The sequence below is a fragment of the Pseudomonas sp. NKUCC02_KPG genome (assembly GCF_019345465.1).
Classification (GTDB): domain Bacteria; phylum Pseudomonadota; class Gammaproteobacteria; order Pseudomonadales; family Pseudomonadaceae; genus Aquipseudomonas.
In genome coordinates this window covers 57672-115342 of sequence record NZ_JAHKRC010000009.1, presented here as the reverse complement: position 1 = coordinate 115342, position 57671 = coordinate 57672, and the positions used below count along the sequence as shown (strand labels likewise).

Sequence of the window (57671 nt, the reverse complement as noted above, 5' to 3'; positions counted from 1 at the left end):
TCCGGGCATCACGTTTGACTGGGTCGTGGAAGAAGGCTTTGCCGAAATTCCGACCTGGCACCCGGCAGTGGGCAAGGTTATTCCGGTAGCGATTCGCCGTTGGCGCAAAAATATCTGGGAAACCATCAAGAGCGGTGAGTGGCGTCGCTTCAAGCAAAGCCTGCGCGCCGAGCAATACGACCTGGTGATCGATGCCCAGGGCCTGGTCAAAAGTGCCTGGCTGACCCGCTATGTAAACGCCCCGGTGGCCGGTCTGGATAAAGACTCAGCCCGTGAACCGCTGGCCAGCCGCTTTTATCAGCGTCGTCTGGCGGTGGCTCGCGGGCAGCATGCGGTCGAGCGTTTACGCCAATTGTTTGCCGTGGCGCTGGGCTACGACCTGCCCAAAGGGTTGGGTGATTATGGCCTCGACGTTGAGCGCCTGATTGAATTACCGCGCAAGAAGCCTTACGTATTGTTCTTGCACGGCACCACGTGGGACACCAAGCACTGGCCCGAAGTGTACTGGCGTGACCTGGCCCTGCGCATGGGGCACATGGGTGTCGAAGTGCGCTTGCCCTGGGGCAACCCGGCAGAGAAGGCCCGTGCCGAGCGCATTGCCAGCGGTTTGAGCAACGCAGTGGTGCTGCCCAAGCTGAATCTGGCGGGGGTTGCCAAGGTACTGGCCAGCGCCAGCGCCTGTGTCGCGGTCGATACCGGGCTGGGGCATCTGGCGGCGGCGCTGGATGTACCGACCATCTCCCTGTTTGGCCCCACCAATCCGGGCCTGACCGGTGCCTATGGCAAGGTGCAAATCCACCTGGCCAGCGATTTTCCGTGCGCACCGTGCCTGCAGAAAAAATGCACCTACACTCCGACTGCACAGGACCAGCAGCGGTTTGATCTGAAAAACGAGTGGCCGTTGTGCTTCACCCGTTTGAACCCTGAGCGTGTCGCGAGTCGATTAAGCACGTTGTTACTGGCTGAGGAACTGCGCTGATGCAACTGGCTTTTGTGCTGTACAAATATTTCCCGTTTGGCGGGCTGCAACGCGATTTCATGCGCATTGCGCTGGAGTGCCAGAAACGCGGCCATCAAATTCGCGTCTACACCATGATCTGGGAGGGTGACATTCCCCCTGGATTTGAAGTGCTGGTGGCGCCGGTCAAGGCGTTCCACAACCATACTCGCAACGAAAAAATGCTCGCCTGGATGCAGGCCGACCTGGCCAAACGCCCGGTGGACCGCCTCGTCGGCTTCAATAAAATGCCGGGGCTGGACGTGTACTACGCGGCCGACGGCTGTTTTGAAGACAAGGCGCAAAACCTGCGCCATTCGTTCTATCGCTTCTTCAAGCGTTACAAGCACTTTGCCGAATACGAGCGGGCAGTGTTCGACAAGAACGCCAAGACTGAAATCCTGATGATTTCCGAAGTCCAGCAGCCGCTGTTTATCAAGCATTACGACACGCCGCTCGAGCGCTTCCACCTGTTGCCGCCGGGCATTGCTCTGGACCGTCGTGCGCCCGCCAATGCAGCCGAGATTCGCGCCGGGTTCCGGCGTGAATTCAACCTGGCAGACGACGACCTGCTGATGGTGCAGATCGGTTCCGGGTTCAAGACCAAAGGCGTCGATCGCAGCCTTAAAGCCCTGGCGGCGTTGCCGGGCGAGCTTAAAAAGCGCACCAGGCTGTTTGTCATTGGCCAGGACGATCCCAAAGTCTTTCAATTACAGAGCGCCACGCTGGGGCTGGGCGATCACGTGCAGTTCCTCAAGGGGCGCAGCGATATCCCGCGCTTCCTGCTGGGCGCAGACCTGCTGATTCACCCGGCCTATAACGAAAACACCGGCACCGTGCTGCTTGAAGCGCTGGTGGCAGGGTTGCCGGTGCTGGTCAGCGCCGTCTGTGGCTACGCCCATTACATCAGCGACGCCGATTGCGGCCGTGTACTGGACGAGCCGTTCGAGCAGGCGCAACTCAATGAATACCTGACACGCATGTTGTCCGACGATGCTGCGCGCGCGGCCTGGAGCCAAAACGGCCTGGCCTACGCGCAGACGGCCGACCTCTACAGCATGCCGCAGCACGCTGCGGATGTGATTCTGGCGGAGCAACACTGATGAAACTGATTCTTGCCGAACCGTTCAAGAGCTTGTGGGCAGGACGCGATGCGTTCACCGAAGTCGAGCGCCTGGAGGGCGAGGTTTACCGCGAGCTGGATGGCCGACGTACCTTGCGTACTGAAGTCGGGGGCCGCGGTTATTTTGTGAAAATCCACCGTGGCATTGGCTGGGGTGAGGTGTTCAAAAACCTGCTCACGGCCAAGCTGCCAGTGCTGGGCGCGGGCCAGGAATGGCGGGCAATCAAGCGTCTTCACGAAGTCGGCGTACCCACCATGACCGCCGTCGCGTATGGCGAAAAGGGCAGTAACCCGGCGGGGCAGCACTCGTTCATCATCACCGAAGAGCTGGCACCTACGGTCAGCCTCGAAGACTTCAGCCTCAACTGGATCAAGCAGCCGCCACAGCCAGCCCTCAAGCATGGGCTGATCGCCGAAGTGGCGCGCATGACCGGCATGATGCACCGCGCCGGGGTTAACCATCGCGACTGCTACATCTGCCACTTTTTGTTGCACACCGACAAACCGGTCACGGCCAAGGATTTCCGCCTGTCGGTCATTGACCTGCACCGTGCCCAGGTTCGACCGGTCATCAGCAAGCGCTGGCGCAACAAGGACCTGGCCGCGCTGTACTTTTCGGCGCTGGACATTGGCCTGACCCAACGGGACAAGCTGCGCTTCCTGCGGGGTTACTTCCAGATGCCGCTGCGTCAGATCCTGCGCGAAGAAGCCCGCCTGCTGGCGTGGCTGGAAGGCAAGGCGAGCAAGCTTTATGAACGCAAACTACGTTATGGGGATGCACTGTAATGGCGGGTTGGAATCTTGAACCCGCTTACAGTGCACTCGCTTCTGATTTTGGCAGTCTGGAAGCGGTATTTGCCCTCCAGGGCGAGCACCTGACCCGCGATCCTCTTTCGGAAGTGATCCGTGTGCAGCGCGATGGCGTCAATTATTACGTCAAGCGCTATACCGGTGCGGGCAAGGGCTTGCGCCGCTATTTGGGCCGCCCTCGGGTCAAATCCGAATGGCAGAACCTCAAGCGTTTCGACAAGTGGGGCATTCCCACCGCCGAAGTCGTGGCATGGGGCCTTGAGCGCAGTGGCTTTGCCTACTCCCGTGGCGCCATGATCACCCGTGAGCTGCCCAATACCCGCGATTTGTCCGAACTGGCGGACCACCATGATCCGTTGCTCAAGGACCGTGCCTGGGTCGACTGCGTCAGTCGCCAGTTGGCGAAATGCACCCGGATCATGCACAACCATCGCTTTACCCATAACGATCTGAAGTGGCGAAACCTGCTGGTCGACGATCAGCCCAAGCTGTTTTTGATCGACTGCCCGAACGGTGACTTCTGGCGCGGTTTCTGGCTCAAGTACCGCATCACCAAAGACCTGGCGTGCCTCGACAAAGTGGCCAAGTACCATTTGTCCTACACCCAGCGTTTGCGTTTCTATTTCCAATACACCGGGCGCACTACGCTTAATGCGGCGGACAAGGAGCGTGTTCGTCATATCGTGCGTTTTTTTGAGGGCCGGGAATGACTGATTTTTTAGCGGATGCGGATCGGGCTTTGCTTGAGCGCAACGGACTGGCCGACTTCGATGCGCTGTGGGCTGTGCAACTGGAAGCCGTGGACGAGCCCAACACCAGCGGTGGTGGCTGGAGCAGCGTGTTTCGCATGGACCTCGAAGGCCAGGGCTTTTACCTCAAGCGTCAAAGCAACTACCTGACCCGTACCCTGCACCGGCCATTGGGCGAGCCGAGCTTCGCCCGCGAATTTCGTAATATTCAGCGTTATCAGCAAATGGGTATTCCGGCGCTGGAAGCGGTGTTTTTTGGCGAGCGGAAAGTGCCTGGCGAACATCGCGCGGTGCTTATGACCCGTGCGCTGGATGGCTGGAATGACCTCGATTCGTTGCTTGAACAATGGCCGCAACTGACCCCTGAGCAGCAGCAGGCAATTTTGCGTGAATGCGGCCTGTTGGCGCGTCGCCTGCACGCTGCGCGTCAGGTTCATGGCTGCTTTTATCCCAAGCACATTTTCTTGCAGGCTGACGGCTTGGGTTATCGCGCCCAATTGATCGATCTGGAGAAAACCCGGCCCTTGTTGCTGGGCCAGCGTGACCGGGTCAAGGACATCGAGCCGTTGCTGCGTCGGGCCCATGCCTGGAGCGATGCCGAGGTGCGGGTGTTGCTCGCTGCCTATCTGGATCAGCCTGTCGACAGTGGTCTGGTGGATGCCTGGCTGGCGCGACTGAACGTGCGTCGCAGCCACAAGGGAGCGCGCTGATGCGTTTGTCCGAACTGCAAAAGGCGGGTCGTGCGCCGGGCTTGCCGCTGAGTATCGAACTGGCCGACGCGGCCGGGCCTGCGCAATTGCAACTGCTGAGCTTGTTGCGGGTATTGCCCGGGCAGCGTTACGTAGGCGCCGGGGTGTGGCGCGGGCGTACGGTGCTGGCCAAATTGATGGTTGGGAGCAAGGCTGCGCGCAACTTCCAGCGAGAGTTGACGGGTGTGCGCCTGCTGGCTGATCAAGGTTTGACCACGCCGAAGTTGCTGGCTGATGGTTTGCAGGAAGGCGAGGGCGGCTGGTTGCTGTTCGAGTTTCTGGAAAATGCCCAGAGCCTGGGTGACGCCTGGGGCGCGGTGCAGTCGTTGCCGGTTTTGGCAGATGAGCAAGTGGCCGTACTGGCCCAGGCGCTCGCTGCCATTGGCCAGATGCACCTCAAGGGCCTGTGGCAGGAAGACCTGCACCTGGACAACCTGTTGCGTCAGGGCGCCAAACTGTACTTGATCGATGGCGCGGGTATTTGCGTCGAAGAAGCCGGCAAGCCGCTGTCGCGACAAAAAGTCCTGGAAAACCTAGGCGTGTTCTTCGCTCAGTTGCCTAAAAGCCTTGAGCCATTTATCGAAGAGTTGCTGGTGCATTACCTGCTCAGCAATGGTGAGCACGCCTTGCCGCTCGAAGCGCTGCTCAAGCAGATCGAGAAGGTTCGTGCCTGGCGCCTGAATGATTTCTTGAACAAGGTGGGTCGCGACTGCTCGTTGTTCAGCGTTGAGCGCACCGCCTTTGTCCTGCGTGCGATTCGCCGTGAAGAAGAGCCTGCGATGCTGCCGGTTCTGGCTCACGCCGATGCCTTGCTGGATCAGGGCCACTTGTATAAAACCGGTGGCGCGGCCAGTGTCGGCAAGGTTGAAGTGGCGGGCCGCACCCTGGTGGTCAAACGCTACAACATCAAGGGTTTTGCCCACTGGCTTAAACGCTTCTGGCGCCCGAGCCGTGCCTGGCACTCATGGCGCGAGGGCAATCGACTGGCGTTACTGGGCATTGCCACGCCCAAGCCGCTGGCACTGCTGGAAACCCGTTTTCTGTGGTTGCGGGGCAAGGCGTATCTGGTGACAGAGTTTTTGCCGGGGCCGGACATCATCGAGCGTTTTGCACCCTATGTTGAGCGGGGGGATGCGCTGGAGTCCGAACTTCAGGCGCTGGATCATCTGTTTGCCGACTTGATCCGCGAACGCATCAGCCACGGTGACCTCAAGGGGCATAACGTGTTCTGGGATGATGGCCGTTGGGCATTGATCGATCTGGACTCGATGTGCCAGCACGCCAGCCTGAGGAGTTTCGCCACCGCGTACGCCCGTGACCGGGCGCGCTTTATGCGCAACTGGCCGGTGGACAGTGCGTTGTATCAGCTGATTGACGGGCGCTTGCCCAAAGACCTTGGCTAAGACTCTGTGGGAGCAGGCTTGCTCGCGATGCAAGCGCTGCGGCCTGTCAGGCTGACCGCGTTGATGCCATCGCGAGCAAGCCCGCTCCCACAGGAGCGTGCCCGTGCTGTCAGAAGCTGTACTGGGCTCCGGCTCCGGCATACCACGACCGTCCCGGCGCGGCTTCGTAGAAGCGGCTGTTACCGTCCGCCACGATCACCGAACCCACGTACTGACGGTCCAGCAGGTTGTCCAGGCGCAACGTCTGGTGGAAGGTCCAGTGCTCCACCTTCTGCTCAAACTTCGCCCGCCAGTTGAATACGGTGTAGGCCGGAGCTGCCTTGGCGGTGTTGGTGTCTTCGACATACACCTTGCTGCGGTACATGCCTTCAACGGCGGTGCTGAGCCAATCCACCGGTTTCCAGTTCACTTCGGCAAACAGCGTGGTCTGTGGAACACCGGGCAAGTAGTTGCCTTTGTCGACCGTGCCTTTGGTGCTGGCAAAGTCACTGTCGTAGGTCGCTTGCAGACGGGTATAGGCCAGGGTTGAGGTCCAATGCTCGGCCAGCTGGCTTTCTATGCCCAGTTCAAAGCCTCGGCGCAAGGTACGGCCGGCGTTTTGGTAGGTGGTCCGTCCGCCAGTATTGCTTGCAACCACCAGTTCATCTTCGGTGGTGATCTGGAACACCGCCGCGTTGATCCGCGTGTTGTTTAGCTGGGCTTTCAGGCCCATCTCGTATTGAGTGCTTTCGGAGGGCTTGAGGCCGAAGTTAAAGCCTCGACCACTGGGCGAGTACGCCAATTCGGCCTGTGTCGGCGTTTCAAAGCCCTTGCCCGCGCTGACATAGCCATGCAGCTCAGGAGTGAAGGCGTACATCACGCTCATCGACGGCGTGGCTTTTTCATAGCGTTTGGTGCCGCTGTCGTCGCCGTTGCTCAAAAATTGATCATCGACGTCCATTTCCATGGTGCTGTAGCGCAAGCCGGCCTGCACGGTCCAGTTGTCCAGCGCCCAGTTGGCCTGCACATACGGGTCGAGGCTGCGGGCGGTGTCCACTTCATCGCGCACCAGTGCGCCTTTGACCCCCAATTGGTTGCCCAGATAATTGTTATAGCCGTGACGGCTGTCCTGGCTCTGGTCGAAATCCAGGCCGCCGATCAGGGTCAGGTCCCCAGGCACGCCATACACCGGTTGCAACCAGCGCAGGCTGCCGCCGTAGAACTTGCGATCGAATTGAACGACGCCGCCGCCCTGTTCGTTACCCGGCGTTCCTTTGGGAATCGCCAGATACTGAATCACACTCCGGGTGCCGGTATAGGCATTGACCTGCAGGGTCGCGTCGCCGATATAGCGCTCGTAGTTCATCCCCAATTGTTGATGGTCGATGCTTTTACGGGTGTTGTAGGTCAGGGCGTTTGGCGTTACCGAGCGCGGGTCGGCCTTGTAGGCGGCCCAGCTTTGGCCCAGCGGGTCTTGCGTGCCGTTCTGCTCAAGGCTGCTGTAGATCAGCGCCAGCTTGCTGTCTTCATCGGGCTTGAGGTTGAGCTTGGCAAACGTCTGGTCGCGGCGAGCGGCACTGTGGTCGCGGTAGCCGTCGGTGTCCATGCGCGAGGCGTCAAGCACAAAGCCCACGTCATCCGTGGCGCCCTCGGCGGTGAGGTGGTTCTTGTTCATGCCGTCGCTGCCGATCAGGGTTTCAGCGCCAATGCGCGGCGGACCTTCGCCGTCGCGGGAGAACATCTGGATCACGCCACCGGCGTTGCTGCCGTACAGGGTGGCTGCCGGGCCGCGCAGTACTTCAATGCGCTCGGCGGTGTCGAGGTTGAAGGTCGCCGCCTGCCCCTGGCCGTCCGGGGTGCTGGCTGGAATGCCATCGGCAATCAACTTGATGCCACGTACACCAAACGCCGAGCGGGCGCCAAAGCCACGGGACGAGATCTGCAGATCCTGGGCGTAGTTCTGACGGTTTTGCACCACCAGCCCTGGCACGCGGGACAGCACCTCGGAGGCATTGATGCCTAGCTGGCCATCCTTGATTTGCTCCTGGTTAATGCTGTCGACCGAGTACGGCAGGTCGAAACTCGGGCTGGTGCTGCGCGAGCCGGTGATGACGCTGGGGTCCAGTTCAAGGGGAGCTGCGCTGAGGATGGGTGTCAGGCAGAGGCCAGGCAGTAACAGGGCAACGTGAGCAGGTACGAAATATTTCATGGGCAAATCGGGGTTCCGTGTGACGCGACCCGTCCAGGGCAACGGGATGATGCTAGCAGAGGGCGCGCAGTTTAGCGGCTGAGGGCGGGATATCCAGTAAAACCGGGCAACGAGGGCGATATAGGGCGCCCTCGTGCGCAGGTGACGGGTTACTGCATCTGCGTCATGTTCATGTCCTGCAAGTCATGTATCAGATCTTGCAGGCGGTCGTAGCGTTTCTGGTGGACGGGTATCCAGTTGGGCCGCTCGATATAAAACTGGCCGCCAGGATCTGTCTGCACCGGGGTGTGCACCATTTCGTGGTTGCTCGCTCGATGGATCAGGTGTGCGCCGTCCGGCGTGGCGCTTTCAAACCTGAACATGCCGGGTGCGATGAGCCGTTCATTGTTCTGGGCCGGGGACAGCGCGGGTATTTGCGGTTTGGTGCCGGCAATATCCATTTGCAGCCAGTAATCGTTCTTCAAGAAGGTGAAGTCGCGGTGTGTGTGATCTGTAGGCACGACTTCGCCTATGTTCAGGCGAACCCCACGGCTGGAGCCGGGGAACGTGTCTGAAATCCGTACGCCAATCGCGCCCTCAAGCTCCGCCAGGCCGGGCACACCCTGATAGGTGTTGGCGTGGGTATTGCCGGTGAGGGCAATCCATTTTCTGGTACCGGTTTTGACCTGATGTGCGCGGATTACCTGTGACGCAAAGTAGCTGAACATTTCATAGCGAATAAGCTCGGCAGGACTGCCGGCCATGCCACTGGCTTCAGGGTGCAGGCCCCTGTGGTTGTAACTGGCCGCGCAATCAGTGGCGATGACTTCGATGCCATGTCGCCTGGCCTCGCGCACCAGCTTGCTGTACGTGTGGGGGCTTGCGGGATTGATCCCGTGACCCGCGTCCTGGGCTTTGAGGAACTCATCCAGGACAATCGGCATTTTTCCGGTTTTAAAGAAATCGTCGAGAAAGGTCTGATGAAAATCAGTTTGCAGGTGTTCCAGGTAAAGCACTTTCACATCAAGCTCAGCGAGCTTGCTCATTTGGGTGGTGAGCAGTTTTTTGCCTGACTGATTGGAATGGACTTCGCCGATTACGACGCCGTCGGTGTATTCATAAAGGTGTTTGAACAAGTCCTGCGGGCTTGTGGCCGCTGGAACGATGGGGCGAGTGACGCGGGGTTTTGCGGGCTTTGTGGCCAGGAAAGCCCGTGCGTCAGCCAGTAATCGCAGCCTGAAATTCGAAAAAAACTGGCTGGTGCGGGTGATCTCTGCATTGGGTGAAATCCAGTTGGCATCCAGTAAACCTTTGTGGTTCCTGACCAGATCCTGAACCCTGCCTTTGTACTCCGATGGCAAATCATAGGGGCTGTGGATAACGTCAGGCACGGCTTCAGGTAGACGGGCGCCATCACCCAGCAAGGGACTCCAGCGTTTGGTGTTGTCGGCCAGGCGGTGTTTGATTTCCCAATAACCGGCCGTACGGCGCAGCTTGTAACTGCCGCTGACGCCACTGCTTGAGCCTGCGGGCAGTTGCAAATACCAGTGACGGCCGAGCCAGCCGCTGTACACCTCAAACACCACGCCGTCTTGCTGGATATACCGGTTGTGGCTGACGCGGTAGACGCCCTGGGCGTCAGGGGTGAGGCTGTCGAGATTGACGCTGCTGATACGGGCGCTTTCGATGACGCGCTCAATCCCGGTTTTGAGCAACGGCGTGGTCGGGTCCACATCCCATATGCCAGCCGATACCTCGCGAACCGGGAGGCGGCTGCGCGCATCCGGTTTGCGCTCATCCATTACGCGCCAGCGCTCATCCAGGGTGTCGTACCGGCAGGGGTAAAGTCTGCCCTGCCGGTCTTTGAGGTAATGGTGAGTTGAGCCTGCGCCCGTTGTGCTGAACTCATAGATTCCAGAACCGTATTCGTCACCTCTGCGCAGCGTGAGCCCCGCTGCTGCGTGACGGCTCGCCGCGCCGGGACTCAGCGTTGGTGCGGGCTGTCTGGCACGTTGGCGGATGGATCTGCCAAACACCGCAGAGCCGGCAAAGTCCGAGGCGCCGTCAGTCAGGTGGGTGATGGACTCCATGAAGTGCAACAGGGCTTCGTGCCCTTCATCGCGTTGCAAGGCATCGACGCCCTGATAAATCTGGTAGATGAACCGTGCCAATGCAATGGGCAGCAGCACCTTGGTCGGCAGCACGAAGGACACCACATCAATCACGGTCAAGGCCGTTTCCCTGGCGGTATTGAGGTTGCTTTCCCAAGTGGAAGTCGATTGATCGTCGGCCTCGTGAATGGCATGCAAGGCTTCGGTGTCGTAGGACGCCTCCAGCAGGTGATGGCTGATCGGTTGCAGTTGAACGTTGCTCTGGCTGAGTCCCGCTTCGATCAGTGGCTTGATGTACGGTTTTTGCGCGGTGGTCACGCGGCGCATGACGTAGGTGCGTAAATGTGCACGGGACAGGACTCGACCCAGCTCATTGCGCGAAGGCACAGTGGCAAACCAGCGCTGGTCAGGGGCGTCTGGCAAGTAGCACACGAGGTTGGTCGAACCGGTGGAGGTGAACACCAGCGCGCCCGGCAGTGGCTTGTAGCGCAGCATCAACAGGTGGGCTTTGATCTGCGCGCCGTTGACCAGCGGGCGGCTGCTTTCAACGGGGTAATCCAGTGCCACCTGAACCCATGCCGCCTGCTCGGCACCCAGGGTGCCCGCCATGCTGGCTTCCAACAGGTCCAGGTTCAGCTGTGCGGCGCGCAGGGCAACGTAATGTTCCTTGCGCCAGCGTGCCTGGGCGGAGTTGACCAGCAGATGGTTGAGTCTGGCTTTGTAGCTCTGGCCAATATCGAGCTGGCGTACCAGGGTCTTGAGGTAGCTGCTGGTGAGAATGGGGTGGGGGGTGCCGTGGGCATCCTTGACCTGAGCCGTCAGGGCAAATGTCACATCCCATATGCCCACATTGGACAGCGCCAACTCACTCAGGCTGCGTCGGGTGGTCTTATAGGTGATCGTAGGTCCGGTTCGGTCCACGCTGGCGCCAGCGGCAAATCCGGAGCCGGTGATCGGGTTAATCACCGCGCCGGTTTGCAGCGCTTCGGTAGTCGAGATGAAGACGGTGTCGGGGTCTATATCAATGCCGTGATCGGCTTTGATCTGTTGCTTGAGCCGGGCTCTGGCGTAACCAAGCAGGGTGTTGATTTGCCCGATTTCTGCCAGGGGCTCGGTGTCGGGAGCCTCTGAAGCCGCGCGTTCATGGTTGAGGCGCTCAACCGCCAGGCGCCATTTTGTCTTGTTGGCCTCGGACGCTGTTTTGAGCCACTCGGGCAGCTGAATCTCCAGCAGCCGGGTATAGCGGGCACGCAACAGGCTGGCGGGCTTGATGGGCAGGCTTGAATTCAGGGACTGATCGACCATCTCGACCAGTTGCTCAAGCGTGGCGCCTGGCTGATCAGTGCGCATGGATGCCCAGGCATGGCGCATGTCGCGCTTCTGTTTTTCGATCAGTTGCTCGCTGTAAAACGTCTTTACTTGCTGCTCCGGCACCGGGCTGTAGTTCACCTGCTCAAAGGCCTGTGCGCCGATACGTTCTTCTGCCAGCACGCAATCGAGTAACGCCTCCCGCTGGCGCCGGTCCTTGAGTCGCGCGCTCAACTCTTGGGTCAGCGCTGCCAGTGAGGTGAAGGCTTCGAGCCCGGTGTTGGGGGTGTAGAGCACCACTGTGCGCGGGGTTTGGTCTTGCACGATGCGCGTGTCCAGAGGGTCGGCAGAAGCCCGCGGCAAATCTTTGGTGGTGATCACCAACACGCCGTGCAGCAGCGAGGCGGGCTGAGGGGGCCGGCCATGCAAGGTCAGCGTGTAAAACCCGTAGGCGCTTGGCGTTGATGGCTGTGCAGACAGGGGGAACACCTGATCGATAGCGTTCATGGCTTGCGGGCTGAGGGTTCTGTCCCCATGGCGCAGGGTTGCTTCAGACAGGATCAGGTTCTGGGTAAAGCGTGACAGCCAGCTTTTCGGGGTGAGGGAGTCGAGGTCCTCATGGGGTGTTTGCCAGTAGTCACGGTGAGCATCCCTCACACACAGCTCAAGGCTGTGGGTGGTGAAGTCGAGGTATTTTTCGAGTTGTGGCACGGTAATCTCTGCGACCAGATCTTGCTCGGCCAGGGTGTAGGCATGGTTGTAAACACGGGCTGTATTTTGCACAAAGGTCGGCACCTGCCCGGTGAGGTGGCACTGCTCGATCAGCATGCTCAGGGTTTGGCTGTCGATAACGGGTGACTGGCACGGCTCGGCTGCCCGCTCGTAATTGAGGTAGAGGTAGTCGGTGCAGGCCTCTACGGGCAGTTGTGGGAAAAACACCCGTAGTCGGTGGTCCAGCGACAGAGCGAGATCCGGGAAAGTGTCAGAAAATTTTGTCCATTCGGCTTCGCAGCCTTTGAAGTGTTCCAGATGGGTGGGCATGCTGATTTCCTGTTGAGTGAAGCGTGCGGGTCGCACGCGACGGTGTGATCACAGGAAATCCCAACGGCGGGTGGGGGTGGGCTTACATATGTCTGGAGTGCCGTGTCTTTTACGAGCAGACCTGGCGCGGCTGGGCGTGGCAAATCGCGCTGGGTCATTTGCGGTGTCTTTACGCTATAATCCCGCTCTTTAGCTGTTTCTCGCCTGGCGAGGGGCACATTATTTGTTCAGGCGCCCGCCGCCTGCCTGCATTCCAAAGAGGCTAATCCAGTGGCATTGACGATTCTTGGCCTGTCCGGCGCCCTCAGCCATGATCCCTCCGCAGCCCTCTATATCGACGGCAAGCTGGTAGCGGCGGCTGAAGAAGAACGCTTCGTGCGTGATAAGCATGCAAAGAACCGCATGCCCTACGAATCCGCAAAATTTTGCCTTGAGCAGGCGGGTATCAAACCTTCCGACGTTGATGTGGTAGCGATCCCGTTCGCCCCGATCAGCTTGTTCGGCAAGGCGCGCTGGCACTACGCCAAGCGCTATTGGTACGCCCCGGACCGCGCCCTTGACGCGATCCTGATGGGCAACCGTCGCTACAAGCGCTATCGCAACAAGATCGTGTTCTGCCTTGAGCAACTGGGTTTTGACCCGAAGAAAATCAAGATTGAACCGGTTGAGCATCACCTGGCCCACGCTTCCAGCGCTTACCACTGCTCGGGTTTCAAAGAAAAAACCGCGATCCTGGGTATCGACGGTAAGGGTGAGTACGCCACGACGTTCTTCGGCTACGGCGAAAACGGCAAGATCACCAAGATCAAGGAATTCTTCGATCCTGACTCCCTGGGCGGCCTGTACGGCGCGATCACCGAGTTCCTCGGTTTCGAGATGCTGGACGGTGAATTCAAGGTCATGGGCATGGCGCCGTACGGCGACGCCAGCAAATACGATTTCTCGCGTCTGGCCTCGTTTGAAAACGGCGAGCTGGTGATCAACACCGAATACGCCAACGTGATCGGCCTGCGTCGCTACAAAGAAAAAGGCAAGGGGTTCTACTTCTCGCCAAAACTGATCGAGTGGCTGGGGCCAAAGCGCGAAGGCGATATCGCCGACGAGCCGTACATCCACTACGCGGCCAGCATGCAGGCGCTGTTTGAAAAACTGTCGCTGCAAATGATCGACCACTACCTGGGTGACATCCTCAAGGAGACCGGCAAGATGGCCTTTGCGGGCGGCTGCGCGTTGAACGTGAAGCTGAACCAGAAGATCATTGCCCGTCCTGAAGTCAAGGAGCTGTTCGTGCAGCCTGCGTCCGGCGATGCCGGTACGGCGGTGGGTGCGGCAGCCTACGTGTCCCATGCTCGCGGCGTGCCGGTCGAGAAGATGGAACACGTCTACCTCGGCCCTGCGTACAGCAACGAAGATGTGATCGCGGCCTGTGCCCGTCACCCTGGCAAGCCTGCGTATCGCAAGATCGAAGGCACCCCGGAGAAGATCGCCAAGATCATGGTCGACGGCAACCCGGTGGCCTGGTTCCAGGGCCGCATGGAGTTCGGTCCGCGTGCATTGGGCGGCCGTTCGATCATCGGTTGCCCGAGCAGCGAAGGCGTGGCTGACCGTATCAACGAACAGATCAAGTTCCGCGAGCGCTGGAGGCCTTTCTGCCCGTCGATGCTCGACACCGTTGGTCCGCAGATGATCAAGGTCGATCATCCGGCACCGTTCATGACCTTCACCTTTGAAGTGTCGGACGAGTGGAAAACCCGCGTGCCAGAGGTTGTCCATGAAGATGGCACCTCCCGTGCCCAGGTGCTCAAGCGCGAATACAACCCGCGTTACTACGACATGATGAAGGCGCTCGAAGTGCTGACCGGTAACGGTGTGTCGCTGAACACGTCGCTCAACCGTCGTGGCGAGCCGATGGTCTGCTCGCCGACGGACGCGCTGAACATGTTCTTCGGTTCCGATCTGCAGTACCTGATCATGGAAGATATTTTGGTAGTTAAAGACGGCGCCGAGACTTATGAATCGCTCGACTGAGCGTCATGTGCTGCAGTTCTGCCACGGCTATGACGGGCCGTTTCTGGACTGCGCACGCCAGTACGCCAGCCTGTTTTCCGGCACCGGGTACAAGGTCACCACGGTCTTTCTGACCGGGGCGGCCGACCCTGAAGTGGCTGCAGGCTGTGGCTCTGATGAAGTGCTGTTCATGGAGTTCAGCTCCAGGGCCATCCGTGGCCTGAAGCTGGGCGCCATCGCCAGGCTGCGCAAGATCGCAGCTTCGCGCCCTTTCAGTTTTTGCATTGCCCACCGCTTCAAGCCGATTTACATCGCCTTGTTGGCCACCGGTTTGCCGGTGATCGGTGTGCATCATGCCTTTGGCGACTATAAGCGGCGCAGCCGAAAACTGTTCGCCCACCTGTTTCGCAAGCGCCTTAGCCTGCTCGGTGTTTCGGACGCGGTGCGCGACGACATGCGCCAGTGTCTGCCCAATTGGCCGACCGGTCGAATCAACACGCTTTATAACCGCATCGATATCGATACCGTTCAAGCCGATCAATTGTCAGGCACTCCGGCGCGTGAAGCTCTGGGGTTGTCGGTCGATGGTTTTATTGTCGGCAACGTCGGTCGCCTGCATCCGGACAAGGACCAGGCCACGCTGATTCGCGGTTTTGCCACGGCGTTGCCCAATCTGCCTGCTGACAGTCAGTTGGTGATCATGGGCAAGGGCCGTCTGGAGCAGGATCTCAAAGAGCTGGCCAATGAACTCGGGGTCGGCGAGCAGGTGCTGTTTTTGGGTCAGGTGCCCGATGCACGGCGCTATTTCCGGGCGTTTGATGTGTTTGCGCTGAGCTCCGATCACGAACCGTTCGGCATGGTGCTGCTTGAGGCCATGGCCGCAGGCGTGCCGTTGCTGGCCACCGCGTGTGGCGGTGCTAAAGAAGTGGTCGAGGGTGTGGGCATTCTGTTTCCACTGGGCGATGCCGAACATCTGGCCCAGGGCCTGCAGCACTTGGCGCGACTCGATGACGAGCAACGCCTGGCCTGTGCCGAGCTGATGCTGGAACGCTTGCATGAGCGCTTCAGCGATGAAGCCGTGCGCGATACCTTCTGGCGCCTGGCGCAAGTCACCGACCTGACTGCGGAGTCCTGATGCTCAATCGATTTCAAGGCTGGCGCGAGCGCGGCTGGAGCGTTGTGGATGCTGACACCTATGCCGGTGCCTGGCAGCGTTTTGGCGGCAGCGTGGCGACCCATCCGCTGGTGGTTGAGCGCCTGGCGCAGTTGGCGGGTATCCCGGTGCGGTATCTGGCCTGGGAGCAAGGCGGCGAACTGCAGGCGGCGATTCCGACCTGGGGGCGCGACCTGGCCTTGTCCAAGGATGTGCTCAAGCGTCACGGTAAAAAAGGCCTGTTCGATCTGGGCAATGCCGAACTGATCCTGCCCGCCGCTGCGGATGCTCAAGCGCCGTTGCGTCACCGTGGGCGTTATTTGTCACAGCTCAATGAAGGCCGCTTCAGCACCTTGAAGCCTCAGGCCGAGCAGTTGGCGATGGCCCGCACGCCCGAAGAATTGTCGAAAAAGTTTCGCTACAACCAGCGCCGCGAATTGCGTTTGCTGGAGGAGGCCGGCGGCGTTGTGCGCCCGGTTTCGGAGTTTTCCAGCGTTGAGCTGGCGAGCATCTATTGCGATTTGTTCCTGCGGCGCTGGGGTTTTGTCGCCACCGGTGCCGAACGCATGGCCGAAGTGATCGAGCTGTTGCGTGAACTGTTGATCGGTTCGGTGATTTTCCTCAATGATGCGCCGATTGCGATTCAGCTGGTGTACCGAGCCGAATCCCCGGAGTGGATCAGCGTGGAGTACGTCAATGGTGGCGTCGATCCTCAGACCCGCGAATTCAGCCCTGGCAGCGTGTTGAGCTTTATCAATACCCAGTCAGCCTGGGAGCAGGCCCGCAGCGTCGACAAACCTTTGCGCTTTTCGTTTGGCCGGGCTGACCGTGAGTACAAAGAGCGTTGGTGTAACCCGGTGCCCGTGTTCAAGGTCTGAAACATACGCATACAAACCTTGTGGTAGCGGGCTTGCCCGCGATGGTATCACTGCGTTTTTTTGACATGCCGTAGTGCCTGCATCGCGAGCAGGCTCGCTCCCGCGGGAGTTCAATCACAAGAGCCAAGTCATGAGCCAGCCCATGAGTCGCAAACAACAGCTCCTCAAGCGCCACCGGCGCAACAAGCGCATTAGCCTGCTGATAGGCCTGCTGGTGCTGATTGCCAGCGGTGTGCTGTTGGCCTGGTGGCTGGTCCCGGTGTTGGCGGTGCTGGGCTGGGTAGCCCACGAAGCCTGGTTTGCCGATCACTTGTTCTATTCGGCCCAGGACGATTACCGGTACAACTTTGCTGCCGACGCTGAGCAACCGGCGGTACGCCTTGAGGGCGACAAGCTGAGGGTTGATCAGCCGCTGATACTGGATGGCGATGAAACCCTGATTCTGGCGATCACGATCAAAAGTGGCTGGCTGGGGCGGTTTTTTGATCCGTATGTACAACTGTCGGGCAGCGACTCTGCGGACAGGCAAACTTTCGAGCGTGGGGTCAATGGCCTGCGCTATCTGAATATCAGCGGTTGCGGCTCGGCCCTGGTCGATGGCGCACTGCATGTGCGCGGTCGTTTTTGCCGCGTCATGGGTCAGCCGCAGCTGTGGGTTTTTCGCCAGCCCGATTACCGCGATCAGCGTGTGATGGTGATCGCTCCCCATGCCGATGACGCCGAGCTTGCGGCTTTCGGGCTATACAGTCAGGCCAGGGAAGCCTGGATTGTGACCCTGACCGCCGGTGAAATCGAAGCCGGGCATTATCAGCAGATGGGGCTGGAACGCGCCGACGCAGCCCGACTCAAAGGCCGCTTGCGCGCCTGGGACAGCATGGTCGTGCCGCGTTGGGCCGGTGTGCCTGAAGACCGTTGCGCGCAGTTGGGGTATTTTTGCCTGCAATTGCCCGCCATGCAGGCGGCCCCTGATCAACCCGTGGCTTCGCGAGAGGCTGACTTGAGCGACATTCGCGTGTTCCGCCAATTCAACCCGTTCCCGCTGCCCGGTGATCTGGACGGCGCCCCGACCTGGCATAACCTGCTGGCTGACTTGCGGGCGTTGATCCTTCGCGCTCGCCCTGAAGTGATCGTGCTGCCGCACCCGGCAATCGACCCTCATCCTGATCATATCTGTGCCCACGCTGCCGTGATTGAAGCCCTTGAGGGTCTTGAATGGCAGCCGTCCACCGTGCTCGGCTACGCCAACCACCTGCATGACAACGATCGTTGGCCGATGGGCAACAGCGGTGATGGCATTGCCTTGCCGCCGGTGTTCGATGCCTCGCTCAGCCTGCGACCGTGCAGCCTGGCGCTGACCCTTGAACAGCAGCGTGACAAGGCGATGGCGCTGGGCATGATGCATGACCTGCAACCCCGGGCCGCGCTCAAGCGCAGGGTGCGGCGGTCGATACAGCAGCTCTTGGCAGGTAGAAAGCCATCGCCTTATGGCGAAAATGAATTCTTCCGTAAAGCGGTTCGGCGTCACGAACTGTTTTGGATAGTGAAAGAACATGATGCAACCGGGTTTCATCAGGGAGACTTATGAAGCGTTCCAAGGTTTTGCAATTGCAGCCCGATTACAACGTCAAATCCCATGACTTTGCCGATCTCGCCGAGCAGATCGTGCGCGCGCTCCCCCGAGAGCGCTACGAAATCACGGCGGCCTTTTTGCGTGGGCGTCCGGGTCCGGGCGAGCCGGTGAGCAAGGCGGATCACTCGGTGTATTTCGAGTTCAGCGACAAGTCGCTCAAGGGCATGCGCCTGCGCGCCATGTGGGCGTTGTACAAGTTCTGCCGTAAAGAACAGTTTGATGTGGTGATCTGCAACCGCTTCAAGCCCGTGAACATGATGCTGCAGCTCAACCGCTGGCTGAAAATTCCGCTGTGTGTGGGCATTTCCCACGGATTTGGTGAATACGACCGCTTCTATCGTCGCAGCCAGGCCAAGCGCCTGATCGACAAGGCATGGCGTTTTGTAGGCGTGTCACCTGCGGTCAAACAGTACCTGCTCGACTGCAAGTGCGGTTTCACCGAGCAAAATACTTACGCGATTACCAATGCCATCGACATCGAGCAAGCCGAAGCCTTGCAACTGCCACGCCAGCAGGCACGTGAACAGCTCGGCCTGGATCAGGATGCACGGATGATTGGTGCTCTGGGACGTTTGGTACCGATCAAGGGCCATCGTTTCTTGCTGCAAGCCTTCGCCACGTTGAAAGACAAATACCCGACAGCGCAGCTGGCAATCATTGGCGCCGGGCGTGAAGAGTCGCGCCTGCGCGAACAGATCGAGCAGTTGGGCCTCACTGGCCGTGCGCACCTGCTGGGTTTCCAGGAGAATGCACTGCAGTACGTGCGCGCCTTCGATATCTGGACCATGCCTTCGCTGGCAGAAGGCCTGGGGTTGGCGCTGCTTGAAGGCATGAGCGGGCATTTGCCTGTGATCGCAACCAATGTGCCGGCCATGTTGCCGCTGATTGAAGGCGCTGGCGGCCTGGCCGTGAAGCCCAGTGATGTGGCGACACTCACCGCCGCGCTGGATGAGTACCTGGCCTTGTCGGATCAGGCGCTGAAGGCCAAGGGTGAACAGGCGTATCGCTACTTGCAGGAGCACCACGACATTGAAGTGTTCCGTCAGCAGTATCTGGATTTGATCGACTCTGGCTTGAGCCAGGCACGCAAGGAACACCCATGACAGATTCGCAACCCTTGGTAACGGTGATCATCGCCTCCTATAACCACGGGCCTTATATCGAGCAGAGCATTCAGAGTGTTCTGGATCAGACCTATCCCAATATTGAGTTGCTGGTGGTTGATGACGGTTCGCCCGATGACAGCGTCGAGCGCATTGAGCGCTTGCAGGCGGTGCATGGTTTCGACTTTCGGGTACAGCAGAATCAGGGCCTGACCAACACCCTGAATGGCGCGATTGCCCGTGCCAAGGGCAGCCTGATTGTGCCGTTCGGCTCCGATGACATCATGATGCCGGACCGCATTGCGGTGCAGGTCGCGTACATGGATGGCAAGCCCGAAGTGGGTATTTGCGCGGGTAATATCGAGTTGATCGATGCCGACGGCAACCTGTTCCCGGAGAAGCGCCAGCGCCGTGACGTGCCGTTCAGGCGTCTGGATTTCGATGACATGTTCCTTGAGCGCAAGCCTTATCCGCCAGCGCCAACCCTGATGATCCGCCGCGAAGCGCTGGACAAGGTGGGGGGCTTTGATCCGGCCATTCGCCTTGAAGATCTGTACATCGAGCTGAAAATTACCCACGCCGGGTACTTTATCGACGGCCTGAACGTGGTGATGGCGCGCTATCGCAAGCACGCCACCAACTCGTACAAGAACCATCGCTTCATGATCGACAGTATTTTGCGCATCTATGCGCTCTTCAGTGACCATCCGTTGTATGACGAGGTGCGTTACAAGTTTCTCAACTCCATGTTCCTGAAAACGGCCAACCGCAATCGTGCCCTGGCCCGTGAGTTGTTGGCACAGATTCCGTTCAGGCACTGGACGGGTAAAACCTGGCGTGGCTTGGGGCGGTTGTATTTTTCACCGCTGGAAAAAGACTGAGACGGGGAGTGCACCATGGGCTGGATTGAACGTTTTCGGGAGAAGCGCGCCAAGCGTGCAATCCGTAAATTACCGAAAATCGAGCGGGGCGTTGCCCGTTTCAAACAGTGCTATCCCGACTACGAAATGGGTCGTGGCAGCTATGGTCTGCCCTTGGTGCATGACTGGAAAGAAGGCGCGACCCTGCGCATCGGGGCTTTTTGCTCGATTGCCGAAGGGGTGAATATATTTTTGGGCGGGCACCATCGCGCCGACTGGGTAACAACGTATCCCTTTCCGGCGATGCTCAAGGCGGCGCAGCACATTACCGATTACAACGGCACCCGTGGCGATGTGGTGGTGGGCAGTGATGTGTGGCTGTGCTCCAACAGCACCGTGCTGTCGGGTGTCAGCATTGGCCACGGCGCCATTGTGGCGGCCGGTGCGTTGGTGACGCGTGATGTTGAACCGTATGCAGTCGTGGGTGGCAACCCGGCGAAGTTCCTGCGCTGGAGGTTCCCTGAGGAGCAGCGCCTGGCCTTGTTGCAAACTGCCTGGTGGGAATGGCCGGATGCCGATATCGAGCAAGCGGTCGGCCAGTTGTGCAGTGACAATATTGAAGGCTTCTTGACCTTGGCCCGTCAGCGTCAGGCCTGAGCACGATCAGCAGACAACGGCTGATCGTGGCCGTGGTCGGGAGCGCCCGAGGGCGCTCCGCTGATGTGTCAGGTTGCAGCGTGTGCCGTGCCCAGCTGTTTGATTTGCTGGCTCAGGCTGTTGACGGCCACCGGGTCGGCCAGGCTGGCGTAGCCGTCGAGTAGCGCCTGCAGTTGTTCTTCGAACAACCAGCGGCGATCTTCGGGGTAACGCTGCATGTGGCGCAGGTTGCGCTGGCGCAAGGCGATCCTGAGCGCTGAAGGGTAGAGGTGCATGTCGGCGATATCGATCAGGGCGAATTCGCCATCGTCCATCAGCAGCACATTGCCCAGATGTAGCGAGCGGAAGTAAATGCCCTTGTCGTGCAGTACCGCCAGGAACTTGCCGAATCGCTCCACCAGTGCCTGGCGAACCGCGGGCGACCCCATCGATTGCATGACCTGACGCAGGGTTTGGCCCGGCAGCGGCTGATACAGCACAGCCGTACTGCCATCCTTCAGTTGATACAGGTCCAGGATTTTCGGTGCGGCAATCCCCATGCCCTGCAAGCGCTCGCTGTTGACGGCAAAACGTTCGGAGTACGGGTTGAAACTGCCGGATGTATAGCAGCGACGCCCGCGGAACAGCTTGAGGAAGTTGCCGTTTTCCAGGCGCAGGACTTTGGGGCCCAGACCATCTTCTTCAATCACCTGCGCATGGGTCTGAAGGGTGTCGAACGCCGCCTGGGAAAGGTTGCGCACAGGTCGGTCGCGCAAAGTCTTGAGGCGCTGGTTGATGCTCAGAGCAGCAATCAGGGCCAGGGGAATCCACAGCAGGTACCAGTGTTCTTTCGGCCTTGGCAGTATGCCGCCGCCTTCGGTCAGGCCGGCACCAATGCCGTACACCAGCCAGGCAGACGCCAGGATGAACAGCGGTTGCACGCGATGGCGCCAGCTGCTGTAAAGCCCCCAGACCTGCATGAACAGCCAGGGCGTGAAGCCCAGAATACCGGTGTAATACAGCACGCCGAGGGCGAAGTTGTGTGGTTCGCTCAGCAAGAAGCCCGCACCCGGGTCCAGGCTCAGGGTCGACTCGTAGCCATGCCCGATCCATGGCATCAGCTTGATTTGCTCCAGTACCAGTTGCCACAGCTCAAAACGGAATGAGCTGCCGCGGCTCATGATCATTTCGGAGAACAGCGCCATCACCACGATACCGCCCACAACCAGCATGCTCATCAGCGCCAGTGAGCGACGGTTCCAGCAGATAAAGCTCAGCCACACCATGGCCATTACGACTGCCACCAGAGGGGTTCTGGAGCCGGTGGCCAGCAGTGCTGCGAACATGATGGTAAAGGCTGGGATCGCGATAAACAGGATCTGCGGCCGTTTGCAGGTCATGCCCAGGGTGAGCCAGTAAATGCAAAAGAAGCCGAACGCGTGAGAGCTCAGCAGCGGGTTGTCGAAGGCGCCCGCACCGATCATCCGGTATTCCGGGACGACAAGGCTGATGGGAATGAACATGTACAGGTTATAGACAGTCGCGACCAAGGCAATCACAGCAGCGGCGAAGAACACCGGTTGCAGGCTTTCACTGCGGTATCGGGTCAGCAGCGCGCAGCCCCAGAACAGCATCAGCAGGTGCAAGGCCGGCTTGAGCGAACCCACGAAGTCTTCTTCGCCGTTGGTCCACATCAGGCTGGCCATCGCCCAGGCGGCAAACAACATGAAGCCGAGGACTATCGGGTCACGCAGAATCTCTTTCAGCTCTTTGGGCCGCAAGATGATCGCGATAAGGGTCGGAATACTGAACAGGCCGTAATACAACTTGTGATGAAGACTGCGTCCTGGCAGAAAATAAAGGTCGGATAGAAGCAATAAAAGACCGGCAGGTAGTAGCCACAGGCAGATGAAATCAAACACCCGCTGCTTTGAATAATTTAAGTAACTGAATTGCATGCTGAAAGGTTCATTCCAGGTTTTGGACGGCCATACTAGCGTACTGGCCCTGAAGTGTCGTTTTTACTGCCCTGGGAGGCTGGGGTTCAAGCGGCAGTCAGTACACCAGAGAAGCTGTGATAAAGTCAGCATCCTTTTTGACTAACCGCCGCGTGATATGACCGAATCCAGCCCCAGCACAAGCGAATCGAGCTTGAAGATATATCTGCGCCTGCTCAGCTATGTCCGGCCTTATGTCGGCCTTTTCCTGCTGAGTATCCTCGGGTTTCTTATTTTCGCTTCGACCCAGCCAATGCTTGGTTACATCCTCAAGTATTTCGTCGATGGCCTGTCCAATCCGGATGCAGTGCTGTTCCCCACTGTTCCCTATTTGCGTGATCTGCGCCTGTTGCAGGTCGTGCCGATACTGATCGTATTGATCGCCGCCTGGCAGGGCCTGGGTTCCTTCCTGGGTAACTACTTCCTGGCCAAGGTGTCTCTGGGCCTGGTGCATGACTTGCGGGTTCAGCTGTTCAATAACCTGCTGGTACTGCCCAATCGCTACTTTGACAAGCACAACTCGGGCCACCTGATCTCCCGTATCACCTTCAACGTGACCATGGTCACCGGCGCTGCCACCGATGCGATCAAGGTCGTCATCCGTGAAGGCATGACCGTTGTGTTCCTGTTTGGCTCGTTGCTGTGGATGAACTGGCGCCTGACGCTGGTGATGGTTGCGATCCTGCCGCTGATTGCCGTCATGGTGAGCACGGCCAGCAAAAAATTCCGCAAGCAAAGCAAGAAGATCCAGGTAGCGATGGGTGACGTGACGCACGTCGCCTCGGAAACTATTCAGGGTTATCGCGTTGTACGCAGTTTTGGCGGTGAAGCCTACGAGCAGAAGCGCTTTCTGGAAGCCAGTCAGAGCAACACTGACAAGCAACTGCGCATGACCCGTACCGGGGCGATTTACACCCCGATGCTGCAACTGGTCATCTACGTGGCCATGGGCGTCCTGATGTTCCTGGTGCTTTACCTGCGCGGCGACTCTTCGGCGGGCGACATGATTGCCTACATCACCCTGGCCGGTTTGTTGCCCAAGCCGATTCGCCAGCTGTCTGAAGTCAGCTCGACGATCCAGAAGGGTGTGGCCGGTGCTGAAAGTATCTTTGAGCAACTGGACGAGCAGCCTGAAGTCGACACCGGCACTGTTGAGCGCGACCACGTCAGCGGTCGCCTTGAAGTGCGTAACCTGAACTTCACCTACCCGGACACCGATCGTCAGGTGCTCAAGGACGTGACCTTCACGGCCGAACCAGGGCAGATGGTGGCGCTTGTGGGGCGTTCCGGTAGCGGCAAGTCGACACTGGCGAACCTGATTCCGCGTTTCTATCACCACACGTCGGGCGAAATTCTGCTCGATGGTGTTGATATCGAGGACTACCGCCTGCTTAACCTGCGCCGTCACATTGCCCAGGTGACTCAGCATGTGACCCTGTTCAGCGACACCGTGGCCAACAACATTGCCTATGGCGATTTGGCGGGTGCACCCCGTGCCGATATCGAAAAAGCGGCGCGTGATGCCTACGCGATGGACTTTATCGAGCAATTGCCACAAGGCCTGGACACTCAGGTCGGCGAGAACGGCGTGCTGCTTTCCGGCGGTCAGCGCCAGCGTCTGGCCATTGCCCGGGCGTTGCTCAAGAATGCGCCATTGTTGATTCTGGATGAAGCCACCTCGGCGCTGGATACCGAGTCTGAGCGCCATATCCAGGCAGCACTCGACCACGTGATGAAAGGTCGTACCACGCTGGTGATCGCTCACCGCCTGACGACCATCGAGAAAGCCGATCTGATCCTGGTCATGGATCAGGGTCAAATTGTCGAGCGCGGCACCCATGCCGAGCTGATGGCGCAAAACGGCTACTACGCGCGCCTTCACTCGATGGGCCTTGATGCGCCTCAAACCTCGGGCGATATCGCCTAGCAGGGTGTCGCCGCTGCCGGAGCCTTCGGTAGCGGCGACACAACGCGTTCGCTATGCCTGATTCTCATTCGCTGCGATTAATACCGTGAACGGACCTGCGTTCACCCTGTGTTAATATCGCGCCCCTGTTCATTTTGTATGTGGGATCTCCATGAAGTTGTCCATGCCGCGATTCGATCAAGCCCCTGTCTTGGTGGTAGGCGATGTCATGCTCGACCGTTATTGGCATGGCGGGACCTCACGGATTTCGCCTGAGGCGCCGGTGCCGGTGGTCAAGGTCGAGCAAATCGAAGACCGCCCGGGCGGCGCTGCCAACGTTGCGCTCAACATTGCCGCACTGGGTGCGCCTGCCTCATTGGTCGGTGTGACCGGCGACGATGAAGCCGCCGACAGCCTGGCCAATCGGCTTGAAGGCGCCGGTGTTCGCGCATTGTTCCAGCGAATCGCGCACCAGCCGACCATCGTCAAGCTACGGGTCATGAGCCGTCACCAGCAACTGCTGCGTATCGACTTCGAAGAACCGTTCGCCACTGACGCCCTGGCGTTGGGCGCCGAAGTTGAAAACCTGCTTGAAGGCATCAAGGTGCTGGTGCTGTCCGACTACGGCAAAGGCGCCCTGAAAAACCATCAGGTGCTGATCCAGGCTGCGCGGGCCAAAGGTATTCCGGTTCTGGCTGACCCCAAGGGCAAGGACTTCTCTATCTACCGTGGTGCAAGCCTGATCACGCCCAATCTCAGCGAGTTCGAAGCCATCGTCGGTGGCTGCACCGATGAGGCTGACCTGGTGGCCAAAGGCGCCAGGCTGATGGCTGATCTGGACCTGGGGGCCTTGCTGGTGACCCGTGGCGAGCATGGCATGACCTTGTTGCGTCCGGGCTTTGCAGCCATGCACTTGCCCGCTCGGGCACGTGAAGTGTTTGACGTTACAGGTGCTGGCGATACCGTTATTTCGACCCTGGCCGCCGCCATTGCTGCCGGTGAAGAACTGCCCCACGCCGTGGCGCTGGCCAATCTGGCGGCCGGTATTGTTGTCGGCAAGCTGGGTACGGCAGCCATCAGTGCGCCGGAACTGCGCCGGGCGATTCAGCGCTCCGAAGGTTCTGAACGTGGTGTTCTGAGCCTCGATCAGCTGTTACAGGCCATCGAAGATGCACGGGCACATAACGAGAAAATCGTCTTCACCAATGGTTGCTTCGACATCCTCCATGCCGGTCATGTGACCTACCTGGAGCAAGCGCGGGCCCAGGGCGATCGCCTGATCGTTGCGGTCAACGATGACGCTTCAGTGAGTCGCCTCAAAGGCCCTGGTCGCCCGATCAACAGCGTTGACCGGCGTATGGCCGTATTGGCGGGTTTGGGCGCGGTGGACTGGGTGATCAGCTTCCCTGAAGCGACTCCAGAGAACCTGCTGGCCCAGGTCAAGCCGGATGTACTGGTCAAGGGCGGTGATTACGGGATCGATCAAGTGGTCGGTGCCGATATCGTGGCGGCTTATGGCGGTACGGTCAAAGTGCTGGGGCTGGTTGAAAACAGCTCGACCACGGCGATTGTCGAGAAGATTCGCGGTCAGTAACGATCAAGCGAATGCAATGTGGGAGCGGGCTTGCTCGCGATAAGATCGCCCCGGTTTTTCTGAAGACCGCGTCGACTGTATCGCGAGCAAGGCCGCTCCCACACGTGCATTGCTCCGGGTTTAAACCTTCTTCACGACCTTTCTGAATATCTGCCGCGCCCTGCCGGTCAGGCGCTTGAGCCTGGACTCCGGTGTCGGCGGGCTCAAGCCTTGCTGCTTGACCCAATCCTTCCAGTGAATCCGCTCGTCGTGTACCACCCAACCGTCCTGAGGCGCAAAGCTCTCGGCCAGGCGCACGCCCCGGGTACTGGCAGGGTGCAATTGGTCTTTGGTGAGGGTGTACAGCTCAGCGCAGGGCTGGCCATCGGTCAGCGGGATCAAGTACAGGTCCGGGTGCTTGCGGTCCAGGCGCGCGACCAGTTGATCGCCTTCCAGTCGTTCGTCGACATGAAACAGGCTCAGGGACTTGGCTTCCTTGGGGACCTCCAGGCGCAGGTCGTAAATCAGTTGCAGTGACGCCGTCGGTAAATGCACGTAGGCCCGTGGTCGTTCCAGCAGGGGCTGGCTGCCACAGCGCACGGGCCGCGCAGCTCCAGACAGTGGCGTCAGGCGAAAGGGCAGGGCTTCACGGTAATGCAGGGCGGCTGCATAAGGGGCCGGTAGCCACGTTTCGTTGAAGCGCCCGCTGAGCCAGCCTTCGGGGGTTTCCAGCAAGCACTCTTCGGCAATTTCCTGGATCGCCGTATGCAGGGGCAGGTTGACCTCATGGGCTGGCACATAGCCTGAAATCAGCTTGAGCACCACATCGCCCCGATCCTGCCTGCGCTGGCGCACCAACACCCAGTAGTCGCGGCCTTGCCAATGCAAGGTCAAGCGCACCGATACCCCAAGGTTTGCCAGTTCCAGGGAAAAGCGCTCGCTGTTGGCCACTTTCACCGGTCGGCGTTTTTGCAGGGTTTGCGTGAAGTTCAGCGGCATGCCGACGCTTTGATAGCTCAGCCCCTCAGGTGTGGCTTCGACATACAACGGCAGGGTTTTGAAGTCGCTGGGGTTCTTGCGGATCAGCATGCGCGGCATCTTGGCTCCTTCTTGCGTCGGGGTCGGCCACATCGCCAGCTTCAGGTTTTACGCAGTACCTGCGCAACCGTCGCCACGTTATGGGCCAGGTGCAGCGGATTGATGGTGCCGACAATAGCACTGGCAACTCCGTGATGGCCAAATACCAGTTCGAAGCTGGCGCGTACCGGATCAACCCCCGGGCTCAAACAAACATGCCCGCTGGCCAATGCTTTTTTAACCAGAATGGCTTTGCCGTGGGCCGCGGCGAATTCGATAACAGGCAGCTCGGCCTGCTCATTGAGGTTATAGGTGACCATCGCGCAATCGCCTGTTTCCAGGGCCTTGAGCCCGCCTTCAACGGTTTTGCCCGACAGGCCGAAGCCGCGAATCTTGCCTTCGCGTTTCAGTTCGGCAAGGGTCTCGTAGACCTCGCACTCATTGAGAATCGCAAGGTCATTGCCGTCAGAGTGCACCAGGACCAGATCGATGAAATCCGTTTCCAAACGTTGCAGGCTGCGCTCCACCGAGCGCCGAGTATGAGCTGCACTGAAATCATGGCTCGACTGGCCGTTGACGAACTCTTCGCCCACTTTGCTGACAATCACCCAGTCCTGGCGCTGGCCGCGCAAAAGCGGGCCCAGGCGTTCTTCACTGCGGCCGTAGGCGGGCGCGGTGTCGATCAGGTTGATGCCCAGGTCACGGCTGAGCTTGAGCAGCATTCGCGCTTCGTCATCCCCCGGTATCTGAAAACCGCTGGGGTACTTGACCCCCTGGTCGCGGCCCAGCTTCACGGTGCCAAGGCCCAGTGGCGAGACCAGCAGGCCGGTACGGCCCAGCGGTCGATGAAGTTCGTGCAGGGTTGGCTGGCTCATGGCAACAGTTGCTCCCAGGCGGTCTTGCCCAGAGGCGGGCGCGGTAGCGCAGGCAGGGCCGGGGCATTGCCCGGCTTGATACCGTCGTTTTCCAGTGCCTGGATCACGCGATCCGAGAAGTCAGGTGCCAGTGCCAGCTTGGTAGGCCAACCCACCAGCAGGCGGCCTTGATCCGCCAGGTAGGCGTTGTCCGGGCGCACCAGGCCCGACTGCGCAGGCTCGGCGCGGTTGACCCGCAACGTGGCCCATTGCGCCTGGCTCAGATCGACCCACGGCAGCAAATTGCCCAGCTCTTTTTTGGCAACGGCGATTTGCTCGGCAGGTTCGCGGGCAACACCATCGGCTTCGGCGATGTCTCCGCCCAGGTACCATACCCATTCACCATCAGCGGCCGGGTGGGTGGTGACGGTAATGCGCGGCTTGGGGCCGCCGCCCAGGCAATGGGCGTAGAGCGGTTTGAGGCTAGGACCCTTGACCAGCACCATGTGCAACGGACGCAGTTGCTGGGCTGGAACACTGATACCGGCACTGGCCAGTAGCTCGGCATTGCCTGCACCTGCGCTCAATACAATGCGCTGGGCATGAATGTCGCGTCCGTCGACCCGCAGGCCGATCAGCTCGTTGTTTTCAAACAGGGGTTCAATGGTCTGGCCGGCCAGCAGGCCGTCGCCCGCCAACTCGGCCAGACGCTCAATCAGGCTGGGAACATCGACCACCAGCTCCGCCAGACGATAGACCTTGCCCTTGAAGCGCGGGTCTTGCAGGGCGGGGGGCAATTGGTCGCCTTTGACTTGATCGACCCGGCCCCGTACGGCCTTGCTGGCAAAGAAGCTGGTGAGGTTGCCCGCCAGCGTGCCGGGTGACCACAGGTAATGGGCTTCGGAGAGCAGGCGCACGCCGCTCAGATCCAGTTCGCCATCACCGGCCAGGGCTTCACGCCAGCGCCGGGGCATATCGGCGATGGCTTCAGAGGCGCCGGTCAGGGCGCCGTGCAGCGCGTACTTGGCGCCGCCATGAATGATGCCCTGAGATTTCACGCTCTGACCGCCGCCCAGGCTTTCACGTTCGACCACAATCGTGGAAAACCCCTGACGTCGCAGGCGGGCATTGAGCCAGAGGCCGGCAACACCAGCGCCGACAATCAGCACGTCGGTGGAAATAACAGATGGCATGAGCGACCTCAGCGTTTAAAGACAAAGACCGCAAGTATACAGTCTGATCTTCAACCTGCCTTGACCTGTAAATACTCTATGGCAGACGCAACTTGCCTGGGTAGTCGCTGACGAGGAACGAAGGCTGCGAGCTCTTGATCTGGAAGAGCTCGCAGCCTTCGTTCCTCGTCAGCGACTACAGGGTGGGCTGTTTCAGTGCCCCGCAGTTTTCGAGAACAACTGGATCACCACCACCCCCAACACAATCAGGCCCATGCCGAGCATGGCAGGCACATCGAGCTTTTGACCGTAGATAAACAGTGCCGCGATGCTCACCATCACGATGCCCATGCCTGCCCACACGGCGTAAGCCACGCCTACCGGGATGGTGCGAACCACCAGAGTCAACATCCAGAACGCAGTGGCGTAGCCGGCAATCACCAGAACCAGAGGCAATGGCGTGCTGAAGCCCTTGATCGCTTTCATGGAGACGGTTGCAATCACTTCGGCGCAAATGGCGATGGCCAGATAGTAGTAGGCGTTCATGGTGGAGTCCTGAGTGTGGTGCGGGGCAATTTAACAGCTAGCCATTCTAGTAGTTGTGAAAGTGTGTAGTGCGTTCTGGTTGCGACAGGGCAGGGGCTATTCGGTGCCATCATCGTGATTACTTTTTCAAGTAAACTCCGTGCCCATGAATAGAACTCTCTACACCTTGCTGTTTCATCTGGGGCTGCCGCTGGTGGCGATTCGTTTGTGGCTGCGGGCGCGCAAGGCGCCAGCCTATGCCCGGCGCATTGGCGAACGTTTTGCCTTGAACCTGCCGGTCATGCAGCCGGGCGGGATATGGGTACATGCGGTGTCTGTAGGCGAGAGCATTGCCGCTGCGCCCATGATTCGCGAGCTGCTCAAGCGTTATCCACAGTTGCCGATCACCGTGACCTGCATGACGCCGACCGGGTCCGAGCGGATCCAGGCGCTGTTCGCAAACGAGCCGCGTATTCAGCATTGCTACCTGCCCTACGATTTGCCGTGGGCGGCAGCGCGCTTTCTGGATCGGGTCAAGCCCAGGCTTGGCGTGATCATGGAAACCGAGTTGTGGCCCAACCATATCCACCAGTGCGCCAAGCGCGGAATCCCGGTGGCGCTGGCCAATGCCCGGTTGTCTGCGCGTTCGGCCAAAGGCTATGCGCGGTTTGCGGGCCTGACCCGGCCCATGCTCGAAGAAATGAGCCTGATCGCCGTGCAGACCGAGGCGGAGGCTGAGCGTTTTCGGCTCCTGGGCGCGCGCCCTGAATGCGTTGAGGTCACCGGCTCGATCAAATTCGACCTGAGTATTGATCCTCAACTACTGGTCAAAGCCCGAGCGTTGCGTGAGCAATGGCAGGCGCAAGAGCGTCCGGTGTGGATTGCTGCCAGCACCCACGAGGGCGAAGACGAGATCGTGTTGTCGGCCCATCGTCAATTGCTCGCCAGTTACCCCAATGGGCTGCTGATATTGGTGCCGCGTCATCCTGAACGTTTCAATTCGGTATTCCAATTGTGCCAGCGCGAAGGGTTTGCCACCGTGCGCCGCTCAAGCGGTGAGCCGGTTGCGGCTCAAACCCAGGTGCTGCTGGGCGACACCATGGGTGAATTGCTGTTTTTGTATGCCCTGGCAGACAGCGCCTTTGTCGGTGGCAGCCTGGTGCCCAACGGCGGGCATAACCTGCTGGAACCGGCGGCGCTGGCCAAGCCCGTGCTGAGCGGGCTGCACCTGTTCAACTTCCTCGAAATTGCCGCCAAGCTGCGCGAAGCCGCAGCCCTGGAAGAGGTCGAGGATGCACAAGGTCTGGCCCTCGCCGTGCAGCGCCTGTTTGAGTTGCCGCAAGACGCACAGCGCATGGCTGAGGCAGGCCTCAAAGTCATGCAGCTCAATCAGGGCGCCTTGCAGCGATTGCTCGACGGCCTGGCGCGCTTGATGGCGCGCTAAGCCTATTGGCCCACTGGCAGAAACCAGCGTTCTGCCAGTGCCCGGCCGATCTGGCCACGGTGGACGTTGACAATGGCTTGTCCGCTTTTTGCATTGGCCAGCTGCGACCAATAGCTGAGCGTGCGTTGTGCCTTGGTCTTCAAATGAGCCACGGTGTAGTCCTGCTTCGGGGTGTCGGCCTCGGCATAGTGAAAGTGGGCATACCACAGCGCCTCACCCTTACGGTCGTTGATGGCATATTCCTGGATAAAGTCCCGGCGCTCGCCCGTTAACTGGATGCGCCTGCCAAGACCGGCAATCTGGACCAGCTCCTGATCAATCAGGTACTGCAGGTTGCCGTGGGTCGGTGGCAGTTCCAGGCTCAACTGAATGCGCATGGCCTTGCCTTCACTCACCATCTGCTGCGCCGCATTGCGCATCCTGTTGACCAGGGTTTGATCGTCCTGCAGGCGAGCGTCGTCAGGCTGAGCTTGCAAGGCGACGTGCATTTCGGTGGCCAGTTTGTCGAGTTTTTGGGCCTCGTAGGTCAGCAGTTCTTCGACCTCCTGCGGGTGGCGGGACAGGGCCTTGTAGTGCCCGGCCTTGCGCAGATGACCTTCGAACTGGCTGAACAGCTTGCGCGCATCGCCCTTGATGACGTTGAGAGGCCGGGTGTGCGGTGCTGGTGCGGGGTGATCGGCCTTGATCTCGACCCATTCGTCGCCATGCTGCAAGTAGGTCGAGAGCAGGTGTTTGTCGTAGTCGGAACGGACTTCAATGACCTCCTTGTGCCATTCGCTGTCGGCGGGTCTTAGCTCGCCAATCAACTTGCCTTTGCCTCGCACACTGATCATTTTTCTGGGTCGCACGCCCGCAGTCGAAGGTGTGCGTTTGCGTGGCTTCTTGGCTGGCGGTTGCGCCGGCGGCCTGATTTCGGCCGCCAGTTGGCGGGTGGCGTCCTGGTAAAGATCGGTGACCAGGGCAGATAGCTGGTTGAAGTATTCGAGGTTTAGTTCATCGCTGTAAACGATGCCAATTCCTTGCAAGGCATCCAGCGCCTGCCCGTAGCACTCCACCAGACTGCCCAGAATTTCGAGGCGCTTGCTGGTGTCGAACTCCAGGAGGTTGAGCTGGTTATGGGTGTTTACATGCTCTTTAAGCGGATCAATCGTGATGTCCAGAGTGCCCTCTACCATGCTGCCTGCCAAGGGCATGGAACTGGACAGTTTCAGGCAGTCCAGCTGAAAGCTTTTGAGACTCAGACTGGTGTGCGCGTCGGCGGGAATCTCCAGGGCCAGATTGCCGGCAACGGTGGCCCCGGCTTCGCTGAGGTTGAACAATTCTTCCAGGTAGTGGTTTCTTTGCTCGATGCGTTCGATGGTGGCCTGGTTGAGTGCCACCTGCTCATGCATGAACTGGGCGAAGCCTGCCCTATCGGTTTCTGCCGCCGCTTCTTGGCCGGGCCCCGGGGTGGTGAACTGCGCCCACTTTTGCATCAGTGCGCTCTGCTCGCCTGCCGAAATGGCCATGGAAAAACTGCGGTTGTCGAAGGACTTTTCGAGCAAGGACACCACGATGCTTTCGTGAAAGGGGATCTTGAGCTCAATGCGTTCCTGATTGCTGGCCAGCAATGCCTGGTAAGCGCTCAATTCGGCGTGCAGGGCTGTACTCAGTTTGTCACGCAGGCCGGCCAGTTGTTGCTCGGTGAAACGGGGGTCGGCGTTAGCGTTTTTCAGGGCCTTGTGAGTGATTTCAACGGCTCTTTGCAGAGGTATTTCCCGTGGGAAAAAATCTTTCAGATCATTGCCCAGCTGGGTTATCCGCAGCGCCCTGTGTTGTTGAAAGGCGGCGATGCGCTTGGGCGGCATACCGCCCTGCAAGCGTAATCGCAGATCAAGCGACCAGTTGCCATGACTGTCTGATTGCAGGCTGGGGCCCGGGTGGCGGGGATCGGTGATGGACACGATGACCGCCGTGCCTTCGGGGTCGATATCGACGGCGTACAGGTTCTGGTCGATCAAGGCATGCCAGGTCCGGTCGATGTAATACAGTCCCTTGCGGGGGCCGTCGGGTTGTGCGGTCGGCAGCGCAGCGGGACGCGTCACCTTGAAGCTGGCCAGTCGTTCGCGCTGGCTGGGTGTCAGCTGATTGCGAGCATTGGCGAAGCTTAAATCCAGCACGGTGCTTTCTGCGTTGGGCAATTGGCCGGGCAGCGCCACGCTGCCGGAGATAACGCGAGGCGGCGCTGGCTCGGGCCAGACCTGCGGCACGCGCAGGGTTGTAAACGGGCGCATGGCTTGCGTCCGCAGCCCGGTGGGCAGTGCCGTGAGTACGCTGCGGGAACCGGGAGCCTCGTGAAGCAGCAACAGCCCGACGTTGAGCAGTATGTCGGCGGCGGCCTGCTCCCGGACGGTCGGGTCATTACTTGCGAGTGCAGGGATAGTCTGGCTGGCCAGGCCCATCAGGCCCAGCAACCCGCCCGTCACCATCAGGGGCGCCGGCACCGCCGGCAGCATCAGCAGGCTGTTGAAAATCAGACCGCCACCCTCCAGCAGCACGGCCCAGCGGCTTTCACTGTTGGTCACCGATTCTGCGTTGGCCTGTTCCACCAGAGCTCTGGCATTGCAGCCGTACAGGAACTGCATCAATTGGCCGTTGTGCAGGTATTGCAGCAACTCGTTGCTGATGCCGTCAACGGCGAGCAGCGCGGGCTTGGGCACTTCAATGGGGTCGTATTCGCTACCCAGGCCAAAACGTACAAAGTGGGGTTCCTTGAAACCTCCGTGGTCGTAGATCGGGCGGGCCCTGTCACTTAACCAGGTGATGACGCTGTTTTGCAGTTCCCCGGACTCGGCGATAGCGTCCAGCAAGGCGTCACGGGTGCTGAATTCCAGCAAGGAAGGGGCGTAGAGCGGGCGATACAGCACATGCGGGCCATGTTCAACGTTGGCGGGTTCAATGATGAACATGTTGTTGACGATGTCCGGCACCGCTTCGGGCTGTCGCACCAGCGCCAGGTGACGGATCACCACTGGCACGCCCTCGACCACGCGATCGGCGGCGCGGTTTTGCACCACCGCCGCGACATAACTGGCGCCCAGGGTGGTCATGGAGCCTTCTTGCTTGAGGCACAGTTCCAGGGCTTGGAGTGGCAGTTGCGCGCGCAGGTGCTCGGCGAACAGTTTTTCGCGCGCCTGGGCGTCGGGTGTGTTGCTCAGCAGCAAGCTTTCAAGGCGCTCGGGGTAGGCTTTGCCGATGTTGACCTGTTCAATCAGGCCGCCGCGTCGTGTGATGTAATCGGGCGTCAGCCACTGGGGAAGGTCCAGACCCAGATGGTGACGCACGCTCAGCGTGCCTTTGGGACGACCGATCAGGTTTTTCAGGGCCAGGTCGGTCAGGCTCATGGTCACGGGCTCCACGACACCCAAGGTGCCATAAGCCCCGGCGACTGTCAGAAAGGTCAGCTCGATTTCGTCGGGGTTCAACAGCTCGCTGATCGCGTGTACGGGCGTGTCCAGCTCAAATTGCAGTTGATCGGTCCGCATTTGTTGATGCAGCACATCGGCGGCGTACGCACGCAGCGTACTGATGTCGGACAGGTAGGTCCGGCCCTGGCTGGTTTTTTTCGCCGCGGCCAAGGCCAGGCTGTACTGGCGCAAGCGTGCCTGATCGGCAGCACTCGCGTTTTTCAGCCAGTCGGGCAAGTGTTGCTTGAGGGTTTCAAGGGTGTGCAGATTGGCTTGAGGGGCGGCGACAAAATAGCGGGAGGGCTCGGTGATATGCCTGTATACCGTGTCCAGCGCCTGCCAACCGACGCTGGAAGGCAGTTCAAGCAAGCCAATACTCTCCAGCTGCCGGTTAAGGAGGGCAGCGCTGGCGGCGTCGAATACATTGCCGTCGAGTTCATATTGTTCAAGACGGATTTCGTCAACGCTGAAGGACCGGCTGATCTTTCGGGCCCAGCCCCGGCCCAATGAATCCTGATTTCGATAGGTCAGGGTCTTGCCGTTGGCATTGCACACGAGTATGTGCTCCGGAGTCACCAGGACGATTCGTGAACTCATCCCGGAGCGGGTCACGCCTGCATTTACGAGCGTGGCTTTGAGCCAGTAAGCGTGAACAGCGTTTTGTGCGTGTTGACGGACACGCTCTTCAAGTTCGGGGGCGTTGATCACTTGGTTGATGGCCTCACGGGCTGTCTGAGGCAGGTCGGATTGCTGGAGGGCGCCGATGCGCAGGGTGTCTTTCAGCACATCGCTGAGCCATTGCCAACGGCTGACGCCGGTATCCGCCGGCTCTGACCAAAAGTTGCTCAAAGCATTTTGCAGGCCAATGGGCAGGCGCCAGGTCAGCTCTTTGACCAGGCGCTCGATGACGCGCATATCCAGCTCGCCCTCTTCGGGCTTGAGCCAGTCGGGAGCGTCATCGGTCAGGTAGTAGGGTTGCGTGTTGATCGGGCTTAGATCCAGTTCGGCGCCTGTGCCCAGGTAATCCAGCACCTTGGGCATGAATGGCTGCAAGTCCCAGCCCCCTTGAGGCCGGGGGACGGCCAGACGGGTGCGGGCCAGATCAATTTTGAGGGTGGGGTACTCTTGGGCAATGGCCGCCGCGAGCATTTGCCGGGTGACAGATTCAAGTGAGGGCGGGTTGGCGAATTGTTCCCGAACGGCGTTTTGTGCAGGGGCGAGGTGGGGCGTTGTCATAAGGGGGTTCCTTGAGAGTGCCAGAAGGTCACACGACCGGTGCCGTATTAACTTCTGGTGCTCACAAGGAGGGGTGGTAGCTGGATAGTTCTGTGAATCCCCCCCCTGCGGGAGGGGCTGGCTCAATTGCCCGGTGAGCGCAAGTTGGCTTCGGCTGCTTTGGCCAGGTCGGGCGGCAGGAAGTCCTTGTCCGGGTTGTAGTCGGCCTTGAGGTAGCGCGACAGTGCGTCCAGGTCGCCAGGGTTCAAGGTTCCCGCTGCCTGCTTGAGGCGCAGGTTGTCGAGGATGTAGTCATAACGGCTGTTGTTGTAGTCACGCACCGAGTTGTAGAGCTGGCGCTGGGCGTCAAGCACGTCGACGATGTTGCGCGTGCCCACCTGGTAGCCGATTTCCGTGGCTTCCAGTGCACTCTGGTTGGAGATGATCGACTGTTTGCGCGCCTGTACCTGCTCAACGTCGGTGTTCACCGCCCGGTGCAGGTTGCGGGTATTTTCTACCACCTGACGACGCAAGGCTTCGCGCTGCTGTTCGGTCTGGTCCAGGCGCGAGTACGACTCACGCACTTGCGAGCTGGTCAGGCCGCCGCTGTAGATGGGGATGTTCAACTGCACGCCAATGCTGCGTTGCGACACGTCGCCGCCATAACGCTGGTTAAGGGCATTGGGGTTGCTTAAGCCAAAGGCGTCGTTGTCCCCGGTCTTGTACTGCGCGACGGCATCGAGGGTTGGCGCGTGGCCAGCCTTGCGCTGCTTGAGGGTTTCTTCGGCGGCATCGACCGCGTAATTGCTGGCCAGCAGGTTGAGGTTCTGCTGTGCGGCCGTGTCGACCCAGGACTTGGCGTCATTGGGCATCGGCGGCAGGATCGGCAAGGTGTGGCGCATGCCTTCAATCGCGTTGTACTGGCGGTTGGTCAGGGTGACCAGGGATTCAAAGGCGTCTTCTACCTGACGCTGAGCCAGCATCCGGTTGGCCCGTGCCGTGTCGTAACTGGCCTGGGATTGCAGCACGTCGGTCTTGTCCGACAGGCCCACGTCAAAGCGCTCCCGGGACTGGTCCAGTTGGCGCTTGAAGGCGGCTTCTTCGGCCTTGGTCGCGGCCAGCGTGTCCTGGGCGCGTAGCACCGAGAAATAGGCGTTGGCGCTCTGCAGGATCAAATTCTGCTCGGTGGCCGAGAGTTGCAGCGCGGCCTGCTCGTTGATCGATTCGGCGGCTTTCAACTGGAACCAGCGATCAATCCGGAAAATCGGTTGTGCCAGCGTGGCCTGGTACACCACGGCGCTGCGGGTGGTCGTCAGCGAAGGCTGGTCGATGGCGGTGCGCACATTACTCGACTCGGCGCCGCCGGACAGGTTGGGCAGCAAACCGGCGCGGGCCTGGGGCACCACTTCCTTTTGAGCCGCGTAATTGGCGCGGGCTGCAGCCAGGTCCGCGTTGTTGTCTACCGCTTCGTGGTAAACGCTGACCAACCCGTTTTGACTGGACAATGGGGCGGTTGTATCCAGAGCCATTGCGCTGGTCGCCCAAGACACGGCTATAGCCAGTGATAGTTTGCGCAGCATGAGCGATCCCTAGTTCAAGGTTGCGAAAAATAAGTGCCCGAGCCCGATTCGCGGTTTCAAGCCGTAGCGAGTGTAGTAGTGGTGGCACCTTGCAACAATGCCATTGTTACGCCTTTCATCACTGCATTAATTGTGGGATTGGCGTTCTGCCTCACTCTTGTCTAGACTGGCCGGGTTCTTGTCGGGGTGCCTTGCTATGAGGCTGAGATCGAATAATTTCGGATCCCGTTGAACCTGATCAGGTTAACGCCTGCGTAGGGAACAAGATTTCTCGTCTCCCGGCGAGTCCTCTTGAGTGCTGTCCGGGATCAATTGGTCAAAAAATGATCAGTTGTTCGAGGCCGCCACTCAGCACCCAGTCCTTGGGTGCATCCGTACATTTTTCAGGTTCTCCCTCCGACAATCCGCCTGGATGCAGTCTGGAGAGCCGTGATGAGTACAAAACCAAAAAACGCGATCAACCTCAGTGATTCGGCCAAGGTCGATGAGCAGTCGGTCAAGCCGTTTACCCGCTCGCAAAAAGTCTACGTACAGGGTTCGCGCCCGGACATTCTGGTGCCGATGCGTGAAGTCAGCCTGGATATCACCCCCACCGATTTTGGCGGCGAAGTGAACGCCCCGGTATTGATCTACGACACCTCGGGTCCGTATACCGACCCGTCTGTGCAAATTGACGTGCGCAAAGGCCTGGGCGATGTGCGTTCGGCCTGGATCGATGACCGTGACGATACCGAGCGCCTGCCGGGCTTGAGTTCGAACTTCGGGCAAATGCGCCTGGAGGATGCAGAGCTGACCAAACTGCGGTTTGCCCACGTCAAAAACCCGCGTCGGGCCAAGGCCGGTGTCAACGTTACCCAGATGCACTATGCGCGTCAGGGCATCATCACCGCCGAGATGGAATACGTCGCCATCCGCGAAAACATGAAGCTGCAGGAAGCCCGGGCGGCAGGTCTGCTGGATCAGCAGCACCCTGGCCACAGCTTCGGCGCCAGCATCCCGAAAGAAATCACCGCTGAATTCGTGCGCGAAGAAATCGCCCGCGGTCGCGCCATCATCCCGGCCAACATCAACCACGTTGAGTTGGAGCCGATGATCATTGGCCGCAACTTCCTGGTGAAGATCAACGGCAACATCGGCAACAGTGCACTGGGCTCTTCGATTGAAGAAGAAGTGGCCAAACTGACCTGGGGCATTCGCTGGGGTTCGGACACGGTCATGGACCTGTCCACCGGCAAGCACATCCATGAAACCCGCGAGTGGATCATCCGCAACTCGCCGGTTCCGATCGGCACCGTGCCTATTTATCAGGCATTGGAGAAGGTCAACGGCGTGGCCGAGGACCTGACCTGGGAGCTGTTTCGCGACACCCTGATCGAACAGGCCGAGCAAGGCGTCGACTACTTCACCATCCACGCCGGCGTGCTGCTGCGCTACGTGCCGCTGACCGCCAAGCGTGTGACGGGCATTGTGTCCCGTGGCGGATCGATCATGGCCAAGTGGTGCCTGGCGCACCACCAAGAGAACTTCCTCTACACCCATTTCGACGAAATCTGCGAAATCATGAAGGCCTACGACGTCAGCTTCTCGCTGGGCGACGGCCTGCGTCCGGGCTCGATTGCCGACGCCAACGACGCGGCCCAGTTCGGCGAGCTGGAAACCCTGGGCGAGCTGACCAAGATTGCCTGGAAGCACGACGTGCAATGCATGATCGAAGGCCCCGGTCACGTGCCGATGCAGTTGATCAAGGAGAACATGGACAAGCAGCTGGAGTGCTGCGACGAAGCGCCGTTCTACACCCTCGGCCCGCTGACCACCGACATTGCACCGGGTTACGACCACATCACTTCGGGCATCGGTGCGGCCATGATCGGCTGGTTCGGTTGCGCCATGCTGTGCTACGTCACCCCCAAGGAACACTTGGGGTTGCCGAACAAGGATGACGTGAAGACCGGGATTATCACCTACAAGATTGCGGCCCACGCTGCCGACTTGGCCAAGGGCCATCCGGGTGCGCAGATCCGTGACAACGCCTTGAGCAAGGCACGCTTCGAGTTCCGTTGGGAAGACCAGTTCAACCTTGGCCTGGACCCGGACACCGCCCGCTCGTACCACGATGAAACCTTGCCCAAGGATTCGGCCAAGGTCGCGCATTTCTGCTCCATGTGCGGGCCGAAATTCTGCTCGATGAAAATCACCCAGGAAGTCCGTATCTACGCCGCCAACCAGCGCATCGATGCCATCGATGTGGATGTTGCGAAGGGCCTTGCCGAACAGGCCGAGCGCTTCAAGCAGGAAGGCAGCCAGCTGTACAAAAAAGTGTGATGTGAGCAGTTCCCTTGTGGGAGCGGGCTTGCTCGCGATGCAGACGTCACGGTCTTTGAGTGTAACCGTGTCGACTCTATCGCGATCAAGCCCGCTCCCACAGGACTTTCAGGCAACTCTCTATTTGTGAGATTCAACCCATTGAACACACCCAGTACCTACTCTCCCGACCTTGCTGTCCCTCAGGACCGGCGCGTATTCGGCGGTCGAGATCTGTTTTCCCTGTGGTTCTCCCTCGGCATAGGCCTGATGGTGTTGCAGACCGGCGCGTTGCTTGCGCCGGGACTGGGCCTTTCGGGTTCATTGCTGGCGATTTTTCTCGGCACGCTGGTCGGCGTGTCGTTGTTGGCCTCGGTCGGTGTGATCGGCAGCGACACCGGGCTGTCGTCCATGGCCGCGCTGAAACTCAGCCTCGGCAGCCGCGGCGCCATGCTCCCGGCCGTGCTCAACGTGTTGCAACTGATCGGCTGGGGCTCGTTCGAAATCATTGTGATGCGCGATGCGGCCAGCCTGCTGGGTGCACGGGCCTTCAATGAAGGTAGCTGGTTGAGCAACCCCTTGATGTGGACGCTGTTTTTCGGCGCCCTGGCCACGCTGCTTGCGGTCAGCGGGCCTTTGACCTTTGTGCGCAAGGTCTTGCGCAAATGGGGCATCTGGTTGCTGCTGGCGGCTTGCATCTGGTTGACCTGGAATTTGTTCGCCAAGGCCGACCTGCCCGCATTGTGGGCACAAAAGGGCGATGGCTCACTGCCGTTTGCCGTGGGTTTTGACATTGCCATCGCCATGCCGCTATCGTGGTTGCCGTTGATTGCGGATTATTCGCGCTTCGGCAAGCGCGCCAACAGTGTGTTTGGCGGTACGGCACTGGGCTTCTTTATTGGCAACTTCTGGCTGATGAGCCTGGGCGTGGCCTACACCCTGGCCTTTGCGCCGAGCGGTGAAGTCAATGCGCTGCTGTTGGCGCTGGCGGGGGCAGGCCTGGGAATTCCACTGCTGCTGATCTTGCTCGACGAGTCCGAAAACGCATTTGCCGATATTCACTCGGCGGCGGTGTCCGGCGGGATGTTGCTGCGTTTGAAAGTCGAGCATCTGGCCTTGGCTATCGGTGTGGTATGCACCTTGATCGCCTGCTTTTCGCCGCTGGCGCAGTACCAGAACTTCCTGCTGCTGATTGGCTCGGTGTTCGCGCCATTGTTCGGGGTGGTCCTGGTGGATCACTTTATCCTGCGCAAGCGCAGTGCCCGGGTCGCCCCGACCCTGATGCGCTGGACGACCTTGCTGGCATGGCTGGGCGGGGTGGTGACTTATCACCTGCTGGCGAACTTTATGCCTGATGTGGGCGCGACGTTGCCGGCGTTGCTGCTGGCGGGGTTGTTGCAGTGGGTGGCAGGGCGCTCAAAAGCGGTTGCATGATCTTGTGGGAGCGGGCTAGCCCGCTCCCACGGGAGATGGGGTGATTACCCGCGGCCCGGGAACCACTCGGGTTTCAGAATCCCGTTCAGGCGCGAGTACGGGATCTTCAGTTCAATATGACCTTCAGAGTACGGCGCAATGCTGTACACGTCGTATTTGAGGACCACGTTGTCCTTGAGTAATGCCACGTGCGGGGTTTTCTGGAACGGCCAGTTTTTGACGTATTCCGGGTCGCTGCTGTAATGGCTGTTGATCAACCAGTTGTTGTGGGCCACTTTTGCGGCCCCCCAAAAGGCTTGCTCCTGGCCCGGCAAGAGCATGTCCTGCAAGGTCACTTCTTTCTGCTCTTTGCGCGAGTAGTTGATAAAGCCGCGCCCCGGCATGCCATGAGCGCCGCCGGTGTCCAGGTAGCTGGACAACTCGACAATCACCAGACCGTCATGCTCCTCGCGTACCTTGGCTTGCAAGTAGGTGCTGTTGCGGCTGTCGGCTGTGCGCAGGAAATGCTCGCGGTACGCGTTGAGCGATGGCGCCAGTTTGTCGTCGGGCGAGTTTACGGTCATCTTCAACAGGCGGTTTTCGATCAGCGCGTCGAGGTTGGGAGCATCGGCAAAGTGCAGGGTGTCGATATTCACCAGCGGGCAGTCCGGGCCAGTGCAGCCGGATTTGACCTGCTCCGAGGCGTCATTGGTAAACGCCAGCGGCTTTTGTGCCGAAGGTTGAAACACGCTTTGGCAAGCACCCAGGGTCAGGGCGATGCAAGTCATGGAGGCAAACTTTAAAAGCGACATGGTCGTCCTTCATCGTCGAAAGAAAGAGAAAATTATGGTGGTTCGACTGCCAGCATGGGCATCGGTTCGCCACTAAGCTTGATAGAGTCAATTAGAGTTGTTTTGCAGGCGATCCGTCTATCCCCGCGTCATAAAAGAGGCTGCATCCGCAGGTGCAGGCGCGTTAGGATGCGCGATGCCGAGGGCCACCCCGGTGAAATTCGCCAGTAAGGGGTTTGCAATGACTGACATCACCAAGGCCACGCCAAGTGCCGTTGAGATCGTAAAGCGCGAGAACGGTTATCAGGGTTTTTACAAACTGGACCGCGTGCACCTGCGTCACGAACTCTTTGCCGGTGGCATGAGCCGTGAGATCAGTCGTGAAGTGTTCGTGCGACATGACGCGGTATGTGTGCTGCCGTATGACCCCCAGCGCGATGAAGTGGTGCTGATCGAGCAGTTCCGGGTCGGCGCCCTGGGCAAGACCCAAACGCCCTGGTTGATCGAACTGGTGGCCGGGCTGATCGACAAGGCTGAAGTGCCCGAAGAAGTCGCTCATCGTGAAGGCGAAGAAGAGGCCGGTCTTGTGTTCTCGTCACTGTGGCCCATCACCCGCTATTTCCCTTCGCCGGGGGGCAGTACCGAGTTTGTTCACTTGTTTCTGGGGCGTTGCAGCACCTTGGGTGTGGGGGGCTTGCATGGGCTGGAAGAAGAGGCAGAAGATATTCGTGTAACGGTATGGGCGTACGAAGATGCGCTGCAAGCTGTACGTGATGGACGTATTTCCAATGCAGCGAGCATTATTGCCCTGCAATGGCTGGCGCTTAATCGCGCTGAAGTGAGGGGGTTATGGTCGTAAATGGGGTTCGCGATCGTTATCGAGTCGACCTGATCGGTTTGCAGGCTGCCTGCGAGGCCAACTATGCGCGCCTGATGCGTTTGTTGCCTGAAATGCGCGAGCAACCCGGCCCGCGCCGGATTGCCGTGACTCAGGGGGACCAGATGCTGGGCGTGCTGACGCTTGAGGTGATCCTCGATTGCCCGTACACCAGCACCCTGCGCATCCGTCAGGAACATAGCTTGCCCTGGTTGCCGGTGCCCGAGTTGCAGGTTCAGGTTTATCACGATGCGCGCATGGCTGAAGTCGTTGCTGCCGAGCACGCCCGGCGCTTTCGCAGCATCTACCCGTACCCCAACATCGCCATGCACCAGCCCGACGAAAAAGCCCAGCTCAATGTGTTTCTGGGTGAGTGGCTCAGCCATTGCCTGGCATGCGGGCATGAATACGCAGAAGTACGCTAGCCTTGAAATCAACACCCCCCGGGAGAGTCATCTTGCCGAATGTATCCACGCTGACCACCGAAGATGCGGTGCTGCTGGTGCAGCTGTCTGACAGCCATTTGTTTGCTGACGCAGACGGTTCCCTGCTCGGCCTCAAGACTGCGCAAAGCCTGCAGCAGGTGATCGATCTGGCTCGCGCCGAACAACCGCACATCGACGGCATTCTGGCCACGGGCGACTTGACCCAGGACGGCAGCGTCGAGGCCTATCAGCACTTTCGCAGGATGACGTCACCGCTGGGCGGCGTTGCCCGCTGGATCCCCGGCAATCATGACCAAATTGCGCAGATGCGCGAAGCGGCCGTGCAAAGCCGTCTGCTTGAGCCCGTGGTCGATATCGGCAATTGGCGCATTACGTTGCTCAACTCGGCAGTGCCCCATTCCACCCCCGGTTATCTGGAAGACGACCAGTTGCAACTGCTGGCGCAATCCTTGAGCGAAGCCCCCGAACGCCATCACCTGGTGTGCCTGCATCACCACCCGGTCTCGGTGGGTTGCCAATGGCTGGAGCCGATTGGTCTGCGCAATGCCAAGGATTTCTGGTCGGTCATGGACCGTTATCCACAAGCACGGGCGGTGCTCTGGGGGCATGTCCACCAGCCGTTCGATCAGCAACGCAACGGTGTCAGGTTGCTGGCATCGCCCTCGACCTGCATCCAGTTTGCTGTCGCCAGCCCGGACTTCAAGGTCAGCAACGAGGCCCCGGGCTATCGCTGGTTGCGCTTGCAGCCTGATGGCACGCTGCAAACCGGCGTGTCACGCCTGGCTGATTTCTCGTTCGAGCCGGATTACAGCGCCAACAATTACTGAAATATCTTGAAGCGAGTCATTGCCCCTGAGTCAGGCTAAACTGCGCGTCTTTCTTGATGCTGTGTTCAGCTTAATGTGTCTTCGGGGGTCATCGCATGTCGGGTTCCATCTTGTATATCCACGGGTTCAACAGTGCCCCCGAGTCCAAGAAGGCCACACAGTTGATCTCGGTGATGCAGCGCATGGGGCTTGCCGAGCAGCTGCGGGTGCCTGCCTTGCATCATCATCCGCGTGAGGCAATGGCCCAATTGCAGGCCGCAATCAGCCAGCTGGGCCGCCCATTGCTGGTAGGCAGCTCGCTCGGCGGCTACTATGCGACCTGGCTGGCCGAACAACATGGCCTCAAGGCCTTGCTGGTCAACCCGGCCGTCAGCCCGCATCGGATGTTCGACGGTTATCTGGGCACGCAGACCAACCACTACAGCGGCCAAACCTGGGAATTGACCCACGATCATGTCCAGGCCCTGGCCGAACTCGAAGTGGCAGCCCCCCAAGACCCGCAGCGGTATCAGGTGTGGTTGCAAACTGGCGATGAAACCCTGGACTACCGCTACGCTGAAAAGTACTACGCGGCGTGTACATTGCGTATTCAGGCGGGCGGTGACCACAGTTATCAAGGTTTTGCCCAGCAACTACCTGATCTGTTGAATTTTGCAGGGATTGGCGCCGAACAGTTTCAAACCATCGACTTCGCGGCCCTATGAGGCACCCGTCGAATGGCCCTTATTTTTCATTTACGACTAACGACGAGACCCTATGGCCACTCCCAGCGCTAGCTCTTATAACGCCGACGCCATCGAAGTCCTCTCGGGCCTCGACCCGGTGCGCAAACGCCCCGGCATGTACACCGACACCAGTCGGCCCAACCACCTGGCCCAGGAAGTCATTGACAACAGTGTCGACGAAGCCCTGGCCGGTCACGCCAAGTCGGTGCAAGTCATCCTGCACGCCGATCACTCGCTGGAAGTCAGCGATGACGGGCGCGGCATGCCTGTGGATATCCACCCTGAAGAGGGCGTGTCAGGTGTCGAGCTGATCCTTACCAAGCTCCACGCGGGTGGCAAGTTCTCCAACAAAAACTATCAGTTCTCCGGCGGCCTGCACGGCGTGGGGATTTCGGTGGTCAACGCGCTGTCGACACTGGTTCGGGTCAAGGTCAAGCGTGACGGCAACGAATACCAGATGACCTTCGCCGATGGCTATAAAGCGACCGATCTGGAAGTCATCGGTACGGTCGGCAAGCGCAACACCGGTACCAGCGTGTACTTCGCGCCGGACCCGAAGTACTTCGACTCGCCCAAGTTTTCTGTCAGCCGCCTCAAGCATGTGCTCAAAGCCAAGGCTGTACTGTGTCCGGGGCTGCTGGTCAGCTTTGAAGACAAAAACACCGGCGAAAAGGTCGAGTGGCATTACGAAGACGGTCTGCGCTCGTACCTGGTTGATGCGGTCAGCGAATTTGAACGCCTGCCCAATGAGCCGTTCTGCGGCAGCCTGGCCGGTAATAAAGAAGCCATCGACTGGGCTTTGCTGTGGCTGCCTGAGGGCGGTGACAGTGTTCAGGAAAGCTACGTCAACCTGATCCCCACGGCTCAAGGCGGTACACACGTCAACGGTCTGCGTCAGGGCTTGCTCGATGCGATGCGCGAGTTCTGCGAGTTCCGCAGCCTGCTGCCGCGCGGCGTGAAGCTGGCGCCCGAAGACGTGTGGGAGCGCATTGCGTTCGTGCTGTCGATGAAGATGCAGGAGCCGCAGTTCTCGGGGCAGACCAAAGAGCGTCTGTCCTCCCGTGAAGCGGCGGCGTTTGTATCGGGCGTGATCAAGGATTCCTTCAGCCTGTGGCTCAATGCCAATCCCGAGCTGGGCATGCAACTGGCTGAGCTGGCAATCAACAATGCCGGGCGCAGGCTCAAGGCCAGCAAGAAGGTCGAGCGCAAGCGGATTACCCAGGGGCCGGCCTTGCCGGGCAAGCTGGCCGACTGCGCCGGGCAGGACCCGATGCGTTCTGAACTGTTTCTGGTGGAAGGTGACTCCGCAGGCGGCTCGGCCAAGCAGGCACGAGACAAGGAATTCCAGGCGATCCTGCCGTTGCGCGGCAAGATCCTCAACACCTGGGAAGTTGACGGCAGCGAAGTCCTGGCCAGTCAGGAAGTCCATAATATCGCCGTCGCGATCGGTGTCGATCCGGGCGCGGCTGACATGAGCCAATTGCGTTACGGCAAAATCTGCATCCTTGCCGACGCCGACTCCGACGGTCTGCACATTGCCACCTTGCTGTGCGCGTTGTTCGTTCAGCACTTCCGTCCGCTGGTGGACGCCGGTCACGTTTACGTGGCGATGCCGCCGTTGTACCGCATTGACCTGGGCAAGGAGATTTTCTACGCCCTGGACGAAGCCGAGCGTGATGGCATCCTTGACCGACTGGTCGCCGAGAAAAAACGCGGCAAGCCACAGGTCACGCGATTCAAGGGGCTGGGTGAGATGAACCCGCCGCAACTGCGCGAAACCACGATGGACCCAAACACCCGTCGCTTGGTGCAACTGACCCTTGAAGACTTCGCCGCCACGTCAGAGATGATGGACATGCTGCTGGCCAAGAAACGCGCCGGTGACCGCAAGACCTGGCTTGAATCCAAAGGCAACCTGGCGCAGGTGCTGACCTGATGCGCAGTGCCTTGCTGGGGCTGCTCTGGTTGGGTGCTGCGCCAGTAATGGCCAGCACCTGGCCAGAATTGGTCATGCAGTCTGAGCATCCGGTAGAAGGCATGCGAGGTGGCAACCTGTCTGGCCTGGCCCTGTGTTCGGGTGAGTTGTGGGCGGTATCCGATCGTGAAGACGATCAGATTTATCGTTTTGACCAGCGCTACCCCGAATGGAGCGCCGAGGCCCTGAACATCGATGTTCCGCCGCCGCCCGAAAGCGGTTTGCCGTGGGGTGTACGCATGATGGGTAAAGCCATCAGCCCGTTGCGCGGCGGCAATCTGGATTTTGAAGGCATCAGCTGCGACGACGCGGGCAACCGTTATGTGGTCAGTGAAGCCCATGCGGCGGTGTTGCAAGTTCCGCCGGCAGGCCCACCGGTGTGGCTCAAGATCGACCCTTCGCTGGTCCGTCAGGCCCGGGCCAGCGGCATGCTGCTGCATTTCAATGCGCTGTTTGAAGGTATCGCCGTCAACCCGCAGGGCAACCAGATATGGCTGGCGGCCGAGCGCGAGCGCCGCGGCTTGCTGACGATCCGCAAAAAGCAGAGTGTGTGGGACTGCGAAAACGGTTGCGTATTGATGAGTGAAGGGGGGCTTGAACAGGCGCCGCCACAACTCAAGGCCAAGGCGCAGCAAAAGGATTTTGCCGACCTGGCGCTGTTCGAAGGCAAGCTGTTCACCCTTGAACGCATGGCCTACCGCATTTGTCGTCGTACCCTGGACACAGGTGAAATCGAACGCTGCTGGTCGTTTGCCAACGATGCATTGACCGACAACCGGCTATACAACAGTGGCTATGGCAATACCGAGGCCTTGAGCCTGGATGCCCAAGGTGCCTGGATCGGCGTCGATAACGGCAACCATGTACGCGCCGATGGCGAAAAACGCCCCATTGTCTGGCGCTTTGCTGCCCCGCAAGGTGGCTGGAGTGCCAAGTCATGAGCGAGCAAGCGCCGGGTAAAGGTGTGGGTCGGGTCTTTATGATTGTGGCCTGGTGTGCCGGTTTGTATCTGGCCGCGCAGTTTTTCGGGCGCTGGGAACAGCGTCAGGAAAACCCCAACACCGAAGTCTCCTCGCAACAGGGCGAGGGTTATATCGAAGTCAAACTGCTCGGCAACGCCCAGGGTCATTTTGTTGCCAGCGGCCGGATCAACAACGTGCCGGTGGAATTTTTACTCGATACCGGCGCCACCGATGTGGCGGTGCCGATGGAGCTGGCCAGGCAACTGGCATTGCCCAAAGGTGTCCCGGTGACGCTTAACACTGCCAATGGTCGCACTCAGGGCTATCAGACCCGCATCGACCGCCTGCAACTGGGCGCCATTGTGCTGCGCGACGTGCGTGCAGTGGCTGCTCCAGGGCTCGAAGGCGAGCAAGTGCTGCTGGGCATGAGTGCGCTGAAAAAACTTGAATTTACCCAGCGCGGCGGCACCATGCTGCTGCGCCAGACAACGAATTGAATGAGGTCCGCATGAGCGACTCCCTTGATCTCAGCCTGGACGGCGTAGAACGCCGGTCACTGGCCGACTTCACCGAACAGGCCTACCTCAACTACTCCATGTACGTAATCATGGACCGGGCCTTGCCGCACATCGGCGACGGCCTCAAGCCCGTACAGCGGCGCATTGTGTACGCCATGAGCGAATTGGGCCTGGACGCTGATTCCAAGCACAAGAAATCGGCGCGTACCGTCGGTGACGTACTCGGCAAGTTCCACCCCCACGGCGACTCGGCGTGCTACGAAGCAATGGTGTTGATGGCGCAGCCGTTCAGCTACCGCTACACCCTGGTCGACGGCCAGGGCAACTGGGGTGCGCCGGACGATCCCAAGTCGTTCGCGGCCATGCGTTATACCGAAGCGCGCTTGTCCCGTTATTCCGAAGTGCTGCTCAGCGAACTGGGCCAGGGCACGGCGGACTGGGTGCCTAACTTTGACGGGACCCTCGACGAACCTGCGGTTTTGCCTGCGCGCTTGCCCAATATCCTGCTCAATGGCACCACCGGCATTGCCGTGGGCATGGCCACTGACGTGCCGCCGCACAACCTGCGTGAAGTTGCCAGCGCGTGCGTGCGCTTGCTCGATGAGCCCAAGGCCACGGTCGAGCAGCTGTGCGAGCACATCCAGGGCCCGGACTACCCGACCGAAGCTGAAATCATCACCCCCCGTGCCGACCTGCTGAAGATCTATCAGACCGGCCGTGGTTCGGTGCGCATGCGTGCCGTGTATCACATCGAAGACGGCGACATTGTGGTCACTGCGCTGCCCCATCAGGTATCGGGCGCCAAAGTACTGGAGCAGATCGCGGCCCTGATGCAGGCCAAGCCAACCAAGCTGGCAATGGTCACCGACCTGCGCGACGAGTCCGACCACGAAAACCCGTGCCGTATCGTGATCATTCCGCGCAATAACAAAGTCGATCTCGACGAGCTGATGCAGCACTTGTTCGCCGTGACCGAGCTTGAGTCCACGTTCCGGGTCAACATCAACATCATTGGTCTGGACGGCAAGCCGCAACTGAAAAACCTGCGCGCCTTGCTGGTGGAATGGCTGGAATTCCGGGTCAATGTCGTACGCCGTCGCTTGCAGTTCCGCCTCGATAAAGTCGAGCGCCGCCTGCATCTGTTGGACGGATTGCTCACCGCCTACTTGAACCTCGATGAAGTGATTCACATCATCCGCACCGAGGAGCATCCCAAGGCCGAGCTGATTGCGCGCTTTGCCCTGAGCGAAATCCAGGCTGACTACATCCTCGACACGCGTCTGCGCCAATTGGCCCGCCTTGAAGAGATGAAGTTGCGCACCGAGCAGGATGCATTGCGCAAAGAGCAAGCCAAGCTGAAAACCTTGCTGGGCAGCGAAACCAAGCTGAAAAAGCTGGTGCGTACCGAGTTGCTGGCCGATGCCGAAACCTATGGCGACGACCGTCGCTCGCCGATTGTGTCCCGTGCTGAAGCCAAGGCCCTGTCTGAAAACGAGTTGGTCCCGACTGAAGCCGTCACAGTTGTACTGTCGGAAAAAGGCTGGGTTCGTTGCGGCAAAGGCCATGACCTTGACGCAACCGGCCTGTCCTACAAGGCAGGGGATGGCTACAAGACAGCGGCCTCCGGACGCTCCAACCAGTTCGCGGTGTTTATCGACTCGACCGGGCGCAGTTACTCTGAGCCTGCTCACAAACTGCCCAATGCCCGTGGCCAGGGTGAGCCGTTGACCGGGCGCCTGACCCCGCCGCCGGGTGCGACGTTCGAGTGCGTGCTGTTGCCTGAAGACGATGCGCTGTACGTCATCGCGTCCGACGCCGGTTACGGTTTTGTGGTCAAGGGTGAAGACCTGCAAGCCAAGAACAAGGCCGGTAAAGCGCTGCTCAGCCTGCCTAAAGGGGCGCAAGTCATGCAGCCACGACCTGTGGCAGATCGCGAGCACAACTGGCTGGCGGCCGTGACCACGGAAGGTCGTCTGCTGATTTTCAAAGTCAGCGACTTGCCGCAACTGGGCAAAGGCAAAGGCAACAAGATCATCGGTATTCCCGGTGAGCGCGTGGCCAGTCGTGAAGAGTACGTGACCGACCTCGCCGTGCTGCCAGACAACGCCACGCTGGTATTGCAGGCGGGCAAGCGCACACTGTCACTCAAGGCTGACGACCTGGAGCACTACAAAGGCGAGCGCGGCCGTCGTGGCAATAAGCTGCCCCGTGGTTTCCAGCGTGTGGATGCCTTGTTGGTAGAAACGCCCAATTAAGGCTGTTTAGCGCCCCCGATCTGGGTTTTTACGCGCAGATCGGCGCGACAACGCTGGAGTCAGGTCCAATATTCGCGGATGATATGCCGCGTTTGCTGCACGGCTTATGGCAATGTGCTTGCGAACCTTTCGAGAATCACACTGTGGCTGGCCCTATGGCGGCCACCTGGATGGAATGATGAACGTTCTACGCCTTCCTTTAATTGCGTTGCTGACCGGTGTGCTGGGTCTGGCGGGGTGCACCACGCACCAGCCAGCGGCCTTGTACCAACTGGACAGCGGCGCCCCAGGCCAGCCCGCGCAAAGCGCCGGCATGGCCGTGGTACTTGGCCCGATCAGCGTGGCCGACTACCTGCAGCGTGAAACCCTGCTGCAACGTCAGCCCGATGGCAGTCTGAGTGCGGCCACTGATGGTCGATGGGCTGGCAGCCTGTCTTCGGATATCGATCAACTTCTGGTACGTCAACTGGCGTGGCGCCTGGACAGCCAGCGGGTTGTCCTGGCACCGGCTACGGCGGGCTTCAGCCCGGATGTGCAGGTGCTGTTGTCGATCACTCGCCTGGACTCGGGCAAGAACTTGCCTGCGGTGCTGGATGCGCAATGGCGTTTGATCGACCGTCGCGGTCAGGTGCGTGACAACCGCATTGTTCACCTGGAGCAGCCACACGGGGGCAGCACGGCGGATCAGGTCAAGGCTCAAGGTCAGTTGTTGCAACAGCTGAGCGAGCAATTGGCCGTGGCGCTCAAGCCACTGGCCAACCAGCCGCCGCTGGTTGAGATGCGCAAGCCCGAGACCAAGGCTGCACCGAAGCAGGGTGCGGAGAAACCTCGAATTCCGATGGCTTCACCGATCCGTACGGATATGGAAGTGTTTCGCTTCTGAGGCCGTAACCCGAAACAAAAAATCCCGCACATGTGCGGGATTTTTTTTGCCTCTACGGGAGCACGCCGTCAGCCACGATTCTCATGCATCCGCGCCAGTTGGCGCTCAAGCATGGATGGATACGGCTCCATCAGGCGCTCGACGCAGCAGGCACCTTCAGGGCTGGCAATCGGGCGGATACGGGCGCGCTGACGGATCAGAGGGTCGTCGCTGATCTTGCGCTCCACCAGCAGCAAGTTGCGGCTGTGTTGCGACAGCGCCAGGGCGTCCTGTGCGACTTCAGTCAGCAGCAAGTCAATCTGGCTCATGCCGTTCAGTCCTTCGCCCAGCACCAGACCCAGTTGCAATTGCAGGGTGATGCCGCTGTCCGCGACTTCGATCTGCAAGGCGTGACCCAGGGCCCGCAGCAGTTCGCCGCAGCAAATGGCGTTGGTCAGGTAATCGTCGCCGCTGTCTTCGCTATGGAACAGCATCAGCGTGCTGCCATCGTTGAGCGTATGCAGCTCGCTTTGATACAGCGAAGCTGCCTGGTTCAGGCAATCGCGATAGCGCTCCAGCAGTTCCATCAGGCGGGCGCGGGGCAGGCGACGCAGTTGTTCCTGTGCCCCCAGTTGCACCGCCAGTACGGCGCTTGGCTGTGGCGCAGCTGATACGACCTGTTTGGGCTTGGCCAGCGCAATCGGCGCAGCAGTGGCTGTGCTGGTGTCGCGCAAGTCAGCGAACGGGTCTTCGTCGTCGTTTTCGTCTTCTGCGGTGCTGACCAACTGCCGGGGAGCGGCTTTGGGAGCAGGCGCAGCAGGCGCTTCATCGAACGTCGGATCGCTCAGGTTGCGCACTTCGAAGGTCGGCTCGTTGTCTTCGGCTTCTTCGTAGTCGCTGTCGTCGTAGTCTTCTTCCGGTTCTGGCTCGGGTTCCGGCTCTGGCGCCGCAGGGGCGAGGCGGCTGTGAAGCTGGCGGGCCAGATCACCGATTTCATCCTGGCGCTGGATGGCCGGGGTGTAAGGATCGGGCTCGCGCAACCATACCCGCAATTGCAGCAGCGGCGTGGTGATGTGGCGTCCCAGTCGCAAGCTCAAGGCCAGGGCCAGGGCGAGCAGAATGGCGCTCAAAATGCCCATGCTCTGCAGGCTGATGGTCATCGGCTGCTCAAACTGGTGCATGTCCAGGCTGATGCGCAGATGCCCGGCGGTCACATCCTGAAAGGTGATCTTGGTCTGATACACGCCTTCGGTTTCGCCCAGCAAGCCGTTTTTGGGACGCTGGCCGGCTTCGGCGAGGATCCGGTTATCGACGCTGTAGATAGCTGCGTGGGCCACCAGAGGGTTTTTGGTCAGGTTGTTGAGCAGCACGTTGAGACTGAGGATGTCATTGGACACCAGCAGCTCGGTCGCCGAGGTGGCGGTTTGTGTGGTCAGGCTCTGACCCAGGGCATCTGCCTGCTCGTGCATGGCCTGCTTGAATTGCAGTCCCATCACCACGGCATAAATGACCAGCGCCAGGGCGACCAGAATCACGTTATGGCTGGCGATACGCAGAGCAATCGGAACGCGGCGATCACGCAGGGCCCGGAAGATCAACAGGAAGAAATTATCGGTTTTGACAGGCAATGGCCGGTTCACTGAGCGCGGCTCTTAGTCCGTTAAGTTGGTGCGCAGTATAGCGAGCAGCCTGAAGGCGGCAAAGCCTTGGCGGTGCCCGATGGTCACTGAAAGTGGGTAGAATGCGTTTTTTTTAGCGAATGGGGGTGTGCCTTGCGCGAAATCGTCCTGATAAACATCACAGGTGAGGACCGTCCGGGTCTCACTGCGGCCATTACTGGTGTATTGGCCAGCAATGGTGTGAATATTCTCGACATCGGTCAGGCCGCTATCCATGGCGTTTTGTCGTTGGGTTTTCTGGTGGAAATTCCACAAGCAGAGCTGGTTTCGGCGGTGCTCAAAGACCTGCAGCCATTGATCGCCCAAGAGGGACTGCAACTGCGTTTTGACCCGATCAGCGAAGAGCATTACCAGCGCTGGGTCAATGAGCAAAGCCAGACCCGTCATGTGGTGACGCTGATGAGCCGCCAGGTGACTGCCCATGAGTTGCAGCGCGTGACATCGGTGATCAGCCAGCACGGTTTGAACATCGAACAGACTGATCGCTTGTCTGGCCGTGTACCGCTGGACGCCCCGACGCAGTTGAGCAAAAGTTGCATCGAACTGCGTGTGTGCGGCGAGCCTGCGGATATTGACGCGCTACGTGCCGATTTCTTCAACCTGGCCCAAGAGCTGGGTGTTGATATCGCGCTTCAGGAAGACACCCTGTTCCGCCGCAATCGCCGTCTGGCGGTGTTCGACATGGACTCGACCCTGATCGAAGCCGAAGTGATCGACGAGTTGGCCAAGGCTGCGGGCGTGGGTGACCAGGTGGCTGCAATCACCGAACGCGCCATGGCCGGTGAGCTGGACTTCAAGGCCAGCTTCAAGGCGCGCATGGCACTGCTCAAAGGTCTGGATGTGGGCGTGCTGGATGCCATCGGTGCCTCGCTGCGCCTGACCGAAGGCGCCGAAGTGCTGTTCGCGGAACTCAAGCGCTTGGGCTACAAGACCGCCATCCTGTCGGGCGGCTTCACGTATTTTGCCAAGCAGGTACAGGCGAAGCTGGGCATCGACTATGTGTTCGCCAACGAGCTGGAAGTGGTGGATGGCAAGGTGACCGGTGTTGCGGTTGAGCCGATTGTCGACGCACAGCGCAAGGCGGACTTGCTGCGTGAGCTGGCGCAAAAGGAAGGCTTGAGCCTGGAGCAGACCATTGCGGTCGGTGATGGTGCCAACGACTTGCCGATGCTGGCAATTGCCGGGCTGGGTGTGGCATTCCGCGCCAAGCCACTGGTTAAAAAATCGGCCAGACATGCCATTTCGACTCTGGGCCTGGATGGTGTGCTGTACCTGCTGGGCCAGCGCGACCGTAATAGCCAGGGCTAGTGAATACGTGTAGTCGCTGCCGCAGGCTGCGATAAGGCCCGCAGGGCCTTCGCTTTTAATACAAAAGCGGGGGCCGCTTTGCAGCCCATCGCAGCCTTCGGCAGCGACTACATTATTTACTCACCGATCTTCTGCCCCATCATCACCGGCGTTCCCGCCGCCAGGCCTTCAGCCCACTTCACTTGATCGGCACCGAACAGCACGATTGCAGTCGAACCCAGTTTGAAGCGACCCAGCTCGGCACCTTTTTCCAGGTGGATCGGCGCACGTGCAGCTTCGTCGTAGCGGAAGGTTTTCAGCTCGCGTTTAGGCGGCGTGACCAGACCGGCAAATACGGTTTCAATCGACGCCACGATCATGGCGCCCACCAAAATCACGGCCATCGGGCCGCGTTCGGTATCAAAGATGCACACGGCACGCTCGTTGCGGGCAAAAAGTTCCGGCACGTTTTCGGCGGTAGTCTGGTTAACCGAGAACAGGCGGCCCGGCACGTAGATCATCTCGCGCAAGGTGCCTGCCAACGGCATGTGTACGCGGTGGTAATCCTTTGGCGACAGGTAGATGGTGGCAAAGTCGCCGCCCATGAACTGTGCTGCCACAGCGGCATCGCCACCCACCAGTTCCAGCACGCTGTAGCTGTGGCCTTTGGCCTGGAACACGCGACCATGTTCAATCGGGCCCAGTTGGCTGACAGCGCCATCGGCAGGGCTCAACACGGCGCGCGGAGTTTGATCCAGCGGGCGGGCGCCGTCTTTCAGGGCGCGGGTGAAGAAGGCATTGAAGTGCTCGTAGGCGGTAACGTCTTCAACCAGTGCCTGGGACATGTCCACTTGGTAACGCTTGGCGAACCAGGTTGTGAATGCATTCTTGAACCAGCGCACGCGGCACTCGGCAATGCAGCCGGCCAGGCGTGACAGCAGGTGATGCGGCAACAGGTACTGGCTGAGGAGGAACAAACGCGTTTTCATTCAAGGTCCTTAATTTTTTACAGGCAGCTCGACAGGGGTATCGGGATGGTTGCCCCATTCGCCCCAAGAGCCGGCGTAGCCTTTGACGCGCGGATAACCGAGCGATTTGGCAACGAGATAAGTAAAGCCAGAACGGTGGTGAGTCTGGCAGTGGGTAATCACTTCTTTGTCTGGCGTGATGCCCAGATCCTTGAGGATCTGCGCCATGTCAGTGCGGATACGCAGGTTGCGGGTTTTATCCATGCCTGCGGTCCATTCAAAATTCTTCGCGCCGGGGATATGCCCACCCTTGGCGGCGAGCACTTTTTCGCCCGTGTATTCGGCTTCGCTGCGCGCATCCCAGATCGCCAGATCCGGGGCGCCCAAACGGCTTTGCAGGTACTCGCGGGTTGCGGTGGGTTCATCGTGCAGAGTCAGTGCCACCGGGCCACCGGCTGCAGCGGGTACATCCTGGCTGACGGCGTAACCGTCACCTGTCCATGCGTGAATGCCGCCATCCAGATAGTGATAAGCCTTGTGTCCGATTACATCCAGCAGCCAGATGAAGCGCCCGGCCCAGCCGCCGCCTTCGTCGTCATACACCACGTAGACCGCATCGGGGTTGTGCCCCAACTCGCCGAACAACGCTTCGAGCGCAGCCTGTGTCGGCAGCAGGCCGGGCGCCGGTGGCAGCCCCAGTTGCGTGCGCTTCGGGTCGACGAAGCGAGCTCCCGGAATATGCCCGGCTTCGTAACGCGCGACGCTGGTCAAGTCGACCACGATCAGTTCGGGAGCGTTGAGCCGGGCGAACAGGTCGCTTGGTTCAATCACTAACGGCAAGCCAGAGAAGCCAGGCATGTGAAGCCTCCAGAGCAAAAAAGGGGGGGATTGTAGCGCTAGCGCCCGCGACTACTAAAGCTATTCAGGGCTTTCTCGATGCATTGGGCCGTTTTGCCGAATGCCTGCACGCTGGTTTCCGAAAAGGGTCCGCCGCCCTGGTCTGCCAGTACCAGCATGACCACGCGGCCGTTGTTGCTCAGAGAGCGTAACAGTAGATGCTCGCCAGGGAACAGGCTGCGCAGGCTGTAGGGTAAAACCGCGGATATGACGCCATTGTTCTCGGGTGTCAGGCGTACCTGAGCCGGTTGCGCCATCAAGCGCTGGAGTGCGGTGCTCTCGTTGATGGTGATGTTCAGGTCGAAGGCTGTCTTTGCCAGTCCGGCTATCTGATTCACGCTCAGGGCGGTTGAGGTCTTGTCGGGTGTCAGCAGCATCACTCGGCGCATGCCGCACGCCAGCAGGGCTTCGCGGGCGCAAGTGGTCAGGTGCATCGGGTTGCTGAATGCGCTGGGTTGCTCGAGCAATTGCCCGCAATGTCTGCGCCACGCCGCCAGCGCCTCGGCCGAGGGGGGCGGCGCGGCCAGCGAGCTGTGGCGGGTGCGGCGTGCATCCCATGGCCAGAGCAGCGCCTGGGCCGGGTGCCAGAGTTCTGGCATCGAGTGATAGCGCCCGCTGTTTACCGCGTGCTGGTGCACTTGCTGTTGTATGTCATCCAGCGGCATTTGCAGGTACAGGCTGGTGACGTACTGCCAGCGCAAGTTGTGCGGCGTGTCCCATGCCTGTTGCGCTGAAAGTGCCAGGCAGTTGGCCAGCAGCACGCTGTTGGCGGGCTGGTTGAACCAGCGGCGCAGCTCGGGATCGGCGTCCAGGTGCTGTTGCTGGCGCAGCGGATGATGAGTGTCGCGGGCAATGTGCAGCACCTTGACCAGCGTGCGGCGCTCGTCGGTGATGACCGTATAGCCCTGCATCACCCAGGCGGGCAATCGCCAGAGTTCGGCCAGCGTGCGGCAGATATCAAACAGCGGAACACCAAATAGCTCCAGCTCGACCTTTTTGGCGCATTCCCCTTGCTCGACCACCCGTCGCTCCCAGGCTTCAAGCAGCAGCGGGTGAGTGAGCGCCAACGCCCATAACGGCGACAGAAACAGCAGGCTGCTCCAGTAGATTTCTTGCCAGAGGCGCGCCAGGCGATTGCCGAACAGCCCGATTGCTTGTTGTGCGGCGTGCTGGCTGATGAGCTGGATTTGTCGATAGGCCATCGGAATGTCTTCGATCGCCAGTGCGGGTACGCGCTCGAGCAACACTTGGGTGCGCTTGAGGCCCAGGCGGTTGATGGCCACTTCAAGGCTTTCGGCAGGCTCGCTCAGGCTGCTCTGGACGTGTTGGTTGGCCTCGCGGATCAGCCTCAGTGCCAGCGCCGGACTGTCCTGC

Annotated in this window: 42 protein-coding genes and 1 riboswitch (2 of these 43 cut by a window edge); of the genes, 28 read left to right on the top strand and 14 right to left on the bottom strand. The window is 59.8% G+C overall.

All coding sequences use genetic code 11. The features are described 5' to 3' along the window. The 6 genes in view from waaC to KO536_RS14060 are tightly spaced (each overlapping or abutting the next) and all read left to right on the top strand, a layout consistent with a single transcriptional unit that may run on beyond the window. Positions 1 to 979: the 3' portion of a lipopolysaccharide heptosyltransferase I gene (gene waaC / locus KO536_RS14085; protein WP_219262157.1), read on the top strand. The gene continues 83 nt to the left of window position 1, outside the view; 979 of the gene's 1062 nt are visible here — the last part of the coding sequence; its start codon lies off the left edge, out of view; its stop codon occupies positions 977 to 979. Further along, positions 979 to 2100 (top strand): glycosyltransferase family 4 protein, encoded by a 1122-nt coding sequence (locus KO536_RS14080; RefSeq protein WP_219262156.1) that lies wholly within the window; start codon positions 979 to 981, stop codon positions 2098 to 2100. The genes waaC and KO536_RS14080 overlap by 1 nt, the downstream gene beginning before the upstream one ends. Further along, entirely contained in the window at positions 2100 to 2906 is an 807-nt protein-coding gene (gene rfaP / locus KO536_RS14075) for a lipopolysaccharide core heptose(I) kinase RfaP (RefSeq protein WP_133076689.1), read from the top strand. Before KO536_RS14080 ends, rfaP begins: the two co-directional genes overlap by 1 nt. Then, on the top strand, positions 2906 to 3640 hold the full coding sequence (locus KO536_RS14070) for a lipopolysaccharide kinase InaA family protein (RefSeq protein WP_019825369.1): 735 nt from the start codon (positions 2906 to 2908) through the stop codon (positions 3638 to 3640). The genes rfaP and KO536_RS14070 overlap by 1 nt, the downstream gene beginning before the upstream one ends. Then, positions 3637 to 4389 carry a lipopolysaccharide kinase InaA family protein gene (locus KO536_RS14065; protein ID WP_133076687.1) on the top strand — a complete coding sequence of 251 codons (753 nt, stop codon included), beginning with the start codon at positions 3637 to 3639 and terminating at the stop codon, positions 4387 to 4389. Before KO536_RS14070 ends, KO536_RS14065 begins: the two co-directional genes overlap by 4 nt. Beyond that, the gene (locus tag KO536_RS14060; protein ID WP_219262155.1) at positions 4389 to 5831 is read left to right on the top strand and encodes a lipopolysaccharide kinase InaA family protein; all 1443 of its coding nucleotides are present in this window, start codon (positions 4389 to 4391) and stop codon (positions 5829 to 5831) included. The genes KO536_RS14065 and KO536_RS14060 overlap by 1 nt, the downstream gene beginning before the upstream one ends. Positions 5832 to 5940: 109 nt before the next feature. Here KO536_RS14060 and KO536_RS14055 read toward each other — a convergent pair whose 3' ends face one another. Together KO536_RS14055 and KO536_RS14050 are read right to left on the bottom strand one after the other, a co-directional pair. Then, positions 5941 to 8019 carry a TonB-dependent receptor gene (locus tag KO536_RS14055; protein ID WP_219262154.1) on the bottom strand — a complete coding sequence of 693 codons (2079 nt, stop codon included), beginning with the start codon at positions 8017 to 8019 and terminating at the stop codon, positions 5941 to 5943. Between the two features lie 149 nt (positions 8020 to 8168). Then, positions 8169 to 12458, bottom strand: coding sequence for a membrane-targeted effector domain-containing toxin (locus KO536_RS14050; protein ID WP_219262153.1), 4290 nt, complete (start codon positions 12456 to 12458; stop codon positions 8169 to 8171). Between the two features lie 270 nt (positions 12459 to 12728). Between KO536_RS14050 and KO536_RS14045 the strand changes: the two genes are divergently transcribed. The 7 genes from KO536_RS14045 to KO536_RS14015 all read left to right on the top strand — a co-directional run bounded on the left by KO536_RS14045 (position 12729) and on the right by KO536_RS14015 (position 20746). Next, positions 12729 to 14486: a carbamoyltransferase gene (locus KO536_RS14045; RefSeq protein ID WP_133076683.1), complete on the top strand. Its 1758-nt coding sequence runs from the start codon at positions 12729 to 12731 to the stop codon at positions 14484 to 14486. Beyond that, positions 14470 to 15600 (top strand): glycosyltransferase, encoded by a 1131-nt coding sequence (locus KO536_RS14040; RefSeq protein ID WP_219262152.1) that lies wholly within the window; start codon positions 14470 to 14472, stop codon positions 15598 to 15600. The genes KO536_RS14045 and KO536_RS14040 overlap by 17 nt, the downstream gene beginning before the upstream one ends. After that, the gene (locus KO536_RS14035; RefSeq protein WP_133076681.1) at positions 15600 to 16496 is read left to right on the top strand and encodes an antimicrobial resistance protein Mig-14; all 897 of its coding nucleotides are present in this window, start codon (positions 15600 to 15602) and stop codon (positions 16494 to 16496) included. Before KO536_RS14040 ends, KO536_RS14035 begins: the two co-directional genes overlap by 1 nt. Before the next feature lie 142 nt (positions 16497 to 16638). Then, positions 16639 to 18081 carry a PIG-L deacetylase family protein gene (locus KO536_RS14030; protein WP_133076680.1) on the top strand — a complete coding sequence of 481 codons (1443 nt, stop codon included), beginning with the start codon at positions 16639 to 16641 and terminating at the stop codon, positions 18079 to 18081. Beyond that, positions 18078 to 19229: a glycosyltransferase gene (locus KO536_RS14025; RefSeq protein WP_219262151.1), complete on the top strand. Its 1152-nt coding sequence runs from the start codon at positions 18078 to 18080 to the stop codon at positions 19227 to 19229. The genes KO536_RS14030 and KO536_RS14025 overlap by 4 nt, the downstream gene beginning before the upstream one ends. Beyond that, positions 19226 to 20110, top strand: a complete 885-nt coding sequence (locus KO536_RS14020; RefSeq protein ID WP_219262150.1) for a glycosyltransferase — start codon at positions 19226 to 19228, stop codon at positions 20108 to 20110. Before KO536_RS14025 ends, KO536_RS14020 begins: the two co-directional genes overlap by 4 nt. A 15-nt stretch (positions 20111 to 20125) precedes the next feature. Beyond that, positions 20126 to 20746, top strand: coding sequence for a CatB-related O-acetyltransferase (locus tag KO536_RS14015; RefSeq protein ID WP_219262149.1), 621 nt, complete (start codon positions 20126 to 20128; stop codon positions 20744 to 20746). Between the two features lie 68 nt (positions 20747 to 20814). Here KO536_RS14015 and KO536_RS14010 read toward each other — a convergent pair whose 3' ends face one another. Beyond that, complete coding sequence (locus KO536_RS14010) at positions 20815 to 22683, bottom strand: bifunctional O-antigen ligase/aminoglycoside phosphotransferase family protein (protein WP_219262148.1); 1869 nt, start codon at positions 22681 to 22683, stop codon at positions 20815 to 20817. Between the two features lie 157 nt (positions 22684 to 22840). Between KO536_RS14010 and msbA the strand changes: the two genes are divergently transcribed. Both msbA and hldE read left to right on the top strand, forming a co-directional pair. After that, positions 22841 to 24649 carry a lipid A export permease/ATP-binding protein MsbA gene (gene msbA / locus KO536_RS14005; protein WP_133076675.1) on the top strand — a complete coding sequence of 603 codons (1809 nt, stop codon included), beginning with the start codon at positions 22841 to 22843 and terminating at the stop codon, positions 24647 to 24649. A 151-nt stretch (positions 24650 to 24800) separates the two neighbouring features. Then, positions 24801 to 26222, top strand: a complete 1422-nt coding sequence (hldE, locus tag KO536_RS14000) for a bifunctional D-glycero-beta-D-manno-heptose-7-phosphate kinase/D-glycero-beta-D-manno-heptose 1-phosphate adenylyltransferase HldE (protein WP_133076674.1) — start codon at positions 24801 to 24803, stop codon at positions 26220 to 26222. 120 nt (positions 26223 to 26342) lie between these two features. Here the strand turns inward: hldE and KO536_RS13995 are convergent, their stop codons facing one another. The 4 genes from KO536_RS13995 to KO536_RS13980 all read right to left on the bottom strand — a co-directional run bounded on the left by KO536_RS13995 (position 26343) and on the right by KO536_RS13980 (position 29850). Continuing rightward, positions 26343 to 27299, bottom strand: a complete 957-nt coding sequence (locus tag KO536_RS13995) for a metal ABC transporter ATPase (protein ID WP_219262147.1) — start codon at positions 27297 to 27299, stop codon at positions 26343 to 26345. A gap of 41 nt (positions 27300 to 27340) precedes the next feature. Continuing rightward, positions 27341 to 28153 carry an aldo/keto reductase gene (locus KO536_RS13990; protein WP_219262146.1) on the bottom strand — a complete coding sequence of 271 codons (813 nt, stop codon included), beginning with the start codon at positions 28151 to 28153 and terminating at the stop codon, positions 27341 to 27343. After that, positions 28150 to 29325, bottom strand: coding sequence for an FAD-binding oxidoreductase (locus KO536_RS13985; RefSeq protein ID WP_133076671.1), 1176 nt, complete (start codon positions 29323 to 29325; stop codon positions 28150 to 28152). The genes KO536_RS13990 and KO536_RS13985 overlap by 4 nt, the downstream gene beginning before the upstream one ends. A 192-nt stretch (positions 29326 to 29517) precedes the next feature. Continuing rightward, a complete protein-coding gene (locus tag KO536_RS13980; protein ID WP_016783272.1) occupies positions 29518 to 29850 on the bottom strand; it encodes a multidrug efflux SMR transporter in 333 nt (110 codons plus the stop codon). Between the two features lie 145 nt (positions 29851 to 29995). On the opposite strand from KO536_RS13980, the gene waaA reads away from it, so the two are divergent. Beyond that, positions 29996 to 31273 carry a lipid IV(A) 3-deoxy-D-manno-octulosonic acid transferase gene (gene waaA, locus KO536_RS13975; protein WP_219262145.1) on the top strand — a complete coding sequence of 426 codons (1278 nt, stop codon included), beginning with the start codon at positions 29996 to 29998 and terminating at the stop codon, positions 31271 to 31273. Positions 31274 to 31275: 2 nt separating this feature from the next. On the opposite strand, the gene KO536_RS13970 is transcribed toward waaA, so the two are convergent. Together KO536_RS13970 and KO536_RS13965 are read right to left on the bottom strand one after the other, a co-directional pair. After that, positions 31276 to 35955 (bottom strand): dermonecrotic toxin domain-containing protein, encoded by a 4680-nt coding sequence (locus KO536_RS13970; RefSeq protein WP_219262144.1) that lies wholly within the window; start codon positions 35953 to 35955, stop codon positions 31276 to 31278. Between the two features lie 122 nt (positions 35956 to 36077). Next, entirely contained in the window at positions 36078 to 37514 is a 1437-nt protein-coding gene (locus KO536_RS13965; protein ID WP_133076668.1) for a TolC family outer membrane protein, read from the bottom strand. A 172-nt stretch (positions 37515 to 37686) separates the two neighbouring features. Then, positions 37687 to 37792: riboswitch (TPP riboswitch) on the top strand. Between the two features lie 154 nt (positions 37793 to 37946). Between KO536_RS13965 and thiC the strand changes: the two genes are divergently transcribed. Both thiC and cytX read left to right on the top strand, forming a co-directional pair. Beyond that, positions 37947 to 39836 carry a phosphomethylpyrimidine synthase ThiC gene (gene thiC, locus KO536_RS13960; RefSeq protein ID WP_219262143.1) on the top strand — a complete coding sequence of 630 codons (1890 nt, stop codon included), beginning with the start codon at positions 37947 to 37949 and terminating at the stop codon, positions 39834 to 39836. A 141-nt stretch (positions 39837 to 39977) separates the two neighbouring features. Beyond that, positions 39978 to 41249, top strand: coding sequence for a putative hydroxymethylpyrimidine transporter CytX (cytX, locus tag KO536_RS13955; RefSeq protein ID WP_133076666.1), 1272 nt, complete (start codon positions 39978 to 39980; stop codon positions 41247 to 41249). 44 nt (positions 41250 to 41293) lie between these two features. Here the strand turns inward: cytX and KO536_RS13950 are convergent, their stop codons facing one another. Then, the gene (locus KO536_RS13950; protein ID WP_219262142.1) at positions 41294 to 42040 is read right to left on the bottom strand and encodes an RsiV family protein; all 747 of its coding nucleotides are present in this window, start codon (positions 42038 to 42040) and stop codon (positions 41294 to 41296) included. Between the two features lie 220 nt (positions 42041 to 42260). Between KO536_RS13950 and KO536_RS13945 the strand changes: the two genes are divergently transcribed. From KO536_RS13945 to KO536_RS13905, 9 genes are all read left to right on the top strand, one after another. Continuing rightward, positions 42261 to 42878 carry an NUDIX domain-containing protein gene (locus KO536_RS13945; protein ID WP_133076664.1) on the top strand — a complete coding sequence of 206 codons (618 nt, stop codon included), beginning with the start codon at positions 42261 to 42263 and terminating at the stop codon, positions 42876 to 42878. After that, positions 42869 to 43321: a DUF1249 domain-containing protein gene (locus tag KO536_RS13940; protein WP_133076663.1), complete on the top strand. Its 453-nt coding sequence runs from the start codon at positions 42869 to 42871 to the stop codon at positions 43319 to 43321. Before KO536_RS13945 ends, KO536_RS13940 begins: the two co-directional genes overlap by 10 nt. 32 nt (positions 43322 to 43353) lie before the next feature. Then, positions 43354 to 44169 carry a 3',5'-cyclic-AMP phosphodiesterase gene (gene cpdA / locus KO536_RS13935; RefSeq protein ID WP_133076662.1) on the top strand — a complete coding sequence of 272 codons (816 nt, stop codon included), beginning with the start codon at positions 43354 to 43356 and terminating at the stop codon, positions 44167 to 44169. 95 nt (positions 44170 to 44264) lie between these two features. Beyond that, the gene (locus KO536_RS13930; RefSeq protein WP_133076661.1) at positions 44265 to 44873 is read left to right on the top strand and encodes a YqiA/YcfP family alpha/beta fold hydrolase; all 609 of its coding nucleotides are present in this window, start codon (positions 44265 to 44267) and stop codon (positions 44871 to 44873) included. Between the two features lie 52 nt (positions 44874 to 44925). Next, a complete protein-coding gene (parE, locus tag KO536_RS13925) occupies positions 44926 to 46830 on the top strand; it encodes a DNA topoisomerase IV subunit B (protein ID WP_133076660.1) in 1905 nt (634 codons plus the stop codon). After that, positions 46830 to 47810 (top strand): esterase-like activity of phytase family protein, encoded by a 981-nt coding sequence (locus KO536_RS13920; RefSeq protein ID WP_219262141.1) that lies wholly within the window; start codon positions 46830 to 46832, stop codon positions 47808 to 47810. The genes parE and KO536_RS13920 overlap by 1 nt, the downstream gene beginning before the upstream one ends. Beyond that, complete coding sequence (locus KO536_RS13915; RefSeq protein WP_133076658.1) at positions 47807 to 48328, top strand: TIGR02281 family clan AA aspartic protease; 522 nt, start codon at positions 47807 to 47809, stop codon at positions 48326 to 48328. The genes KO536_RS13920 and KO536_RS13915 overlap by 4 nt, the downstream gene beginning before the upstream one ends. Positions 48329 to 48339: 11 nt before the next feature. Beyond that, positions 48340 to 50604 carry a DNA topoisomerase IV subunit A gene (parC, locus tag KO536_RS13910; protein WP_133076657.1) on the top strand — a complete coding sequence of 755 codons (2265 nt, stop codon included), beginning with the start codon at positions 48340 to 48342 and terminating at the stop codon, positions 50602 to 50604. A 178-nt stretch (positions 50605 to 50782) separates the two neighbouring features. After that, positions 50783 to 51487, top strand: a complete 705-nt coding sequence (locus KO536_RS13905; protein WP_219262140.1) for a membrane integrity-associated transporter subunit PqiC — start codon at positions 50783 to 50785, stop codon at positions 51485 to 51487. Positions 51488 to 51555: 68 nt separating this feature from the next. On the opposite strand, the gene KO536_RS13900 is transcribed toward KO536_RS13905, so the two are convergent. Beyond that, complete coding sequence (locus KO536_RS13900; protein WP_133076655.1) at positions 51556 to 53106, bottom strand: AhpA/YtjB family protein; 1551 nt, start codon at positions 53104 to 53106, stop codon at positions 51556 to 51558. A 132-nt stretch (positions 53107 to 53238) separates the two neighbouring features. Here KO536_RS13900 and serB point away from each other — a divergent pair, with 132 nt between their 5' ends. Beyond that, a complete protein-coding gene (gene serB, locus KO536_RS13895; protein WP_219262139.1) occupies positions 53239 to 54453 on the top strand; it encodes a phosphoserine phosphatase SerB in 1215 nt (404 codons plus the stop codon). A 116-nt stretch (positions 54454 to 54569) separates the two neighbouring features. Here the strand turns inward: serB and asd are convergent, their stop codons facing one another. The 3 genes in view from asd to KO536_RS13880 are tightly spaced (at most 38 nt apart) and all read right to left on the bottom strand, a layout consistent with a single transcriptional unit that may run on beyond the window. Next, positions 54570 to 55421 carry an archaetidylserine decarboxylase gene (asd, locus tag KO536_RS13890; protein ID WP_219262138.1) on the bottom strand — a complete coding sequence of 284 codons (852 nt, stop codon included), beginning with the start codon at positions 55419 to 55421 and terminating at the stop codon, positions 54570 to 54572. A gap of 9 nt (positions 55422 to 55430) precedes the next feature. Next, positions 55431 to 56258 carry a rhodanese-like domain-containing protein gene (locus KO536_RS13885; RefSeq protein ID WP_133076652.1) on the bottom strand — a complete coding sequence of 276 codons (828 nt, stop codon included), beginning with the start codon at positions 56256 to 56258 and terminating at the stop codon, positions 55431 to 55433. A gap of 38 nt (positions 56259 to 56296) precedes the next feature. Then, positions 56297 to 57671: the 3' portion of an HDOD domain-containing protein gene (locus tag KO536_RS13880; RefSeq protein WP_219262137.1), read on the bottom strand. It continues 164 nt past the right edge of the window; the window shows 1375 of its 1539 coding nt (coding positions 165–1539); the start codon falls outside the window, past its right edge; its stop codon occupies positions 56297 to 56299.

Bases quoted from the DNA above. Each gene is read 5' to 3' on its own strand.
- KO536_RS14080 (WP_219262156.1), top strand. From the start codon at position 979: ATGCAACTGGCTTTTGTGCTGTACAAATATTTCCCGTTTGGCGGGCTG.
- rfaP (WP_133076689.1), top strand. From the start codon at position 2,100: ATGAAACTGATTCTTGCCGAACCGTTCAAGAGCTTGTGGGCAGGACGC.
- KO536_RS14070 (WP_019825369.1), top strand. From the start codon at position 2,906: ATGGCGGGTTGGAATCTTGAACCCGCTTACAGTGCACTCGCTTCTGAT.
- KO536_RS14065 (WP_133076687.1), top strand. From the start codon at position 3,637: ATGACTGATTTTTTAGCGGATGCGGATCGGGCTTTGCTTGAGCGCAAC.
- KO536_RS14060 (WP_219262155.1), top strand. From the start codon at position 4,389: ATGCGTTTGTCCGAACTGCAAAAGGCGGGTCGTGCGCCGGGCTTGCCG.
- KO536_RS14055 (WP_219262154.1), bottom strand. From the start codon at position 8,019: ATGAAATATTTCGTACCTGCTCACGTTGCCCTGTTACTGCCTGGCCTC.
- KO536_RS14050 (WP_219262153.1), bottom strand. From the start codon at position 12,458: ATGCCCACCCATCTGGAACACTTCAAAGGCTGCGAAGCCGAATGGACA.
- KO536_RS14040 (WP_219262152.1), top strand. From the start codon at position 14,470: ATGAATCGCTCGACTGAGCGTCATGTGCTGCAGTTCTGCCACGGCTAT.
- KO536_RS14035 (WP_133076681.1), top strand. From the start codon at position 15,600: ATGCTCAATCGATTTCAAGGCTGGCGCGAGCGCGGCTGGAGCGTTGTG.
- KO536_RS14030 (WP_133076680.1), top strand. From the start codon at position 16,639: ATGAGTCGCAAACAACAGCTCCTCAAGCGCCACCGGCGCAACAAGCGC.
- KO536_RS14025 (WP_219262151.1), top strand. From the start codon at position 18,078: ATGAAGCGTTCCAAGGTTTTGCAATTGCAGCCCGATTACAACGTCAAA.
- KO536_RS14020 (WP_219262150.1), top strand. From the start codon at position 19,226: ATGACAGATTCGCAACCCTTGGTAACGGTGATCATCGCCTCCTATAAC.
- KO536_RS14015 (WP_219262149.1), top strand. From the start codon at position 20,126: ATGGGCTGGATTGAACGTTTTCGGGAGAAGCGCGCCAAGCGTGCAATC.
- KO536_RS14010 (WP_219262148.1), bottom strand. From the start codon at position 22,683: ATGCAATTCAGTTACTTAAATTATTCAAAGCAGCGGGTGTTTGATTTC.
- msbA (WP_133076675.1), top strand. From the start codon at position 22,841: ATGACCGAATCCAGCCCCAGCACAAGCGAATCGAGCTTGAAGATATAT.
- hldE (WP_133076674.1), top strand. From the start codon at position 24,801: ATGAAGTTGTCCATGCCGCGATTCGATCAAGCCCCTGTCTTGGTGGTA.
- KO536_RS13995 (WP_219262147.1), bottom strand. From the start codon at position 27,299: ATGCCGCGCATGCTGATCCGCAAGAACCCCAGCGACTTCAAAACCCTG.
- KO536_RS13990 (WP_219262146.1), bottom strand. From the start codon at position 28,153: ATGAGCCAGCCAACCCTGCACGAACTTCATCGACCGCTGGGCCGTACC.
- KO536_RS13985 (WP_133076671.1), bottom strand. From the start codon at position 29,325: ATGCCATCTGTTATTTCCACCGACGTGCTGATTGTCGGCGCTGGTGTT.
- KO536_RS13980 (WP_016783272.1), bottom strand. From the start codon at position 29,850: ATGAACGCCTACTACTATCTGGCCATCGCCATTTGCGCCGAAGTGATT.
- waaA (WP_219262145.1), top strand. From the start codon at position 29,996: ATGAATAGAACTCTCTACACCTTGCTGTTTCATCTGGGGCTGCCGCTG.
- KO536_RS13970 (WP_219262144.1), bottom strand. From the start codon at position 35,955: ATGACAACGCCCCACCTCGCCCCTGCACAAAACGCCGTTCGGGAACAA.
- KO536_RS13965 (WP_133076668.1), bottom strand. From the start codon at position 37,514: ATGCTGCGCAAACTATCACTGGCTATAGCCGTGTCTTGGGCGACCAGC.
- thiC (WP_219262143.1), top strand. From the start codon at position 37,947: ATGAGTACAAAACCAAAAAACGCGATCAACCTCAGTGATTCGGCCAAG.
- KO536_RS13950 (WP_219262142.1), bottom strand. From the start codon at position 42,040: ATGTCGCTTTTAAAGTTTGCCTCCATGACTTGCATCGCCCTGACCCTG.
- KO536_RS13945 (WP_133076664.1), top strand. From the start codon at position 42,261: ATGACTGACATCACCAAGGCCACGCCAAGTGCCGTTGAGATCGTAAAG.
- KO536_RS13940 (WP_133076663.1), top strand. From the start codon at position 42,869: ATGGTCGTAAATGGGGTTCGCGATCGTTATCGAGTCGACCTGATCGGT.
- KO536_RS13930 (WP_133076661.1), top strand. From the start codon at position 44,265: ATGTCGGGTTCCATCTTGTATATCCACGGGTTCAACAGTGCCCCCGAG.
- parE (WP_133076660.1), top strand. From the start codon at position 44,926: ATGGCCACTCCCAGCGCTAGCTCTTATAACGCCGACGCCATCGAAGTC.
- KO536_RS13920 (WP_219262141.1), top strand. From the start codon at position 46,830: ATGCGCAGTGCCTTGCTGGGGCTGCTCTGGTTGGGTGCTGCGCCAGTA.
- KO536_RS13915 (WP_133076658.1), top strand. From the start codon at position 47,807: ATGAGCGAGCAAGCGCCGGGTAAAGGTGTGGGTCGGGTCTTTATGATT.
- parC (WP_133076657.1), top strand. From the start codon at position 48,340: ATGAGCGACTCCCTTGATCTCAGCCTGGACGGCGTAGAACGCCGGTCA.
- KO536_RS13905 (WP_219262140.1), top strand. From the start codon at position 50,783: ATGAACGTTCTACGCCTTCCTTTAATTGCGTTGCTGACCGGTGTGCTG.
- asd (WP_219262138.1), bottom strand. From the start codon at position 55,421: ATGAAAACGCGTTTGTTCCTCCTCAGCCAGTACCTGTTGCCGCATCAC.
- KO536_RS13885 (WP_133076652.1), bottom strand. From the start codon at position 56,258: ATGCCTGGCTTCTCTGGCTTGCCGTTAGTGATTGAACCAAGCGACCTG.